This is a genomic window from Sphingomonas sp. AC435, assembly GCF_979253005.1.
Window position 1 is genome coordinate 1 of the sequence record NZ_CEEDCJ010000007.1, and the last position, 55,278, is coordinate 55,278.

The 55,278-nt window shown below is 67.9% G+C and carries 56 protein-coding genes, 1 tRNA gene and 1 riboswitch (1 of these 58 only partly in view); of the genes, 26 read left to right on the forward strand and 31 right to left on the reverse strand.

Annotated elements, in window-relative coordinates:
* Window positions 1–108: 108 nt before the first annotated feature.
* Together AC0CH8_RS13435 and AC0CH8_RS13440 are read right to left on the reverse strand one after the other, a co-directional pair.
* On the reverse strand, window positions 109–1,239 hold the full coding sequence (locus AC0CH8_RS13435) for a PDDEXK-like family protein (RefSeq protein WP_465240338.1): 1,131 nt from the start codon (window positions 1,237–1,239) through the stop codon (window positions 109–111).
* Between the two features lie 139 nt (window positions 1,240–1,378).
* Entirely contained in the window at window positions 1,379–1,732 is a 354-nt protein-coding gene (locus AC0CH8_RS13440; protein WP_465240339.1) for a hypothetical protein, read from the reverse strand.
* 633 nt (window positions 1,733–2,365) lie between these two features.
* Here AC0CH8_RS13440 and AC0CH8_RS13445 point away from each other — a divergent pair.
* Window positions 2,366–2,761, forward strand: a complete 396-nt coding sequence (locus AC0CH8_RS13445; RefSeq protein ID WP_465240488.1) for a BLUF domain-containing protein — start codon at window positions 2,366–2,368, stop codon at window positions 2,759–2,761.
* Here AC0CH8_RS13445 and AC0CH8_RS13450 read toward each other — a convergent pair.
* Window positions 2,758–2,898, reverse strand: coding sequence for a hypothetical protein (locus AC0CH8_RS13450; RefSeq protein ID WP_465240340.1), 141 nt, complete (start codon window positions 2,896–2,898; stop codon window positions 2,758–2,760). The genes AC0CH8_RS13445 and AC0CH8_RS13450 overlap by 4 nt on opposite strands.
* A gap of 230 nt (window positions 2,899–3,128) precedes the next feature.
* Between AC0CH8_RS13450 and AC0CH8_RS13455 the strand changes: the two genes are divergently transcribed.
* The 4 genes from AC0CH8_RS13455 to AC0CH8_RS13470 all read left to right on the forward strand — a co-directional run bounded on the left by AC0CH8_RS13455 (window position 3,129) and on the right by AC0CH8_RS13470 (window position 8,541).
* Window positions 3,129–3,335 (forward strand): hypothetical protein, encoded by a 207-nt coding sequence (locus AC0CH8_RS13455; RefSeq protein WP_204198666.1) that lies wholly within the window; start codon window positions 3,129–3,131, stop codon window positions 3,333–3,335.
* 84 nt (window positions 3,336–3,419) lie between these two features.
* Window positions 3,420–5,777, forward strand: a complete 2,358-nt coding sequence (locus AC0CH8_RS13460) for a beta-L-arabinofuranosidase domain-containing protein (protein ID WP_465240341.1) — start codon at window positions 3,420–3,422, stop codon at window positions 5,775–5,777.
* The gene (locus tag AC0CH8_RS13465; protein ID WP_465240342.1) at window positions 5,774–6,793 is read left to right on the forward strand and encodes an Ldh family oxidoreductase; all 1,020 of its coding nucleotides are present in this window, start codon (window positions 5,774–5,776) and stop codon (window positions 6,791–6,793) included. The genes AC0CH8_RS13460 and AC0CH8_RS13465 overlap by 4 nt, the downstream gene beginning before the upstream one ends.
* Window positions 6,790–8,541: a DUF885 domain-containing protein gene (locus AC0CH8_RS13470; RefSeq protein ID WP_465240343.1), complete on the forward strand. Its 1,752-nt coding sequence runs from the start codon at window positions 6,790–6,792 to the stop codon at window positions 8,539–8,541. Before AC0CH8_RS13465 ends, AC0CH8_RS13470 begins: the two co-directional genes overlap by 4 nt.
* Before the next feature lie 50 nt (window positions 8,542–8,591).
* Here AC0CH8_RS13470 and AC0CH8_RS13475 read toward each other — a convergent pair whose 3' ends face one another.
* Together AC0CH8_RS13475 and AC0CH8_RS13480 are read right to left on the reverse strand one after the other, a co-directional pair.
* Window positions 8,592–9,770 (reverse strand): M24 family metallopeptidase, encoded by a 1,179-nt coding sequence (locus tag AC0CH8_RS13475; protein WP_465240344.1) that lies wholly within the window; start codon window positions 9,768–9,770, stop codon window positions 8,592–8,594.
* On the reverse strand, window positions 9,767–10,972 hold the full coding sequence (locus AC0CH8_RS13480; RefSeq protein ID WP_465240345.1) for an NAD(P)/FAD-dependent oxidoreductase: 1,206 nt from the start codon (window positions 10,970–10,972) through the stop codon (window positions 9,767–9,769). The genes AC0CH8_RS13475 and AC0CH8_RS13480 overlap by 4 nt, the downstream gene beginning before the upstream one ends.
* 74 nt (window positions 10,973–11,046) lie before the next feature.
* Between AC0CH8_RS13480 and AC0CH8_RS13485 the strand changes: the two genes are divergently transcribed.
* The 4 genes from AC0CH8_RS13485 to AC0CH8_RS13500 are packed head-to-tail and all read left to right on the forward strand — an operon-like array spanning window position 11,047 to window position 15,108.
* Window positions 11,047–11,973 carry a dihydrodipicolinate synthase family protein gene (locus AC0CH8_RS13485; RefSeq protein WP_465240346.1) on the forward strand — a complete coding sequence of 309 codons (927 nt, stop codon included), beginning with the start codon at window positions 11,047–11,049 and terminating at the stop codon, window positions 11,971–11,973.
* A 7-nt stretch (window positions 11,974–11,980) separates the two neighbouring features.
* On the forward strand, window positions 11,981–12,979 hold the full coding sequence (locus AC0CH8_RS13490; protein WP_465240347.1) for a 4-hydroxyproline epimerase: 999 nt from the start codon (window positions 11,981–11,983) through the stop codon (window positions 12,977–12,979).
* Window positions 12,980–13,022: 43 nt separating this feature from the next.
* Window positions 13,023–13,673: a GntR family transcriptional regulator gene (locus AC0CH8_RS13495; protein WP_465240348.1), complete on the forward strand. Its 651-nt coding sequence runs from the start codon at window positions 13,023–13,025 to the stop codon at window positions 13,671–13,673.
* A gap of 22 nt (window positions 13,674–13,695) precedes the next feature.
* Entirely contained in the window at window positions 13,696–15,108 is a 1,413-nt protein-coding gene (locus AC0CH8_RS13500) for an amino acid permease (RefSeq protein WP_465240349.1), read from the forward strand.
* On the opposite strand, the gene AC0CH8_RS13505 is transcribed toward AC0CH8_RS13500, so the two are convergent.
* The 11 genes from AC0CH8_RS13505 to AC0CH8_RS13555 all read right to left on the reverse strand — a co-directional run bounded on the left by AC0CH8_RS13505 (window position 15,063) and on the right by AC0CH8_RS13555 (window position 25,851).
* Window positions 15,063–15,620, reverse strand: coding sequence for a histidine phosphatase family protein (locus AC0CH8_RS13505; RefSeq protein ID WP_465240350.1), 558 nt, complete (start codon window positions 15,618–15,620; stop codon window positions 15,063–15,065). The genes AC0CH8_RS13500 and AC0CH8_RS13505 overlap by 46 nt on opposite strands.
* Window positions 15,617–16,387 carry an adenosylcobinamide-GDP ribazoletransferase gene (locus AC0CH8_RS13510; RefSeq protein WP_465240351.1) on the reverse strand — a complete coding sequence of 257 codons (771 nt, stop codon included), beginning with the start codon at window positions 16,385–16,387 and terminating at the stop codon, window positions 15,617–15,619. Before AC0CH8_RS13510 ends, AC0CH8_RS13505 begins: the two co-directional genes overlap by 4 nt.
* Before the next feature lies 1 nt (window position 16,388).
* Window positions 16,389–17,393 (reverse strand): nicotinate-nucleotide--dimethylbenzimidazole phosphoribosyltransferase, encoded by a 1,005-nt coding sequence (cobT, locus tag AC0CH8_RS13515; protein ID WP_465240352.1) that lies wholly within the window; start codon window positions 17,391–17,393, stop codon window positions 16,389–16,391.
* Entirely contained in the window at window positions 17,390–18,838 is a 1,449-nt protein-coding gene (locus AC0CH8_RS13520; RefSeq protein ID WP_465240353.1) for a cobyric acid synthase, read from the reverse strand. The genes cobT and AC0CH8_RS13520 overlap by 4 nt, the downstream gene beginning before the upstream one ends.
* A complete protein-coding gene (gene cbiB / locus AC0CH8_RS13525) occupies window positions 18,826–19,737 on the reverse strand; it encodes an adenosylcobinamide-phosphate synthase CbiB (RefSeq protein ID WP_465240354.1) in 912 nt (303 codons plus the stop codon). Before cbiB ends, AC0CH8_RS13520 begins: the two co-directional genes overlap by 13 nt.
* Window positions 19,734–20,507 carry an ABC transporter ATP-binding protein gene (locus AC0CH8_RS13530; RefSeq protein WP_465240355.1) on the reverse strand — a complete coding sequence of 258 codons (774 nt, stop codon included), beginning with the start codon at window positions 20,505–20,507 and terminating at the stop codon, window positions 19,734–19,736. Before AC0CH8_RS13530 ends, cbiB begins: the two co-directional genes overlap by 4 nt.
* Entirely contained in the window at window positions 20,504–21,469 is a 966-nt protein-coding gene (locus tag AC0CH8_RS13535) for a FecCD family ABC transporter permease (RefSeq protein ID WP_465240356.1), read from the reverse strand. The genes AC0CH8_RS13530 and AC0CH8_RS13535 overlap by 4 nt, the downstream gene beginning before the upstream one ends.
* Complete coding sequence (locus tag AC0CH8_RS13540; protein WP_465240357.1) at window positions 21,466–22,260, reverse strand: ABC transporter substrate-binding protein; 795 nt, start codon at window positions 22,258–22,260, stop codon at window positions 21,466–21,468. Before AC0CH8_RS13540 ends, AC0CH8_RS13535 begins: the two co-directional genes overlap by 4 nt.
* Before the next feature lie 62 nt (window positions 22,261–22,322).
* Entirely contained in the window at window positions 22,323–22,934 is a 612-nt protein-coding gene (gene cobO, locus AC0CH8_RS13545) for a cob(I)yrinic acid a,c-diamide adenosyltransferase (RefSeq protein ID WP_465240358.1), read from the reverse strand.
* Entirely contained in the window at window positions 22,931–23,902 is a 972-nt protein-coding gene (locus tag AC0CH8_RS13550; RefSeq protein WP_465240359.1) for an aminotransferase class I/II-fold pyridoxal phosphate-dependent enzyme, read from the reverse strand. The genes cobO and AC0CH8_RS13550 overlap by 4 nt, the downstream gene beginning before the upstream one ends.
* A 2-nt stretch (window positions 23,903–23,904) precedes the next feature.
* Window positions 23,905–25,851: a TonB-dependent receptor plug domain-containing protein gene (locus AC0CH8_RS13555; protein ID WP_465240489.1), complete on the reverse strand. Its 1,947-nt coding sequence runs from the start codon at window positions 25,849–25,851 to the stop codon at window positions 23,905–23,907.
* A 148-nt stretch (window positions 25,852–25,999) separates the two neighbouring features.
* Window positions 26,000–26,199: riboswitch (cobalamin riboswitch) on the reverse strand.
* On the opposite strand from AC0CH8_RS13555, the gene cobU reads away from it, so the two are divergent.
* From cobU to AC0CH8_RS13580, 5 genes are all read left to right on the forward strand, one after another.
* A complete protein-coding gene (gene cobU, locus AC0CH8_RS13560) occupies window positions 26,199–26,732 on the forward strand; it encodes a bifunctional adenosylcobinamide kinase/adenosylcobinamide-phosphate guanylyltransferase (protein WP_465240360.1) in 534 nt (177 codons plus the stop codon). Its footprint overlaps the riboswitch before it by 1 nt.
* A 77-nt stretch (window positions 26,733–26,809) precedes the next feature.
* Window positions 26,810–27,457, forward strand: coding sequence for a PepSY-associated TM helix domain-containing protein (locus tag AC0CH8_RS13565; RefSeq protein WP_465240490.1), 648 nt, complete (start codon window positions 26,810–26,812; stop codon window positions 27,455–27,457).
* Window positions 27,458–27,470: 13 nt separating this feature from the next.
* Window positions 27,471–27,941, forward strand: a complete 471-nt coding sequence (locus AC0CH8_RS13570; RefSeq protein WP_465240361.1) for a DUF2271 domain-containing protein — start codon at window positions 27,471–27,473, stop codon at window positions 27,939–27,941.
* A gap of 10 nt (window positions 27,942–27,951) precedes the next feature.
* Window positions 27,952–28,785, forward strand: coding sequence for a DUF4198 domain-containing protein (locus AC0CH8_RS13575; protein WP_465240362.1), 834 nt, complete (start codon window positions 27,952–27,954; stop codon window positions 28,783–28,785).
* 13 nt (window positions 28,786–28,798) lie between these two features.
* Window positions 28,799–29,758 carry an FAD:protein FMN transferase gene (locus AC0CH8_RS13580; RefSeq protein WP_465240363.1) on the forward strand — a complete coding sequence of 320 codons (960 nt, stop codon included), beginning with the start codon at window positions 28,799–28,801 and terminating at the stop codon, window positions 29,756–29,758.
* A gap of 237 nt (window positions 29,759–29,995) precedes the next feature.
* Here the strand turns inward: AC0CH8_RS13580 and AC0CH8_RS13585 are convergent, their stop codons facing one another.
* Complete coding sequence (locus AC0CH8_RS13585) at window positions 29,996–30,358, reverse strand: DUF4440 domain-containing protein (RefSeq protein WP_465240364.1); 363 nt, start codon at window positions 30,356–30,358, stop codon at window positions 29,996–29,998.
* Window positions 30,359–30,561: 203 nt separating this feature from the next.
* Here AC0CH8_RS13585 and AC0CH8_RS13590 point away from each other — a divergent pair, with 203 nt between their 5' ends.
* Window positions 30,562–31,668 (forward strand): S-(hydroxymethyl)glutathione dehydrogenase/class III alcohol dehydrogenase, encoded by a 1,107-nt coding sequence (locus AC0CH8_RS13590; protein ID WP_465240365.1) that lies wholly within the window; start codon window positions 30,562–30,564, stop codon window positions 31,666–31,668.
* On the forward strand, window positions 31,668–32,501 hold the full coding sequence (gene fghA / locus AC0CH8_RS13595; protein ID WP_465240366.1) for an S-formylglutathione hydrolase: 834 nt from the start codon (window positions 31,668–31,670) through the stop codon (window positions 32,499–32,501). Before AC0CH8_RS13590 ends, fghA begins: the two co-directional genes overlap by 1 nt.
* Window positions 32,502–32,511: 10 nt before the next feature.
* On the opposite strand, the gene AC0CH8_RS13600 is transcribed toward fghA, so the two are convergent.
* From AC0CH8_RS13600 to AC0CH8_RS13610, 3 genes are read right to left on the reverse strand one after another with little or no spacing between them, the layout of a single operon-like run.
* Entirely contained in the window at window positions 32,512–33,255 is a 744-nt protein-coding gene (locus tag AC0CH8_RS13600; RefSeq protein WP_465240367.1) for an energy transducer TonB, read from the reverse strand.
* Between the two features lie 49 nt (window positions 33,256–33,304).
* Complete coding sequence (locus AC0CH8_RS13605) at window positions 33,305–34,279, reverse strand: 2-hydroxyacid dehydrogenase (protein ID WP_465240368.1); 975 nt, start codon at window positions 34,277–34,279, stop codon at window positions 33,305–33,307.
* Window positions 34,276–35,139, reverse strand: a complete 864-nt coding sequence (locus AC0CH8_RS13610) for an exonuclease domain-containing protein (RefSeq protein WP_465240369.1) — start codon at window positions 35,137–35,139, stop codon at window positions 34,276–34,278. Before AC0CH8_RS13610 ends, AC0CH8_RS13605 begins: the two co-directional genes overlap by 4 nt.
* Before the next feature lie 98 nt (window positions 35,140–35,237).
* Between AC0CH8_RS13610 and AC0CH8_RS13615 the strand changes: the two genes are divergently transcribed.
* Both AC0CH8_RS13615 and AC0CH8_RS13620 read left to right on the forward strand, forming a co-directional pair.
* The gene (locus tag AC0CH8_RS13615) at window positions 35,238–36,038 is read left to right on the forward strand and encodes a SirB1 family protein (RefSeq protein ID WP_465240370.1); all 801 of its coding nucleotides are present in this window, start codon (window positions 35,238–35,240) and stop codon (window positions 36,036–36,038) included.
* Window positions 36,039–36,120: 82 nt separating this feature from the next.
* The gene (locus tag AC0CH8_RS13620; RefSeq protein ID WP_465240371.1) at window positions 36,121–37,407 is read left to right on the forward strand and encodes an Hsp70 family protein; all 1,287 of its coding nucleotides are present in this window, start codon (window positions 36,121–36,123) and stop codon (window positions 37,405–37,407) included.
* Between the two features lie 12 nt (window positions 37,408–37,419).
* On the opposite strand, the gene AC0CH8_RS13625 is transcribed toward AC0CH8_RS13620, so the two are convergent.
* From AC0CH8_RS13625 to AC0CH8_RS13645, 5 genes are all read right to left on the reverse strand, one after another.
* On the reverse strand, window positions 37,420–38,001 hold the full coding sequence (locus tag AC0CH8_RS13625; RefSeq protein ID WP_465240372.1) for a septal ring lytic transglycosylase RlpA family protein: 582 nt from the start codon (window positions 37,999–38,001) through the stop codon (window positions 37,420–37,422).
* A 118-nt stretch (window positions 38,002–38,119) separates the two neighbouring features.
* Window positions 38,120–38,193 (reverse strand) — tRNA-Gly (locus tag AC0CH8_RS13630).
* Between the two features lie 175 nt (window positions 38,194–38,368).
* Window positions 38,369–40,339 carry a M3 family metallopeptidase gene (locus tag AC0CH8_RS13635; RefSeq protein ID WP_465240373.1) on the reverse strand — a complete coding sequence of 657 codons (1,971 nt, stop codon included), beginning with the start codon at window positions 40,337–40,339 and terminating at the stop codon, window positions 38,369–38,371.
* A complete protein-coding gene (locus AC0CH8_RS13640; protein WP_465240374.1) occupies window positions 40,332–41,147 on the reverse strand; it encodes a transglutaminase-like domain-containing protein in 816 nt (271 codons plus the stop codon). The genes AC0CH8_RS13635 and AC0CH8_RS13640 overlap by 8 nt, the downstream gene beginning before the upstream one ends.
* Entirely contained in the window at window positions 41,141–42,061 is a 921-nt protein-coding gene (locus AC0CH8_RS13645) for a transglutaminase family protein (RefSeq protein WP_465240375.1), read from the reverse strand. The genes AC0CH8_RS13640 and AC0CH8_RS13645 overlap by 7 nt, the downstream gene beginning before the upstream one ends.
* Between AC0CH8_RS13645 and AC0CH8_RS13650 the strand changes: the two genes are divergently transcribed.
* The gene (locus tag AC0CH8_RS13650) at window positions 42,055–42,828 is read left to right on the forward strand and encodes an N-formylglutamate amidohydrolase (protein ID WP_465240376.1); all 774 of its coding nucleotides are present in this window, start codon (window positions 42,055–42,057) and stop codon (window positions 42,826–42,828) included. The genes AC0CH8_RS13645 and AC0CH8_RS13650 overlap by 7 nt on opposite strands.
* A 13-nt stretch (window positions 42,829–42,841) precedes the next feature.
* Here AC0CH8_RS13650 and AC0CH8_RS13655 read toward each other — a convergent pair whose 3' ends face one another.
* Window positions 42,842–43,828 carry a Gfo/Idh/MocA family protein gene (locus AC0CH8_RS13655; RefSeq protein WP_465240377.1) on the reverse strand — a complete coding sequence of 329 codons (987 nt, stop codon included), beginning with the start codon at window positions 43,826–43,828 and terminating at the stop codon, window positions 42,842–42,844.
* Window positions 43,821–44,738, reverse strand: a complete 918-nt coding sequence (locus AC0CH8_RS13660; protein WP_465240378.1) for an MDR/zinc-dependent alcohol dehydrogenase-like family protein — start codon at window positions 44,736–44,738, stop codon at window positions 43,821–43,823. The genes AC0CH8_RS13655 and AC0CH8_RS13660 overlap by 8 nt, the downstream gene beginning before the upstream one ends.
* Window positions 44,739–44,825: 87 nt before the next feature.
* Between AC0CH8_RS13660 and AC0CH8_RS13665 the strand changes: the two genes are divergently transcribed.
* A complete protein-coding gene (locus AC0CH8_RS13665) occupies window positions 44,826–45,320 on the forward strand; it encodes a DUF1003 domain-containing protein (protein WP_465240379.1) in 495 nt (164 codons plus the stop codon).
* 4 nt (window positions 45,321–45,324) lie between these two features.
* Here AC0CH8_RS13665 and AC0CH8_RS13670 read toward each other — a convergent pair whose 3' ends face one another.
* The 3 genes from AC0CH8_RS13670 to AC0CH8_RS13680 are packed head-to-tail and all read right to left on the reverse strand — an operon-like array spanning window position 45,325 to window position 47,617.
* Window positions 45,325–46,236, reverse strand: a complete 912-nt coding sequence (locus AC0CH8_RS13670; RefSeq protein ID WP_465240380.1) for a glycosyl hydrolase — start codon at window positions 46,234–46,236, stop codon at window positions 45,325–45,327.
* The gene (locus AC0CH8_RS13675) at window positions 46,233–47,018 is read right to left on the reverse strand and encodes a TIGR04290 family methyltransferase (protein ID WP_465240381.1); all 786 of its coding nucleotides are present in this window, start codon (window positions 47,016–47,018) and stop codon (window positions 46,233–46,235) included. The genes AC0CH8_RS13670 and AC0CH8_RS13675 overlap by 4 nt, the downstream gene beginning before the upstream one ends.
* A complete protein-coding gene (locus AC0CH8_RS13680) occupies window positions 47,018–47,617 on the reverse strand; it encodes a histidine phosphatase family protein (protein WP_465240382.1) in 600 nt (199 codons plus the stop codon). The genes AC0CH8_RS13675 and AC0CH8_RS13680 overlap by 1 nt, the downstream gene beginning before the upstream one ends.
* Window positions 47,618–47,864: 247 nt before the next feature.
* Here AC0CH8_RS13680 and AC0CH8_RS13685 point away from each other — a divergent pair, with 247 nt between their 5' ends.
* Genes AC0CH8_RS13685 through AC0CH8_RS13710 form a run of 6 tightly spaced genes read left to right on the forward strand, consistent with a single transcriptional unit; the run spans window position 47,865 to window position 54,387 of the window.
* Window positions 47,865–48,980 (forward strand): SDR family NAD(P)-dependent oxidoreductase, encoded by a 1,116-nt coding sequence (locus AC0CH8_RS13685; RefSeq protein ID WP_465240383.1) that lies wholly within the window; start codon window positions 47,865–47,867, stop codon window positions 48,978–48,980.
* Entirely contained in the window at window positions 48,977–50,035 is a 1,059-nt protein-coding gene (locus AC0CH8_RS13690) for an NAD-dependent epimerase/dehydratase family protein (RefSeq protein ID WP_465240384.1), read from the forward strand. The genes AC0CH8_RS13685 and AC0CH8_RS13690 overlap by 4 nt, the downstream gene beginning before the upstream one ends.
* Window positions 50,035–51,123 carry a glycosyltransferase family 4 protein gene (locus AC0CH8_RS13695; RefSeq protein WP_465240385.1) on the forward strand — a complete coding sequence of 363 codons (1,089 nt, stop codon included), beginning with the start codon at window positions 50,035–50,037 and terminating at the stop codon, window positions 51,121–51,123. The genes AC0CH8_RS13690 and AC0CH8_RS13695 overlap by 1 nt, the downstream gene beginning before the upstream one ends.
* Window positions 51,120–52,220 (forward strand): CgeB family protein, encoded by a 1,101-nt coding sequence (locus AC0CH8_RS13700; protein ID WP_465240386.1) that lies wholly within the window; start codon window positions 51,120–51,122, stop codon window positions 52,218–52,220. The genes AC0CH8_RS13695 and AC0CH8_RS13700 overlap by 4 nt, the downstream gene beginning before the upstream one ends.
* Window positions 52,217–53,305, forward strand: coding sequence for a CgeB family protein (locus tag AC0CH8_RS13705; protein WP_465240387.1), 1,089 nt, complete (start codon window positions 52,217–52,219; stop codon window positions 53,303–53,305). Before AC0CH8_RS13700 ends, AC0CH8_RS13705 begins: the two co-directional genes overlap by 4 nt.
* Window positions 53,302–54,387 carry a CgeB family protein gene (locus AC0CH8_RS13710; protein ID WP_465240388.1) on the forward strand — a complete coding sequence of 362 codons (1,086 nt, stop codon included), beginning with the start codon at window positions 53,302–53,304 and terminating at the stop codon, window positions 54,385–54,387. The genes AC0CH8_RS13705 and AC0CH8_RS13710 overlap by 4 nt, the downstream gene beginning before the upstream one ends.
* 183 nt (window positions 54,388–54,570) lie before the next feature.
* On the opposite strand, the gene AC0CH8_RS13715 is transcribed toward AC0CH8_RS13710, so the two are convergent.
* A protein-coding gene (locus AC0CH8_RS13715; protein WP_465240491.1) for an aldose epimerase family protein crosses the window boundary here: on the reverse strand, window positions 54,571–55,278 show its 3' portion. It continues 402 nt past the right edge of the window; 708 of the gene's 1,110 nt are visible here — the last part of the coding sequence; its start codon lies off the right edge, out of view; it ends in the stop codon at window positions 54,571–54,573.

Sequence of the window (55,278 nt, forward strand, 5' to 3'; positions counted from 1 at the left end):
CCAACCGCCTTCTTCTCCGCCGTGGCCCTCGCTGCCACCGTCATCTTCTGGCTGTGATCAACGAGTCCTGACCCTAGACATTTCGCTCCAAACCAACCATTCCGTTATTCAGCGAGACCGCACCGCTGTCAGCAGCCGATCGGCACGCAGCCGCTTCTCCACCGCGTCGGCGAAGTCGATCACCATGGCGGCGAGACTGCCGTCTTGGGCAGCGAGCCAGAACGCGCGATCGGCATGGGTGGCAAGAGGAAAATAACGGTCGTTGGGGCCGACCAGCTTCCATGCCGGCCACGCCTTCGCCGACTTCGGCGCTCCGAGAAGCCCCTTCATGGCTCCCTTGAGTCCGGCTGGCAGCCTCACGCCGTCGACGCTATTAAGACCATAGTAAAACCAGCCGTAGCTCGCGGTACTGGCCGCGAGGCCGAACCCCAGGCTGGATTTGGCCCCGAAGCGGATGGTCATCGCGCTGTACTTGACCGGTCCGAGGTCCGAGCGGCCGACATGCCAGCCTCGCCTGCGGGCCTCGGCGGTCACCGAAGTCACAACTCCCTCAATAAGGCGGGCGCGAATAGCGTCTCCGGCTTCGACGATCGCGAGCGCCGGCTCTAGCGCGTCACGGTCCCGTACCACCAGTGTGATGAGGTCAGATTGCTCCTGCACGTCGTCCGTTCCCATGAAGCGCTTGCCGATATGGCGCACAAGCCCCTCCAGCATCGCCGAGACCGCCGGGGCTCGGCTGGCGGGCATGCACGCCTCCAACCACTCGATCAGCGCCGGATAGCCGGTCAGAACGAGATTTCCGGCCTCTACCTCCCTGCTGGCCCTGGCGGGCTCGATCGATGCCGCCGTTGGCCCGTCGCCGGAGCCAGAGAGATACACTAGGCAGTGCCCGTCGCGGCAGTGATGTGCGAGGTCGTCCAGATACCGGGCCACCTGCAGCGGCTGGTCGGTCGCATCCGGCTTGTTCTCGATCGCTAACGCGCGCCCGCCGATCCTCACGAGGATGTCGATGAAGCCCCGACCCTTGCCGGACGCGGTCGGCATCTCGGTGTAGACCTTCGCCGAGCGGGCGCCCGCGACCCAGCTGCCGTCGAGCCCGACCCATTTGATGAATGTCTCGAGAAATCGGGCGCCCTGGCCGTGACTGCCGTAAGGGTCGAGCAGATTCGCGAGGATGCGCGAGATGCCGTTCTCACGAGTGTCGAGAAAGTCGAGCAGGCAGAAGTCGGGCGCGCGCACCTCGGCGTCCTCCGTCCGCTGCGCTGCCCGACTGCGGAGCAAATCCGCCGTTTCGGCGAGGAGCTGATCTGTCTGTATAGCCCTTCACCTCAATCGCAGTAGAGACGTGTGGCATTTCCCACGTCCAATCTCCAGCCAATTAGCATTCGACGACCACCTGGACCGCCTCGCGGCCATCCAGGTCAACCATCCGTGACTTGGGTCCAACCTGCCGAGTCCTGAACGGTGCCCAGACAGCGACCGGCTTGCCGCCGGTCATGATCAGATTGGCGTCCCAGGAGGTTCGCCGCTGACCGCGACGGAGATTGCGGCGGATCTGGGAGCGGCGGTCCTGCCGGACCGCGCGCTCCAATCCCTGCTTGGCGGTGACAGCGGCGGCTCCGGCCTGCCATTCAAGCATCCGCTTGGCACCAGCGGTGAGCCCGGGCAGGTCGACCTGCTCGATCGCCTGGGCAAGATCGAAGTCCTCCAGGATCTGCTTCAGCGCGGTCACACCGTCTCCAGCAATCGGCGCCGGCAGCCGGACCGACGAAAACCGCGACCTCCAGTAACCCGCCCCGATCACCAGCCGCGCGACCACGCCGTTCGGAGAAGACTACGATGCAGCGAAGCTCAAGCGACGAAGAAGCACACAGCTGCTTGTGAATGGGAGCTACTGCGACCTCGACGCATGGGATGTCCACTATCGTCTAGTCGCTCCGAAAAGCAGTGAACCCGCTCTCCACATTGATTGGTGCTGACTCGCTTGTCGTAGCAGCCGGAGCAAGGCCGCAGCCCAGCCCGGCTGGGGCCCGATCAACCTTTCAGATCAAGATCGGCGCAGGCTTGTGCAAACTCCGATTCTGAAAAAACCAGGTGTCCTCTCGCGCAGCGGCGCACGCTTAATGGCAGAGGACATCCTGTCCGATGGGGGCGACGACGATGACCGCTCCGTTAAGGTTTGACGGCTAGAGCGAATCGCAGAGCAGCCCGCCAGTATCCTGCGGTGTCGCTCGGCGCTCCGCCTTGCTTGAGTCACTACGGGACGGGCGGAGCGCCTTCCTTGCCCGCGAACGCGATTGAGCGATGTTCTTGCGGATGACGCACCGATCCGTCCATGCCGCGCGCCGTTGGCCGCGGGGGATTGATGCGCCGGATCTGCTACATGAGCCGTGCGGCGCTATCGGGGGACGTCGATCTCGACGGCATCCTGACCGTATCCCGCGTCCGCAACGGCTCCGACGGCATCACCGGCCTGCTGCTGGCGGATGGCACGCGTTTTCTGCAAGCGCTCGAAGGCGAGGCGGACGCCGTCCGGGCCTGCTACGCCCGGATCGCACTGGACGATCGCCACTGCGACGTCGTCACCGTCGCCGATGAGCCTATCGAACATCGCCAGTTCGGCTCCTGGTCGATGGACTATCGCGATCCCGGTCTCGTTTCCAAGGGTGACTACAAGGCGCAGATGGCGCTCAACGTCGCCGGCGTCACCGATATGTGGCTCCGCGCGATGTTCATCGGCTTCGCCGTGCTGTCACGCTAGACGCCGGGCTTCCGACGCTGATCGTGCCCCGCGCGACCGGCGACACCGACGAGGACGGCCGTCGACAACAGGATCGCGGCGACGAGACCGCCAACCGCCACTATGCCGCCGCGCGTCATCGTCACGTCGAGTGTCAATCGCGCCCGCCGTCCGGCCTTGATGGTCAGTCGTGCGCGCTGACGCGGCGAGGCTCCGCTCGCGGCTCGATCCGTAACCCTTGTCATGGCTCGTCAACGCAGCCGGTCCGATCGGGTTCAGGGCGCGTCCCGTCTGGTCGGATCGGCGGAACGCGGTTAGACCGTCGACATATCCCATTTCCGGCCCGTCGACACCCGTTGATCGCCGGTAAACGACAAGGCTGCACAGCATGAGCGATACCGGCAATGGCCGCTCGACCGTGGAACGGGCGCTCTCGATTGCGCGCACCGGCACCGCCCGATCGGTCGCGGAAATCAGGACGCAGCTTCGGAACGAGGGCTATGACTCGGTCGAGCCCGAAACCGCTGGCCAGTCGATCAAGATCCAGTTGAAGAAGCTCATCGCCGCGCGTCTGGCGGAGAGTGGCACGCCCTGACCGATCGTCAGCAGGATCGGCTGAACGAGACGGTTGACCCGCCCGACGATCTTATACGATATAAGATCGTGTCAGGAGAACAAGATGCCGATCGATCGCCGGGAGTTGATGCTGGGGGCGGCCGCGTCGGCATGGATCATGCCTCAGACGGTGCTGGCGGCAACGACCGGCCATTCGGCCAAACCCTTTCCGCTGGCCGCAGTCCGGTTGCGTCCGTCCGACTATGCCACGGCGGTCGAGGTCAACCGGCTGTACCTGCACCGGCTCAGCCCCAATCGCCTGTTGCACAACTTCCGCAAATACGCCGGTCTCGAACCGAAAGCGGAGCTCTATGGCGGGTGGGAGAGCGACACGATCGCCGGTCATACGCTGGGCCATTACCTGACCGCGCTGGTCCAGACCTGGGAGCAGACCGGCGACGGCGAGATGCGCCAACGCGCCGACTACATCGTCACGGAACTGGCGGAGGCTCAGGCGAAGCGCGGAACCGGCTATGTCGGTGCGCTCGGCCGCAAGCGAAAGGATGGCACGATCGTCGACGGGGAAGAGATCTTCCCGGAGCTCATGAAGGGCCAGATCAAATCGGGCGGCTTCGACCTGAACGGCGCGTGGTCGCCGCTCTATACCGTGCACAAGCTGTTCGCGGGGCTGCTCGACGTGCATGCCGGCTGGGGCAATGCACAGGCGATGACAGTGCTGGTCGGCCTCGCCGGCTATTTCGAGCGGGTGTTCGCCGCGCTCGACGATGCGCAGACGCAGGAAGTGCTGGGCTGCGAATATGGTGGGCTGAACGAGAGCTACGCCGAGCTGTACGCGCGCACCGGTGACCGGCGCTGGCTGGCGATGGCGCGCAAACTGTACGACCGTCGCGTGCTCGACCCGCTCGCTTCGCGCGAGGATAAGCTGGCGAACTTCCACGCCAACACGCAGGTGCCCAAACTGATCGGCCTCGCCCGCCTGTACGAACTGACCGGCGAGGAGAAGGATCGCACCGCCGCGACGTTCTTCTGGGAGCGGGTGACCGGGCATCACAGCTACGTGATCGGCGGCAATGCCGACCGCGAGTATTTTACCGCGCCGGACACGATCGCCCAGCACATCACCGAGCAGACGTGCGAGCATTGCAACACCTACAACATGCTGAAGCTGACGCGGCATCTCTATGGCTGGCAGCCGGACGGGGCCCTGTTCGACTATTACGAGCGCGCGCATCTGAACCACGTGATGTCCGCGCAGGACCCGTCGACCGGCGGCTTCACCTATATGACGCCGCTGATGACCGGCGCGCCGCGCGAATATTCCACGGTCAAGGACGACGCCTTCTGGTGCTGCGTCGGGTCCGGCATGGAAAGCCACGCCAAGCACGGCGAGTCGATCTTCTGGGAGGACGATGCGGGCGGACTGATCGTCAACCTCTACATCCCCGCCGATGCCGACTGGGGGCGGCGCAAGGCGAAGCTGACGCTCGACACCCGGTATCCGTTCGAGCCGGAGTCGCGGCTGACGTTCACCCGCGTGAAGGCCGGCCGCTTTCCGGTCGCTTTGCGGGTGCCCGGCTGGGCAGCGGGCAAGGCGGCAGTGACGGTCAATGGCAGCGCGGTGACACCCGTGTTCCAGCGCGGCTATGCGATCATCGATCGGCGTTGGATCGCGGGGGACACCGTCGCGATCACGCTGCCGCTGGAGCTTCGGATCGAGGAAGCCTCGGGTGACGCGGACACGATCGCGATCCTCCGGGGACCGATGGTGATGGCCGCCGATCTCGGCCCCGCCAGCGTGAAGTGGGACAAGGCTGATCCGGCGCTGGTCGGCAGCGACCTGCTGGCCGCCTTTACGCCCGCCGCCGCGCCCGGCCGCTATGCGACGCGGGGGATCGGGCGACCGGCCGATCTGGAGTTCGTGCCCTTCTACAAACAATATCAGCGCCAGAGCGCGGTGTACTTCAAGCGGTTCAGCGATGCCGCCTGGATGCGACAGGAAGCGACGTTCACCGCCGAGCAGGCGCGGCTGAAGGATATCGCCGCGCGCTCGGTCGACACGATGTTCCTCGGCGAGATGCAGCCGGAGCGCGACCACGGACTGACTTCCGAAATTTCCTACCCCGTGGCGTATCGCGGGCGGAACGGCCGCGATGCGCGGTCGGGTGGCTATTTCGAGTTCGCGATGAAGACGAAATCCGGCCCACTGGTGCTGCAAGCGACCTACTGGGGCGACGAGCGGTCGCGGACCTTCGACATCCTGGTCGATAACGTGAAGGTCGCGACGCAGACCTTGAATGCGGACAAGCCGGGACAGTTCTTCGACGTCGATTATCCGCTGCCCGAGGGGCTGACCCGCGGCAGGGCGCAAGTGAAGGTCAGGTTCCTGCCACACGACCGCAGCAGTGCCGGGCCGGTCTTCGGCGTACGCCTCTACACCGTCAAGCCGGGCGTGACCGTATGAGCGACGGCATACGGATGACGCTGGCGGAGGTGCGCGCACTCGCCCGAAGGAAGCTGCGTGCCGCCGGCCTTGCCGGCGATCACGCCGACGCCGTCGCGGAGACGATGGTCGCGGGCGAGCGTGACGGATGCGCCAGCCACGGGATCTACCGTTTGCTGGTCGCGGTGAAGAGTCTGAAGGCGGGGGTCGTGGTGCCCGACGCGGTGCCGGTCGTCGATCGCCCGCGTTCCGCACTGGTCCGCGTCGATGGCGGCGGCGGCTTCGCACAACTGGCGTTCGCCCGCGGATTGCCGGCGCTGGTCGAGGCAACGCGGACTCACGGCATCGCCGCACTGGCGCTGACGAACGTGGTGCACTTCGCGGCGCTGTGGCCGGAGGTCGAGGCGATCGCCACACAGGGTCTGGCCGCCCTGGCCTTCACGCCGAGCCACGCCTGGGTCGCGCCCGCTGGTGGTACGAAACCGGTGTTCGGCACCAACCCCATCGCGTTCGGCTGGCCGCGGCCGGGGGCGCATCCGTTCGCGTTCGACTTCGCGACCAGCGCAGTGGCCCGCGGTGAGATCGAGCTTCACCGCCGCGCTGGCAAGCCGGTGCCGGACGATTGGGGCTATGACGCCGCCGGTCAGCCGACGACCGATGCCGCGGCAGTTCTAGACGGTGCGATGCGGACGTTCGGCGGACACAAGGGATCGGCGCTGGCGGCAATGGTCGAACTGCTCGCCGGGCCGCTGATCGGGGAAATGACCAGCGCCGACTCGATCGCCGCCGACGGCGCCCGCGGCGGCTCGCCGATGGGCGGCGAACTGATCCTCGCGATCGATCCCGCCGGGTTTCTCGGCGATGCCGTCGCAGAGCATATGGCCCGCGCCGAAGCGATGTTTTCCTCGATCGAGGACCAGGGCGCCCGCCTCCCGTCCGCTCGCCGCTACGCCGCGCGTGCGGTCAGCGAGGCGGACGGCGTCATCGTTCCACGTGCGCTGTACGCCGACATCATGAATTTGGGAGACGCAGCGTGAGACACGGCATCCTTCTGGCGCTCCTGCTCGCCTCCGCCGGCCATGCCGCGGAGCCCGCCGCGACCAGCGCAGACGCCCGACTCAGGACACTCTACACCGCCGAATATGCTTGGCGTCAGCAGCAGGAGCCGGCGGGGGAGGAGAACCCGAATGCTCCCGCCATGCGCCTGCCCGATGTCGGCCCCACCGCGCAGGCGGCCAAGCTAGACCGCTGGACGAAGACTGCGGCGGCGCTGCGCGCGATCGATCCCAAGGCGCTGTCGCCGAAAGAGCGCGTCAACTACGCTGTCTACAAGGCGCAGATCGACGGGTTGCTCGCCGAACAGCGCTTCCACGAATACGAAAAGCCGCTGAACGCCGACAGCAGCTTCTGGGGAGAGGTCCAGTCCTCCACCCGCGACACGCTGAAGACCGAAAAGGCATACCGCGACTACATCGCGATGCTGCGCGACATCCCTCGCTACTACGACCAGCAGATCGGCAACATGCGCGCCGGCGTGAAGCGCGGGTTCACCCAGGCGCGGATCACGCTGGAGGGACGCGACGCCGATGTCGCGAAGGTGGCGGAGGCCGGCAGCCCGGAGGCGTCGCCCTTCTACGAACCGTTCAAGACGATGCCGGCGATCATCCCCGCCGCGACGCAGGCGCAACTCCGCGCGCAGGGAAGCGCCGCGATCCGCGAGGCGGTCGTGCCCGCGCATGCGAAGCTGCTCGCCTTCTTGCGCACCGAGTACATCCCCGGTTCGCGCACCGCTCTCGACGCGTACGGGCTGCCGGACGGGCGTGCCTATTACCAGTCGAAGATCGCCGAATACACGACGCTGAACCAAACGCCCGAACAGGTGCACGCGATTGGGCTGGCGGAGGTCGCGAAGATCCGCGCACGGATGCTCGACGTGATGCGGGAGGTGAAGTTCGAGGGCGACCTGCCCGCCTTCCTGACGTTCCTGCGCACCGATCCGCGCTTCTATCCGAAGACCGCGCAAGACCTGCTCGACCGGGCGGCGTGGATCGCCAAGACCTTCGACGGCAAGGCGTCGCAATATTTCGGCCGGCTGCCGCGCATGCGGTTCGCGATCAAGCCGGTGCCGGAGGCGATCGCCCCCTTCTACACCGCCGGGCGCGGCGGGCCGGGCGTGTATCTGGTCAACACGTACAATCTGCCCGCCCGCGCGCTCTACGCGATGCCGGCGCTGACGCTGCACGAAAGCGCGCCGGGCCACGCGTTCCAGATGCCGCTGTCGATGGAGAACAAGGACCTGGCGGCGTTCCGGCGCGATACCTACATCTCCGCATACGGCGAAGGCTGGGCGTTGTATTGCGAGGCCTTGGGCGAGGAGATGGGGATGTACGAAACCCCCTACGATCGCTTCGGCATGCTCAGCTACCAGATGTGGCGCGCGGCGCGGCTGGTGGTCGACACCGGCATCCACGCCAAGGGCTGGACGCGCGAACAGGCCCGCGCGTTCTTCCACGACAATACCGCGCTGTCGGACCACGAGATCGGCACCGAAGTCGATCGCTACATCGCGTGGCCGGGTCAGGCGGTAAGCTACTACACCGGCGAACTCGCGATCCAGGCGGCCCGCGCGAAAGCGGAAAAAGCGCTCGGCCCGAAATTCAACATCCGCGCCTTCCACGACGCGGTGCTGGAACTGGGATCGGTGCCGCTCCCCGAAATCGACCGCCGCATCGACCGCCTGATCGCGGAGGGCGGCAAGGGGCCGTACCCGGACGAGGAGAAGTAGAGGATCCTGCTCCCACCCCGTCGGGGCAGGAGCAGGCAAGCGCGCACGCTTCAGCCGAACGGAGCGTCGATCGACGGCTGCGGCTGCGTGAACCACTCGGCCCCCGTGTCGGTGACGTGGAAGTGATCCTCCAGCCGGATGCCGTAGCGGTCCGGCACCACGATCATCGGCTCGTTCGAAAAACACATGCCCGGCGCCAGCACGGTCTTATCGCCGCGCACGAGATAGGCGGGCTCGTGGATCGCGAGCCCAATACCGTGCCCGGTCCGATGCGGCAGCCCGGGCAGGCGATAGCCCGGCCCCAGCCCGCCCCCGTCCAGCACCGCCCGCGCGGCCGCGTCGATGCTCTCGCATGTCGCGCCGGGTCGCACCGCCGCGAACGCCGCGGCCTGCGCGCGGTGCTCCAGTTCCCACATCGCACGAACGTCCGCACCGACCTCACCGAACGCGTAGGTGCGCGTCAGGTCGCTGTGGTAGCCGTCGACGAGGCAGCCGGTATCGACCAGCACGACCTGCCCCTCCTCCAGCACCTGATCGCCTGGCAGCCCGTGCGGGAAGGCGGTAGCGACGCCGAACTGCACCGCGCAGAACGTCGATCCCGCTGCGCCGACCGCACGGTGCGCATCGTCGATGAAGCGCTTGACGGTGCTGGCGCGGATACCCGGCGTCAGGATACGTGACGCACGGCGGTGCACCTCCAGCGTCATCGCCATCGCCTGCCGCATCAGCGCCAGTTCGGCAGGCGACTTGATCCGCCGTAGTCCGTCGATCACCGGCGCACCGTTCGTCACCGCCCGCAGGGCGCGGACGCGTTCGGTGATCAGGAACGGCAGGAGCGGATCGAGCGCGATCGTCGCGGTCGGCCCGGCGGCGTCGGCGACCAGCGCCACCGGGTCCTCATGCTCCTCCCACAGCAACACGTCCGCATCGATGACCAGCTCGGCGTCGAGCGAGCCCTTTTCGAAAGCCGGGCAGATCATCGCCGGGTCCCGCCCCGCCCGGATCAGCAGTGCGACCAGCCGCTCGGTCGGCGACCACGACACGCCCGTGAAATAACGCAGGCTCGGCCCGGCAGTCACCAGCAGCGCGTCGGCCCCGATCGTCGCCAGCGCCGCCTCCGCTCGCGCGATCCGCTCCCGCCGCTCACCGACACCGATTCGCGGCGCCTGATCCTGCCACGGCGACAATGCGTCCAGTTCGGCGGCAATCGTCGATCCACCCACGCTCATCGGCGGCTTCCGAAACGGGCGATGTCGAATGGGGCAATCGGCATGAACGGTTCCTTCCCGGCGACCAGAGCGGTCACGATGTCGGCGGTGATCGGTGCCAGCGTCAGACCCAGATGCTGGTGACCGAAAGCGTATAGCAAGTTGGATGCGTGTCGCGAGCGGCCGATCGCGGGCAGATAGTCCGGCAGTGTCGGCCGCGATCCCATCCAGCGCGTGAACGGAGCGGCCATGGGCAGGCCGAGCGCCGCGACATGCTCCTCCAGCCGCTGCCATTTGCGGGGATCGGCGGGCGCGTCGGGGTTGCCGAGCTCCACGAAGCTGGACGCCTGAACGACGTCGCCGTAGCGCGTGACGATCAGCGACCGGTCCTCGAACACGACCGGCGGCAGGTCCCGGGGCCAGCGGTCGGCAGCGGCACGGATGTGATAGCCGCGCTCCGCGATCATCGGCGCGCGGTGGCCCGTCGCCTCCATCAACACGCGACTGCGCACGCCCGCCGCAACGAGGACGAGGTCTGCGTCGTGTCCTTCGACGCGCGCCGCACCGTCCCCGATCGACAGGTTTGCGCAACCGCGCACGATCGTGCCGCCGGCATCGGAGAGCGCCGCTTCCAGCCGATCGGCCAGCCTGGACAGATCGGCGATCTGGCCGCTGCCGGCGAATCGAATCGCCCCGACGACACAATCGGTGATCCCGGCGAACGCCGATACGTCCGTATCCGCGACCGTGGCGACGCCGGTATCCGCACTGTGCCACGCCGCGCGCCCGTCTGCCGCGGTCGCTGCGCTCTCCCAGCCGACCAGATGCCCCTCCTCACGCACCAGATCGGCGGCGGCGGATCGCCGCCATGCCGGCATCGCCTCCGCCAGCAACGCACCCAAAGCGGTACGTCCGGACCGGAACCCGGCGGGTCTGGCGGCCACCAGCATACGGGCGGCGAACGGCAGCCAGGCACTCGCCATGCCAAACGGCAGGTCGAGCGCCCCGCCGCGTGCGAACAACCGGCCGGGCGCGGAGCGGATCGCCGCGATCGAAGCGAGCGGTGCGACCTGCTCCACGGCGATGTGGCCGGCATTGTTCCACGACGACGCCTCCCGCCCGGTGCCGGCGTCGAGCACGGTGACGCGGTGCCCGCCATGGGCCAGCGCGACTGCGCTGCTGAGGCCGACGACGCCGCCGCCGATAACGATGATGCGCTGCAACGAGATACCCCCTTGCCGACCCTCTGCCATTTTCGTATACGATTTTCAACAGCAGCTTTCGGGATGAATTCAGAATGACGATCGGTTGGAGGGGCGTGTTCCCGGCGGTGACCACGCAGTTGCGCGAAGATCTTTCGATCGACCTCGCCGACACGCAGCGGGTGGTGGACGACCTGATCCGCGACGGTGTCACCGGCGTCATCGCGCTCGGGACGGTTGGTGAGAACAACTCGTTGGAATACGACGAAAAGGTCACCGTGCTGTCGGCAATCGTGGAGGTCGTGGCAGGTCGCGTGCCCGTTATCACCGGCGTGTCCGAATACGACACGCGTCGCGCGGTCCGCTATGCACAGGCCGCCGAAAAAGCGGGCGCGGACGGGCTGATGCTGCTGCCGCCGATGGTCTACGTTCCCAAGGCGCACGAACTGGTCGCGCACTTCAAGGGCGTGGCGGAAAAGACGGCGCTGCCGATCATGCTCTACAACAACCCGCCGGCCTATCGGACGGTCATCGATCAGGACGTCCTGACCGCGCTCGTCGACGTCGCCAACATCGTGGCGGTCAAGGAATCGGCCCCGGACACGCGCCGCTTCACCGATTTCCGCAATGCCTTCGGCGATCGCTACGTTCTGTTCGCGGGTCTGGACGACGTGGCACTGGAAGGGCTGTATCTCGGCGCACAGGGCTGGGTCTCGGGTCTGACCAATGCCTTCCCCAAGGAATCGGTCGAGCTGGTCCGCGCGTTTGAGCGCGGCGATCATGCCAAGGCGATGGAAATCTATCGCTGGTTCATGCCGCTGCTCCATCTCGATGCGGAGCACGACCTCGTCCAGTCGATCAAGCTGGCGGAGCAGGTCATGGGTCGCGGGTCGGAGCGCGTGCTGCCACCGCGCTACGTTCTCGAAGGCGCCCGCCGCGCAGAAGTGATCGCGATGGTCGAACAGGCGGCGGCGACGCGTCCCGATCTGGGCACCGCGGCGGACGTGGCGAAGGCGGCGTAACCCACCGATGCGCCATACCTTCTTCTGCATCGACGGCCACACCGCGGGCAACCCGGTGCGGCTGGTGGCGGGCGGTGCGCCGCTGCTGAAAGGTGCGTCCATGTCGGAACGGCGTCAGGATTTCCTGACCCGTTTCGACTGGATTCGGACCGGCCTGTGCTTCGAACCACGGGGCCACGACATGATGTCGGGCGGTTTCCTCTATCCGCCGACGCGCGCCGATACCGATATCGGCATCCTGTTCATCGAGACGAGCGGCTGCCTGCCGATGTGCGGCCACGGTACGATCGGTCTGGTCACGTTCGGATTGGAACACGGGCTGATCCAGCCCGCCGAGCCCGGTCGTCTCCGGGTCGAGGTGCCGGCCGGGATCATCGACATCGCGTACGAGCGTGACGGCGACAAAGTCACGTCGGTCCGCATTACCAACGTACCGGCCTATGTCGCCGAACGCGGTATCGCGATCGACGTGGAGGGGCTTGGGCCGCTCGTCGTCGATGTGTCGTACGGCGGCAATTATTACGCGATCGTCGAGCCACAGGGTGGTTACACGGGCCTTGACGATCTCGGGGCGAGCCGCCTCGTCGACTACAGCGCCAAGGTGCGCGCAGCGGTGCGCGCCAAGTTCGAACCTGTCCATCCGCTCGATCCGACGATCCGCGGCGTCAGCCATGTACTGTGGGCCGACGCGCCGCGTGCAAACGACGCGGACGGGCGTAACGCCGTATTCTACGGCGACAAGGCGATCGACCGCAGTCCGTGCGGTACCGGAACCTCCGCACGCCTTGCACATCTCGCCGCGCAAGGGCGGCTCAAGGTCGGCGATCGCTTCGTGCATGAAAGCTATATCGGCAGCCGCTTCATCGGCCGGGTCGAAGCGGAAACGAGGCTCGGCGATCGTCCTGCGATCGTTCCGTCGATCGAAGGTTCGGCGGTTACCACCGGATTCAACACGATATGGATTGATCGTATCGATCCGTTCTGGGAAGGTTTCCAGGTTACGTGACTGCGGTAACGCTACCGCCGGTCGCGTCCGGGAGTTTTCACGTATGAGCATCGTCGTCCGCACCCTTTCCGAGCGCGTGTTCGAGGTCGTGCGCGAGCGGATCGTCATTGGCAATCTGGCGGGCAACACGCCGATCCGTCAGGATGCGCTGGCGGTCGAGCTCGGGGTCAGCAAGATTCCGCTGCGCGAGGCGCTGGCACGGCTGGAGCAGGAAGGGCTGATCGTCAGCCAAGCCAATCGCGGGTATTTCGTGCAGCCGATGACGGCGCAGCAGGCCGACGAAATCTATGCGTTACGTCTGCTGGTCGAACCTCGCGCCGCTGCCGATGCGGCGATGATCGCGAACGACGACGAGCGCGCGGCAGCGGTCGAGGCGTTCAGGACGTTGGACCACGCAGCTGGCACCGATCTGGCTGCGGTGGCGGTCAGCAACCGGAATTTCCACACCGCGCTGGTTCGCCCCGCCGGCAAGCTGCTGACGACGCAACTGATCGAGCGGCTGTCGATTCTGGCAGAACGCTATGTCGTTGCGCACCTGAAACCGGCGGGTCGCGAATCGCGTGCGCATCAGGAACATCAGGCGTTGCTGGACGCTTGGCTGGCCCGCGATGCCGGCGGTTTCGAATCGCTGCTGACGGCGCATATTCAGGCGACGCTGGACGATCTAAGGCAACAATTCAGCGCCGCCACCTGAGCGGCGCGCAGGGGGGACGACGATGCTGGGACCGGTCAAATCGCTCGATGCGGTAATGCGCCACGATAGCGGGGAGGCGCTTGCGAAGACGTTGAGCTGGCCACACCTGATTGCGCTGGGGGTGGGCGCGATCGTCGGCACCGGCATCTATACGCTCACCGGCGTCGGAGCGGAGCGTGCAGGTCCCGCCGTCATCCTCGCCTTCGCGATCGCCGGCGCGGTCTGCGCCTGTGCCGCACTCGCCTATGCCGAACTCGCGACGATGATCCCCGCGGCGGGTAGCGCCTACACCTTCAGCTACACCGCGCTCGGCGAAAACGCCGCGTGGGTCGTGGGGTGGAGCCTGATCCTCGAATATTCGCTTGCCTGCTCGACCGTCGCGGTCGGCTGGTCGGGCTATCTGGTCGGCTGGATCCAGTCCGCGGGCATCGTCCTGCCGCACGACCTGCTGGTCGGGCCTCATGCGGGCGGCATCATCAACCTGCCCGCGGTGCTGGTCGCGCTCGCGGTGATGGGCATGCTGATCGCCGGCACGCGGGAAAGCGCGACGCTCAACATCGTGCTGGTGATCATCAAGCTTGTCGCCCTGGCCGTCTTCATCACCTTCGCCCTGCCGGCGTTCAACGCCGACAATCTGCACCCGTTCATGCCGTACGGCTTCGGATCGACCGAGATCGGCGGCGAGAAGCGCGGGGTGATGGCGGCGGCGGCGATCGTCTTCTTCGCCTTTTACGGGTTCGACGCGGTCGCGACGTCCGCCGAGGAAGCCAAGAACCCCGGCCGCGACCTGACGATCGGGATCGTCGGATCGATGCTGGTCTGCACCGTGATCTACATGGCGGTCGCGGTAGCGGCGGTCGGTGCGCTGCCCTTTACGCAGCTCGCCAATTCGCCCGAGCCGCTGGCGCTGGTGCTGCGGTCGCTCGGATCGCCGAGAGCCGGTCACCTGATCGCGCTCGCCGCCGTCGTCGCCCTGCCCTCCGTCATTTTGGTGATGATGTACGGGCAAAGCCGCATCTTCTTCACGATGGCGCGCGACGGCCTGTTGCCGCGTGGTCTGGCGAAGGTATCGCCGCGCACCGGCGCGCCGACGCTCATCACGCTGCTGACCGGTGTCGTCATCGCAGCGGTCGCCGGTTTCTTCCGGCTGGACGAGATCGCGGAACTGGCGAATGCCGGCACTTTGCTGGCGTTCATCGCGGTCGGCGCGTGTCTGATGGTCCTGCGCAAGCGGGCACCCGACATGGCCCGGCTGTTCCGTTGCCCCGCGCCCTATGTGGTCGGTACGCTGGCGATCCTCGGCTGCATCTACCTGTTGTTCAGCTTGCCGGGATCGACGATCGTGCGCTTCCTGATATGGAACGCCATCGGATTGGTAGCCTATTTCGCCTATGGTCGCCGGCACAGCGTGTTGACGTCGAACGCCACCGCCTGACCGGGTTGGGGGACCAATGCCAGCCACTCCCGCGGGGGTAGGCCGGCAGCGGTCCCCCGCAACGCCGCGATCGGCCCGCCGTGCGTCACGACGATGGTGCGGCCTGCGGGCAAAGCGGCCGCCGCAGCGCAAGCACGGTCGGCGAGTTCGCTGGTCGTCTCGCCTCCGCCCGGCCTGAAGCTGTCCGGCGCATCGATCATCCCGTCCATAGCATCGCCAGTGGCGCGATAAATTGCCGTCCAGCCCCGCCCCTCCCACGATCCAAAGTCGCGCTCGGCCCAACCCGGGTCGATGATATTTGCCACTCCGGCTGCCTCGCCAATCCCTTCGGCGAGAATGCCGGCGCGCCTCAGGCCGGAGTGAACGATGTGATCGGGTCGCCACGCCGCCAGTTCTCGCATCAGCCGTCGCGCCTCGGCGGCACCTGCGCGGCTGAGCCCGATATCGCTGCGACCGTAGCAGCGCCACCGCCACGCCAGCGCCACCGCCGTGTGGCGAACGAGCAGGATCATCGTCCGGCGGTTGCCGCGAGCAGGAGGATCAGCTGCCCCGCATAGGCGGCGAAGCCCAAACAGTCGCCGGTGCTGCCACCGATGCGCCGGAGCAGCAGCGCCCTGAACCACCCGAGGAACATCAGCGCGACGGCGACGACGGCGATCAGTCGTAGCGGCTCCAGCAGCAGGAAGGCTGCCAGCCCCGGCACCGCAGTGGCGATCGCCATCAGCAGCGTCGACTGGCCGACCTTTCCCGCCACATCCTTGCCCAGCCCGCTGCCGACCGGCCGTACGATCGCCATCAGCGCGACCGCGATCAGTCGTCCGAAGCACGCCGCCGCCACGATCGCCGCTGTTGCGTACCAAGCCTCGCCGCCCAGCAGGACGACGGTAAGCCCCATTCGCAGCCCGACCGCCAGCAGCAGGCCGAGCGCTCCGTAGCTGCCGACGCGGCTGTCCTTCATGATCCGCAGCACGTCGTCGGTCGTGTATCCGCCGCCGAACGCGTCGCAGAAATCGGCGACCGCGTCCTCGTGGAACGCGCCCGTCATCCGCGCCTCGACGATCAGCGCGATCGGCACCGCGACGATCGCCGGCCACATCGAGCCAGCAGCCACGGCGACGACGGCGGTGACGCAGCCGACCAGCGCCCCGACGAGCGGGAACCAGCCGACCGCGCGGATCAAGCCTTCCCGCGCCTCCGCCGCCGACAGGCGCGCGGTGATCGGCACGGGAATGCGCGTCAGGAATTGCAGCGCGAGCAGCGGCGGCGCCCACCACCGCATCTCAGGCCCCGATCTCCGCGAGCGTCGCGACGCCCGACAGCAACGCCGCGGCGCTGTCGAGCAGGGGCAACGCGACCAATGCGCCGCTCCCTTCCCCCAACCGCATGTCCCATTCGAGCAGCGGCTCCAGCCCGAGATACGCAAGTGCGGCCGCATGGCCGGGTTCCGCGGACCGGTGCGCGGCGATCATCGCGCGGACGGTGCCGGGCGCCAGTCGCTCGGCGATCAACGCGCCCGCGGTCGCGACATAGCCGTCGAGCAGCAGAGTCGCGCCGCCCCCTGCAGCGGCCGCGAAGAAGCCCGCCATCGCGGCGACCTCGAACCCCGCCACCGCCGCGATTGCGGCGCGCGGATCGGCGTCCAGCATGGCCCGCGCGCGAGCGGTCGCGGCCGTAACGATCCGTACCTTCCTCGTCATCATGGCGTCGTCCGCTCCCGCGCCGCGACCCACCGCCCCATCGACCGGCGCATCGGCGAGCAGCACGGTCAGACACGCGGCGGGCGTGGTGTTACCGATGCCCATTTCTCCGGCGATCAGCACGCGGTGGCCCCCGGCCAAAGCCGCTTCCGCCTCCTCCGCGCCGATCGCCCACGCCGCGTCGAACTGCTGCACCGTCATCGCCGGCCCGTCCGCCAGATCGGAGGTACCGGGGGCGATGGCGGCGATGCGCGCGAAATCGGCTACCAAGGAAGGTGGATCGATGACGCCGACATCGATCAGCCGCAGGTCGCACTCCTGTGCCGCCGCGAGTGCGCTGCTCGTCGCCCGACCGCCCGCGATCGTCGCGACCATCATGCCGGTGACAGCGGACGGCCAAGCTGAGACGCCGCTCGCGACCACCCCGTGATCGCCCGCGAACAGCACCACGCGGCGCGGGCGGGTCACCGGATCAAGCCGTTGCTGTACGACCGCAAGTTGACACGCCAGATCTTCCAGCCGGCCCATGCTGCGTGGCGGTTTTGCCAAGGCATCGAGGTGCTTTCGGACGGCTTCCACGTCGATCATGCTGCAACTCCGGCGATCGTCATCAGGGCGTTTACGTCGATATGCTTGGCAAGCCCGGCGGCGAGTTCGTCCAGGGCGGCATCGACGCGCTGTGCCTGATCGATGCCGTCCGATCGGCCAAGCCACGCGGCGCGCTGGGCGGGGTGGTCGAACAGGCCGTGGACGTAGCAGCCGGCGACGCGGCCGTCCGCCGACATCGCGCCGTCCGTGCCGCCGTCCGCAAGACGCAGCAGCGGCGTGGTGCCGGCCCGCGCCACGCTGCGTCCGACATGGATCTCGTATCCGCGGAACGGCGCGCCGCCCGCGACGGCGACGCCGCTCACCTCCGTCAGCCGCTTGTCGTCGGTCAGCGTCGTCGTGATGGGCAGATGGCCAAGCCCGCGCACCGTCTCCGCCGCGCCCTCCACGCCGTCCGGATCGGCGATCGTCTCGCCGAGCATCTGGTAGCCGCCGCAGATACCCAGCACGCGTCCGCCGCGGCGGATGTGCGCGGCGATGTCGATGTCCCACACCTGCGCGCGAAGGAACGCCAGATCCGCGATCGTCGCCTTGGTGCCGGGGATCACGATCAGGTCCGCATTGGCAGGCAAGGGTTCGCCCGGCGGCACCATCGCGAGCCGCACGCCCGGTTCGTGCAGCACCGGATCGAAATCGTCGAAATTGGCAATCCGCGACAGCATCGGCACCGCCACGACCGTATCGCCATCGGCATGATGCGTCCGCTCGAGCACCACGGCGTCCTCCGCCGGCAGGCGCCGTGCCGCCGCCAGCCACGGTACCACACCCAGACCCCGCCAGCCGCTGCGGCGTTCGATCTCCGCGTAACCGTCCGCGAACAGCGCCGGATCGCCCCGGAACTTGTTGATGAGGAAGCCCCGGATCATCGCCGCGTCCTCCATCTCGAGCACCACACGCGTACCGACGATCGAGGCGATGACGCCGCCGCGATCGATATCGCCGACCAGCACCACGGGTACGTCGGCGGCGCGCGCGAAGCCCATGTTGGCGATATCGCCACGGCGCAGGTTGATCTCCGCGGGGCTGCCGGCTCCCTCGACGATGACGAGATCGGCGTCGCTTCGCAGCCGGGCGTAGGATTGCAGCACCGCATCCAGCAAAGCCGCCTTGCGCTGCTGATACTCGCCCGCGCGCAGATTGCCGAGCACGCGGCCGTGGACGACGACCTGCGCGCCCGTGTCCGACGACGGCTTGATGAGGACGGGGTTCATGTCCACCGTCAGCGGGGTACGGCACGCGATCGCCTGCAACGCCTGTGCGCGCCCGATCTCGCCACCGTCCGCCGTGACCGCGGCGTTGTTGGACATATTCTGCGGCTTGAACGGACGCACCCGCAAACCGCGATTCGCGAACAGGCGGCAAAGGCCGGCGACCAGCACCGACTTGCCGACATCCGACCCAGTGCCCTGCAACATCACCGCGCCCATGCGATGGCTCCCGCACCGATCCACAGGGCCAGGCAGGCCGCACAATATAGCCGCAACGCCCGCGTCAGGTCGTCCGCATCGGGTGCAGGCCCCACCCCCAGCACGGCGCGATCCGCAGGCTCCCCGTCATAGCTCACCGTACCGCCGAGCCGTCGCCGCAGCACGCCCGCCATCGCCGCCTCCGGCCAGCCACCATTCGGCGATGCGTGCTTTGCAGCGTCGCGCAGCATCGTCCCGACACCACCAGCGCCGACAAGGCAGATCAGCGCGCCCGCGAGCCGCGCCGGGACGACGTTCACGATATCGTCGGCCCGCGCGGCCGCCCAACCGAATGCGCGATAACGATTGTCCTTGTGCCCGATCATCGAGTCCGCCGTGTTGATCGCCTTGCAGATCGCGAGGCCCGGCAGTCCTGCGATCAAAAACCAGAAAGCGGGCGCGACCACGCCGTCGCAGAAACTCTCCGCCACGCTCTCGATCGCGGCGGTGGCGACGCCCGCCTCGTCCAGCATGTCCACGTCGCGCCCGACGATCATCGCAACCGCGGCTCGGGCAGCGAGCAAGTCGCCGGTCGCGAGCGGACGTTCGACCCGGCGAGCGTGATCGTACAGGCTGCGCTGCGCCAAACCGGTCGTGGCGAGGCCCACCACCAGCCACACCGGCGCGAACGCCTGCACCACATAGGCGCTGCCACCGGTCACGCCGACCAGCACGACCAGCAGCAATACGCCCTTGCCGCGCCGCGCCCGACCGCCATTCCACGTCGGCTCCAACACCGCGATCAGCGCGCCGCACCACGTCACCGGATGCCCGATTCGCGCGAACAGCCAGCCCGGATAGCCCACCGCCGCCTCGATCATCAGCGCGGCCAGCAACGCCTCCGGCCGCAGCACGATCACGCCAAACGCTCGGTCGGGATCAGGAAGCGGCGACCGCCGGGCGCGACGCCGACATGCGTATCGACGCCGTATGTCGCCGCGACCAGATCGCGGGTCAGCACCTGATCGGGCGGCCCGAACGCCACCACCCTGCCGTCGCGCAGCAGTAGCACGTCGTCGGCCACGCGCGCGGCGTGGTTCAGATCGTGCAGCACGACGATCACCCCCGCGCCCGCCGCGGCCACGCGTCGCAGCGCATCGAGGCCATCCAGCTGATGCGCCGGGTCGAGGTTCGCGAGCGGTTCGTCCGCGAGCAGCCAGTCCGGTTCCCCCGCCAGCACGCGCGCCAACAGCACGCGCGCTCGCTCGCCACCCGACAGCGTCGACACGCCTCGCGTAGCAAAACCACCCACGTCGGTTGCCGCCATCGCGCGCGTCACCGCATCACGATCCTCGGGCGTCTCACCCCAGCGACCGCGATGCGGAAAGCGGCCCAGCCCGACCAAGGTGGCGACATCGACGTTCCAGTGAATGTCCGCCTCCTGCGGGAGGTAGCCGACACGCCGTGCGAGATCGCGCCGCTCGAAATCGCCCCGTGGCCGATCGTCGAGCAGCACGCGCCCGCCGGTCGGCTGCATCAAACCCGCCAGGCACGCCATCAGCGTCGACTTGCCTGCGCCGTTCGGCCCGAGGATGGCGGTGACGTGGCCACTCGCGAAGGCAACCGACACGTCGTCCAGCAGGCGCTTGTCGCCGATCGTGACCGCCAGCGTTTCGACCGATAGGCTCATGCCAGTCCCTTCCGCATGCGCAGCAGCAGCGCGAGAAAGAACGGCCCGCCGAGCATCGACATGACGATGCCCAGCCGCAACTCGCTGACGGTCGGCGCGATCCGCACCATCGCATCGGCCAACGTGAGCAGCAACGCTCCGCCGAGCGCGGACGGCAATAGGATCGCCCCCGGTCGATTACCGGCGAACGGCCGCACCAGATGCGGCACCATCAGCCCGATGAAGCCGATCACTCCGGCCGCGGCCACCGACGCGCCGACCGTCAGCGCGGTGCCGGCGATCACCGCCGCCTGCAAGCGGCGCGGGTCGACGCCCATGCTGCGGGCCGCACCCTCGCCCAGCGTCAGCGCATCGAGCGATCGCGCCGTCGTCGCCAGGATCGCCGCGCCGGCCAGCGCCAGTGGCAGCGCGAGCTTCACATCGTCCCAACTGCGGTCGGTCAGCGCTCCGTTCAGCCAGGTGATGATTTCCGACGCGACGAACGGCGTCGGCGCGAGGCTGATCGCCAGCGCCGTCAGTGATCCGGCGATATTGGTGATGACGAGACCCGCCAGCGTGAACAGCACCAGACTGGCGGATCGGCCGGCGATCAGCGCCAACAGCGCCATCGCCGTCGCCGCGCCCGCGAGTGCGAAGATCGGCAGCAGCCACGCCTGCGCTGCGTAACCGAAGTACAGCGACACCACCGCGCCGAACGCCGCACCCGGCGACACGCCGAGCAATCCCGGATCGGCCAGCGGATTCCGCAGATATCCCTGCATCACCGCGCCCGACAGCCCCAGCGCCGCCCCGATCGTCAGCGCCAGCACGGTGCGCGGCAGGCGAAGTTCGACGATGATGATCGAACGCGGATCGGCAGCGGTCCACGCATCGAGCGGCACCCAGACCTTCCCCGCCGCGACCGATAATGCGGCGGCGGCAAGACAGCCGATCAGCAGGAGAAACAACCCAAGCCGGTTCATGCCCTGATCCCCGCACGCGTCGATTTCAGCACGCGCATCGCATCGATGATCGTCGGCCCGCCGCAACTCAGCAACCGTGTCGGATAGGGTGCGACGACGATATGCTTCGTCAGATCGCGAACCGCCCGGTGGCTGGTCATGCGGTCGCCACCGACCTCTGCCGCGCCGACCGAAAACAGTACGCGCGGGGGTTTGGCGATCAGATATTCCAGCGGCAGCACGTCCCACTGCTTCAGGCCGTACACCGCGCTCATGTTACGGAATGCTGCACGCGTCAGCAGGTCGTCGGCCAGCGTTCCGGTGCCCGGAACCAGCCCGCCGCCCTGCCAGATCAACGCCGGCACCGCCGCGCCGCGCACGGGTGTCGCGGCCGCGGCGATCCCCGCCGCCAGCGCCTCGCCGCGCGCGGCATGCCCGGTCTTCGCGGCGATGTCACGCACCTGACTCACGCTCTCGGCGACGGTTTCCGGCACGGGATACTGGACCAGCGCGATGTTCATCCGCTTCAGCGCGGCGATCGTCGACGGTGCGACATGCGCGCCACTCAGCACCAGATCGGGTCTGAGCGCGACGACTTCCTCGGCGGTGCCGGAGGTCGCTTTGAAGCGGTTGGCGAGCGCGACCGGGATCGATGTCGCGCGGACGTCCTGCGAGTAATGACTGATCGCCGCGATCTGCGACCGGTCTGCGACCTGCATCAGCACGGCGTCGATGCAGGGGTTGATCGACACGATCCGCGGCGGGCGGGCTGGCGTTGCGCCGATGGCGAGGAGGGGAAGGACCGCCGCCAATCTCCACGCAGGCCCCACCCCTCCGCTGGAGCGGAGGGACTTCGGGAAGCTGGAAATCCCCATCAGTATTCCACGCCCTTCTGCGCCTTGAATCCCGCCTTGAACGGATGCTTCACCTCCTGAAACTCCGTCACGAGATCGGCGATCTCCAGCAGTTCCGGCTTTGCGCTCCGTCCGGTGATGCAGATATGCTTGGTCAGCGGGCGCTCCTTCAGGAACTCCACGATTTCCGCGATCGGCAGCGTATCCATGCGCAGCACGATGTTCAGTTCGTCGAGGATCACGAAATCATAGTCCGGATCGAGGATCAGCGCCTTCGATCGTTCCCATGCGGCGCGTGCGGCGGCGATGTCTCGGGCGCGGTCCTGCGTGTCCCAGGTGAAGCCCTCGCCCATCACCTCGAACGTCAGCAGCTCGGGGTTCGCCTGAAAGAAGGTCTTCTCGCCCGTCTCCCACGATCCCTTCACATACTGGACGATGCCGACCTTCATGCCCCAGCCCAGGCTGCGGATCGCCATGCCGAACGCGCTGGACGATTTCCCCTTGCCGTTGCCGGTGTGGACGATCAGCAGGCCGCGCTCCAGCGTGTGCCGTGCCTGAATCTTTGCGCGCGCCGCCTGGACCCGCGCCATGCGGGCATTGTGGCGGGAATAGTCCTCGGTTTCGTCGGTCATGATCCGCTCCATTGCGCCAGCGCCTTCGTGAGTGTCGGCCAGTCGTCGTCACGCGGCAAGCCGAGCCGCAGATGGTGCGGCCGGTCGGTGAACGGGCGCGTCAGGATGCCCGCCGCCAGCAGATGCGCGAACAGCGGGTCACGCGCGGGCGTCTCCACCAGCCGGAAGAACGCCGTGCCGCCCGCGATCGTCAGACCGGCAGCGGTCAGCAGCGCATCGAGGCGGGCCGCGGCCGTGTGCAGCCGCTCGCGCTGCGCATCTTGCCAAACCTTGTCCTGATACGCGGCGGTGCCGATAGCGATCGCCAAGCTGCCGATCGGCCAGTCGCCGAGGAGGCGACGCAGACCGGCGCAGACGCCCTCAGGCGCGATCACGAAGCCGAGCCGCAGCCCCGCCAGCCCGTAAAATTTGCCGAACGAGCGCAGCACGATCAGCCCCGGGGTCTCCTCACCAGCCAGACTGTCGGACGGCGTCGCATCAACGAACGCCTCGTCGACGATCACCGTGCCGGTTCGTGGCAACCGCTCGACCGCGATCATCGCACCGTCGGGATTGTTCGGTCGCGCCAGGATCAGGGTGCCCGCGTCGCAATTCTCCGGCGCAGCGATCCGCTCGGGCGTCACCGGCCACATCGCCACATGCCCGGAATAGCCGCGCCCCAGCACGGCAGCGCGACCGGGCAGCATCTGCCCCAGCAGCCGCAGCGCGAGATCGCTGCCCGGCACCGCGACCGTCAGTGCCGGATCGCTGCCGAACGCCGCCGCAGCACTTTGCTCCAGCGCGGCAAGAGCGGCCGGGTCCGGCAGCCGCTCCAATGCTGCCATATCGATCACTGCCGGATACGCCCACGGCGCGAGGCCGGTCGACAGGTCGATCCAGTCCCGCACGGCCGGCATCGCCGCCCGCGCACGATCGATCCGTCCGCCATGCTCGGCGAACGGCGCGATCGAGACGCGGGCGGCGTCCACCGTCAATAGCTCAGGCGGACGCCGACATAGGCGGCGCGGCCATAGGTGCCATAGCGGAAGATCGTCTCATACTGCTCGTCGAACAGGTTCTCGACCCGGCCGTAGACCTGAACCTGTTCAGTGACCGGAATCGCGGCGCGGATGTCGGCGAGCACGTAACCCTGAACCTTGCGGGAGTTGTTGGCGGTGTCGAAGCTCGACCCGACGCTGGTCACGGTCGCCCCCGTCTCCAGCCCGAACGGCCAGCGATAGTCGATCGAGGCGTTCACGCTCTGGCTGGGGCGGCGCACCAGCTTGCGGCCGAAGTTCGCGGTGCCGGCGGAGCGGTTCTCGGCATCGATCCAGCTGTAGTTCGCCTGAAAGCGCAGCGGCTCGACCGGGCGCAGCGTGATGCCAACCTCGACACCTTCCGCGGTCGCGCGCGCGACATTGTCGTAGGTGCCGTCCCGTCGATCGGTGCAGATGCCGGTGAGCGGCGCGGGGCAGGATATGAAATTGATCAGGTCGCGCGAGTTGCGGTGGAAGTACGTCGCGCTTGCCTCGACTGCGCCGTCCAGCGCGCGTTGCGTGACGCCGGCGTCCCAGCCCTTGGCGCGCTCCGGCGTCAGGGCCGCGTTGCCGTATTCGCTTTGCAACTGGTACAGGGTGGGCGCCTTGAAGCCCTCGCTGTAGCTGGCGCGGAGCGTCGTCGCGCCGCCGTTGGGCGAATAGACGCCGCTGCCCGCCAGGCTGGTCTTGCCGCCGAACAGATTGTGGTCGTCCTGACGCGCGCCGCCGGTCAATGTCAGACCGACGACCGGCGTCACCGACACCTGCCCGTAGACGCTGAAGATGCGCGCCCGGCCGACTGTCTCCGGCCCGCCATAGCTGCTGCTGGTGAAGCGCGACACTTCGCGCTCCACACCGAACGTCGCCTGCACCGCGTCCATGACGTCCGCGACGCCCTGATATTCGAGGCGGGTGTTGTCGCCGTCGCCGGCGAACGTCTCGACGGGCGTGCCGTCCGGATCGTAGTTGCGGCGGCGCGTGTCGGTGCGCGCATAGCCTAAGCGGTTGCGCAATGCTCCGTCGAACAGCGCGACGTTCAGCCCGCCATAACCGATCAGGTCGCGCGTCTTCCCGTATTCGCGCGTGTCGCCGAACGCGAAGGTCGGGGCGGGGAAGCCGTCGATGCCGACGCGGCCGTTCGAATAATAACCACGCGCATCGACCGAGATCGCGTCGGTGATCGCAAGGTTCAGGTTCAGGTTCGCGCCGTAGTTGCGATACCCGTCCTTCTCCGTGCCGCCGCGATCCTCGTTGAAGGCGGAGATGCCGTCGGTGCGGAAGTAGCCGCCGCCCGCGCTGGCCGACAGCGGTCCAGCCTTGCCGGCGATGTTGACCACCCCCTGCGCGGTGTCGCGATAGCCGTATTCGCCGCGGGCGTTGACGGTCAGCTTCTCCGTCGGCTGCGTCGTGATCAGGTTGACCACGCCGCCGATCGCCTGACTACCCCAGATCACGGAGGACGGCCCGCGCAGCACCTCGATCCGCTCGATATTACCGATCAGCAGGTTGCCGAAATTGTAGCTGCCGCCGGTCGAGGATGGATCGTTCAGCTTCACGCCGTCGATCAGCGCGACGGTCTGGTCGCTCTCCGCGCCGCGGATGAACACCGACGTGCTGGTGCCGACACCACCATTGCGCGCGATCGTCACGCCCGGAACGGTGCGCAGCAGGTCGGACACCGACTGGGCCTGACGGTCGCGGATGATGTCGGCGTCCAGTACGGTGATCGACTGGCCAACCCGACCGATCGGCGTCGCGGTACGGTTGGCGGTGACGACGATCGTGTCGCCGGCACTACCCTGCGTGGTGACGGCATTGGCGTTGTCGCGAATTTCCTGCGCGGCGGCGGGTGCCGCCACGGCGAGCGCGACGATGAGCGATAGATAAGTCTTGGTCACGATATTCCCCTGTCAACAACAAGGGGTCGCGCGCGCCGACGGAAGACCGACAGGCACGATGCCGCTCGCGGACAAGTCCACGCGCGCCACCCCGTTCGATGCCGTCTCGCGAGGAATTCTCCCCGATCGCGCTGAACACCCCGTCCGCGCAAAGGACCGACCGCGACAGGCAGGTCTCCTGGCTCCCGGGTCGTCGCGCTCGCTCCGCCTTCCCGGCCGAGGCCAGTGGCATAATGGAGCGACCGCTGTCCGGTCACAGTTGCGGGGACAGCTGCGGATGACGGGGACGTTCCCCCGCTTCCGCATTCCCTATTATTCCCATTCCTGGGAACCTGTCGCATAGGCCCCTTATGAGCAGCGGCGGGATCGGGCAAGTGGGACGCGTGACGCTGGTGATCGGCGGCGCACGGTCGGGCAAGAGCGCGCGGGCACAGGCCATTGCCGAAGCCGCGTCGCCCATGCGGACCTATCTGGCGACCGCACAGGCGTTCGACGACGAGATGCGCGAGCGCATCGCCCGCCACCGTGCCGACCGTGGCACCGGGTGGCGGACGGTGGAGTGCCCGGTCGATCTACCTGAAGCGATCGGGCGGGAGGCGCAGGGGGGATCGGTGCTGCTGGTCGACTGCCTGACACTATGGGCGAGTAACCTGTTGCTAACGGACGCGGATGCCGATGCGGCGACCGACCGGCTGCTGGCGGCGCTGGCCGCTGCACCCTGCCCGATCGTGCTCGTCAGCAACGAGGTCGGCATGGGGATCGTGCCCGACAACGCGCTCGCCCGCCGGTTCCGCGACATCGCGGGGCGCATGAACCAGCGGGTGGCAGCGGCGGCCGACACTGTGCTGCTGATGATGGCCGGGCTGGAGTTGCAGCTCAAATAATTTGATAATCACTCGCAATAGCTATTGAGCAAGTCGCGACGAACCGGTAGTCGGCGGGGGTGAATCAGGTCACGCCCATCCACGCCGCGTCCGGCAGCTCCGCACCGAAGGGGAAGCCGCGTCGCAAGTGGAAGACGTGGTGGCTGAAGCAACTGCACACCTGGCACTGGGTCAGCGCGGCGGTGTCGCTCGTCGCCATGCTGTTGTTCTCGATCACCGGCATCACGCTCAACCATGCCGCATCGATCGGCGCTACGCCGGTAGTGACGGAAAAGTCCGGCACCCTGCCCGCACCGCTGCTGAGGCAGTTGGTGAAGCCCAGCGCCGACACGGTACTGCCGCCCGCCGTCGCTGCCGCGGTTGCACGTTCGGTCGATCTCGATCCCGCCGGCAAGCCGGGCGAGTGGTCCGACGCCGACGTGTATGTGGCGCTGCCCCGCCCCGGCGGCGATGCGTGGGTCAGCATCGATCGGGGCAGCGGCAAGATCACCGCGGAGGTCACGGACCGCGGCTGGGTGTCGTACCTCAACGACCTGCACAAGGGCCGCAATTCCGGCACCGCGTGGTTCTGGTTCATCGACGTGTTCGCGGGGGCGTGCATCCTGTTCACGCTGACCGGGCTGCTGCTGCTCCAGCTTCACGCGCATCGCCGGCCGTCGACCTGGCCGATCGTCGCGGTGGGGCTGGCGCTGCCGGTCGTTATCGCCATCGTATTCATCCATTAAGGGGCTCCATCCGATGCGTCCGTCCTCCCTCGTCCTGCTCGCCGGCGCGGTATCCGCCCCGGCGGTCGCGGGCACCGTCACGGTCACCGTGCCGCGCCTGAACGTCGCCGAATATCACCGCCCCTATGTCGCGATCTGGCTGGAGCCGGTCGGTGGCGGCGCGGCGCGGACGCTGGCGGTGTGGTACGACGTGAAGAAGAAGGGAAACGAGCCGGGCACCAAGTGGCTGTCCGACCTGCGCGCGTGGTGGCGCAAGGGTGGCCGCTCGCTGAAGCTGCCGGCGGACGGTGTCAGCGGCGCGACGCGCACGCCCGGCCAGTACACCATCCCCCTGCCCGCCGACATCAAGCCCGGCCAGTACGTCCTGAACGTGGAGGCCGCCCGCGAGACCGGAGGCCGCGAACTCGTCTCCCTGCCCATCACCGCCGCCGGTGGCCGCGCCACGGGCAAGTCCGAACTCGGCGCCGTTGCCGTCACTCGCTGAGGATACTCCCATGAAGCTATCGCACCTGATGATCGCCGCCACCGCGCTGGCGATCCCCGCCGCCGCCTCCGCGCACCGGATGTGGATGCTCCCCTCCGCGACCGTCGTGTCGGGAACGGAAAGCTGGGTCACGGTCGACGCCGCGGTGTCGAACGACCTGTTCTTCTTCGACCACCAGCCGCTGCGGCTGGAGCAGATGAAGGTGTGGCAGCCGGACGGCAGCGCCGGCCAGCTTCAGAACGGGTCGACCGGCCGCTATCGCTCGACCTTCGATGTGCAGCTCAACAAGCCGGGGACGTGGAAGATCGGCACGGCGATGTCGGGCGTTATGGGCAGCTTCAAGGTCAATGGCGAGGAGAAGCGTGTCGGTGGCCGTGGCGGGCCGCCGCGTCCCGGCATGCCCGCGCCGCTGACCGTCGCCGACATTCCCGCCGATGCGACCGACGTGAAGCTGACCGAAAGCTCGACCCGCAACGAGATCTTCGTGACGGCGGGCGAGCCGACCACGACCGTCTTCGCTCCGACGAACACGGGGCTGGAGATGGCCCCGATCACGCATCCGGACGAGCTGGTGTCGGGCGAGGCGGCGAAGTTCCGGTTCCTGATCGACGGCAAGGCCGCCGCGAACCTGAAGGTCACCGTCATTCCTGGCGGCAAGCGCTATCGGGATGCCGAGGGCGCGATGGAGCTGACCACCGGCGCGGATGGTGTGCTGAGCGTGACGTGGCCAGGCGCCGGCATGTACTGGCTGAACGCGACGGCGACCGACGCCAAGACCACGACGCCGCGCGCGACGCAGCGGCGGATGAGCTATGTCACGACGCTGGAAGTGCTGACGCCCTGATGCGTCCGATTCCATGCTGATCGCCGTCCCGGCGGCGATCGATCCGGCAGCGTTCGTCGGGCTGGACCCGAATGCGCTGGTCGTCGATCTCGGCGGCGAGACGATGGGCACGACGTGGAGCGTGCGTCTGGTCCCGCCGCCGCGATGCGACCTGATAGCGATCCGGGCGGCGGTCGTCGCGCGGCTGGACGGCATCGTCGCGGAGATGAGCCACTGGGAGGCGGGTTCGCATTTGTCGCGGTTCAACCGGGCGGCGGCGGGAACCTGGACCGTTCTGCCGCCCGACTTCGCGCATGTCATCGCAGCGTCGCTGCGCATCGCCGAGATCACGGACGGTGCCTGCGATCCGGCGTTCGGGCGGTTGGTCGATCTCTGGGGCTTTGGTCCGGAACCGGTGCCCGACCTACCAGACGAGGCGGCGATCGATGCGGCGATGCGAGTGTCAGGCTGGCAGAGGCTGCGCTTCGACCCGGCCGCGCGGCAGCTGTACCAGCCGGGGGGGCTGGCGCTCGATCTTTCGGGGATCGCCAAAGGGTTCGCCGTCGATGCGGTGGCGAACATGCTGGCGGAGCGCGGCGTGCGGCATGTGTTGGTCGAGATCGGTGGCGAGTTGGTCGGCCGTGGCGTCCGCCCTGACGGCGAGCCGTGGTGGGTCGATCTGGAGATTCCGCCGGGCGTGAAGGTCGAGCCGCTACGCGTGGCGCTGCACGGGCTGGCAGTGGCGACATCGGGCAATTACCGGCGCGGCGATCACAATCTCGATCCGCGGACGGGGCGGCCGGCGGATCGCGGCGTAAAGTCGGTCAGCGTCCTGCATCCGTCGGCGATGATCGCGGATGCCTGGGCGACGGCGCTGACGGTGGGCGGGCCGGCCACCCTCGCAATTGCGGAAGTGCATGGGATCGCTGCCAGAATTCTGACTGATGATGGCGAACGGCTGACGCCCGCACTCACCGCGATGCTGGAAGGTTAGGCTAAGGTTAGTCCAATGCGGCGTTTCGCGACGCTGTGCCGAAACCCGATCCGCGTGACCCGTGTCGTGCATTCGTCCCCCTCACGGTGAGGAGTTAAGCGGCGAGCGATCCAGAACCGCGCGTCCTGGCCTGGATGGCTTCGCTTCGCTCGCCATGACGGGAGAGAGGGGACCGGCAACGATGAGAAACAGCGGATCATGGCATGATCCGCTTTCTCCAACATTGCCAGTCCGGGATCAGCCCACCGTCGACGTCAGCGGCGGGGTCTGCTGGTGCTGGACGACCTTCCAGACCTCATGGGCCAGCCATCGATAGGTGGAGGTGCAGTGCGCCTCGTAGCCCTCCCCATCCTTTTCGGCGCGGGCGCGATAGGCGACGACGATCAGGCCTTCCTGAGGACGGGAAACCTGCCGCTCGGTGAGTTCGACCGAAGACCAGCGCGGCGTCGAGGCGACCGCCTCGATCGCCTGCGCTCCGCTCATGACGAAGGGCGGCGTCGGCAGGACCATCAGGCATTCGTCATCGATCGACTCGCGGTAATGCTCCGCATCGGCGGTCCACAGGCTTTCCTCGAAGCTCCACACCCGATCGTCGTCCATCGCTCTTCTCCCGTGCCGTTGCTGGCATCGGATCGGGAACGACAGGTCCGGCGATTGGGTCCGTAACCCTTTGGGTTATCGGCACGTCGGACACCTAGGTTCCTCGACGATTGGAGGGCGAAGCCGCCTGAAGCGCGCCAAATATCTAGCCGCCCGCGACGGAGGGCCCTATTCCGCCACGATCAAGTCCGAGGATACCGATCATGAAGACCCGCGCCGCCGTCGCATTCGAGGCTAAGAAGCCGCTCGAGATCGTCGAGCTCGATCTGGAGGGGCCTCAGGCCGGCGAAGTGCTGGTCGAGATCATGGCGACCGGCATCTGCCACACCGATGCCTATACGCTCGACGGGCTCGACAGCGAGGGGCTGTTCCCCAGCGTGTTGGGCCACGAAGGTGCCGGCATCGTGCGCGAGATCGGCGCGGGGGTGACCAGTGTCGCGGTCGGCGATCACGTCATCCCGCTCTACACGCCCGAATGTCGTCAGTGTAAGTCGTGCCTGTCGCAGAAGACCAACCTGTGCACCGCGATCCGCGCGACGCAGGGCAAGGGGCTGATGCCGGACGGCACCACACGCTTCAGCTACAAGGGGCAGCCGATCTTCCACTATATGGGCTGTTCGACCTTCTCGAACTTCACGGTCCTGCCGGAGATCGCGGTCGCGAACATCCGCAAGGACGCGCCGTTCGACACCAGCTGCTATGTCGGCTGCGGCGTGACGACCGGCGTCGGCGCGGTGGTCAACACCGCCAAGGTGCAGGTCGGCGACACCGTCGTGGTGTTCGGGCTGGGCGGCATCGGGCTGAACGTCATCCAGGGCGCGAAGCTGGCCGGCGCGAAGATGATCGTCGGCGTCGACATCAACCCCGACCGCGAGGATTGGGGCCGCCGCTTCGGCATGACGCACTTCGCCAACCCGCGCGATGTCAGCGATATCGTCCAGCATATCGTCGCGCTGACCGATGGCGGGGCGGATTACAGCTTCGACGCGACCGGCAACACCGACGTGATGCGGCAGGCGCTGGAATGCTGCCACCGCGGCTGGGGCACCAGCGTCATCATCGGCGTGGCGGAGGCGGGCAAGGAGATCAGCACGCGGCCGTTCCAGCTCGTGACCGGCCGCAACTGGCGCGGCACCGCGTTCGGTGGCGCGCGCGGACGCACCGACACGCCGAAGATCGTCGACTGGTACATGGACGGCATGATCCAGATCGACCCGATGATCACGCATCGCTTGACGCTGGACGAAATCAACACGGGTTTTGACCTGATGCACGCAGGCGAAAGCATCCGCAGCGTGGTGATCTACTGATGGAGACGCTGTCGACCGCCAGGGCACATGGCGGGACACAGGGCGTGTACCGGCATGCCTCGTCCGCGACGGGGACCGACATGACCTTCTCCGTGTTCGTACCGGAGCATGAGGCAGGCGAGACGCTGCCCGTGCTCTGGTATCTGTCCGGCCTGACCTGCACGCACGCGAACGTCACCGACAAGGGCGAGTACCGCGCCGCCTGCGCCGAGCACCGCATCGTCTTCGTCGCCCCCGATACGTCACCGCGCGGCGACGGTGTGGCCGACGATCCGGCATGGGATATGGGGCAAGGTGCGGGTTTCTACGTCGATGCGACGCAGGCGCCGTGGACGCCGCATTTCCGGATGCGGTCCTATATCGAGGACGAACTGCCGGCGCTGATCGCCGCCGGGTTTCCGGTCGACATGGCGGCGCAGGGGATCACCGGCCACTCGATGGGCGGTCACGGCGCGCTGACGATCGCCCTTCGCAACCCCGATCGTTTCCGCAGCGTCAGCGCCTTCGCGCCGATCGTCGCGCCGTCGCAGGTGCCGTGGGGCGAGAAGGCGTTCGGCGGCTATCTGGGCGACGACCGGACGGCGTGGCGCGGGCACGACGCGGTGGCGCTGATCGAGGACGGCGCGCGGTTACCGGATTTGCTGGTCGATCAGGGCGATGCCGACAGCTTCCTGGCCGAGCAGTTGCGCCCGGACCTGCTGCGTGCGGCGTGCGAGGCGGCGGGCATCCCGCTGACGCTGCGGATGCAGAAGGGGTACGACCATAGCTACAATTTCATTTCCACCTTCATGGCGGACCATGTGGCGTGGGCGGCGGCGCGTTTGCGGCGCTAGCCGCTAGCGGTCAGTCGTCCGTCGCCGGCGCGTCGATGTCCCATTCCTGATCGCGGACCACCGTCGAACGGACGGGGCGACCGGCGACATCCCGCCACGGGTCGTAGCGGAAGCGCTTCTCGATCGCGCGACAGGTCGCCTGATCCATCAGGGCGTTGCCGCTCGACCGGGCGATCGTGCAGCCGGTGACGCGGCCGTCCTTTTCGACCTGGTAGCGGACGCCGACCACTCCGCGGAAGCCGGTGTCGAGGATCGGATCGGGGATGTCCGATCCCTTGATCCGGCCGTTGATCAGGCGCGGTACGCGTTCCCAGCCGCTGCCGTCGCCATCCCCGTCGCCACCGGCGCCATTGCCATGGCCGATGCCGCCCGCTCCGGTCCCCGGCCCCGCGCGATCGGAGGCGCCCGACGTCGCCTGCACGCCGACGTTCGGCAGCGGCGCGACCGCGATCGGCGGGGGTGGCGCGAGCTGGATGAGGGGTTCGGGTGCCGTCACTTCGGTCGCCTTCGAGCGCACATTGGGCGGCGATGCCTTGCCGCTGGCTCGGGCGATCTTGCGCGGCGGTGGGACGATGCGCTCCGGCGGCGGTGGCTCCTGCGTCAGATCGAACGTCTCCAGGGGGTTCTGCACGGCACCGGTGCTGCCTCCGAAGGCGAGGCCGACGATCAGCGCATAGCCGAGCGCGGCGACTAAGATCGCGGTCAGCGCAGCGGCCCCGATCCGTTCCCGCAGAGGTGTTCGTCCGATCACCATTGGGAAATGATGCCGGACCCAGGCTTTCGCAACGCTGACCGGCGTATGATCAGCCCTGCGACCCGGCGTCGCCTGCCGTTTCCGCCACAGGCGTGATCGCCCTGCCCGTCTCGAACCACGCCACGAGGTTATCGACTACCAGTGCGCCCATCGCCGCCCGCGTCGCCTCCGACGCGGAGCCGATATGCGGCAGCAGCACGACGTCGGGGTTCGCGCTCAGTTCGGGGGGAACGTGCGGCTCGTTTTCGAACACGTCGAGCCCGGCGGAGAGGATCGTGCCGTCGCGAAGCGCGGCGATCAGCGCCTGCTGATCGACGGCGCTGCCGCGCGCGACGTTGATGAGGATCCCGTTCGGGCCCAACGCGCGCAACACGTCGCCGTCGACCAGATGTCGCGTCTTCGAGCCGCCCGGCACGAGGACGATGAGCACGTCGCAGGCCGCCGCCAGTGCGACCGGGCTGCCATGATAGTCGTAGGCCACGTCCTCCTGCCGGGAGCGGCCATGATAGGCGATCGTGGTGCCGAATGCTTCGAGACGTTTGGCCACGGCCTTGCCGATCGCGCCGAGGCCGAGGATACCGACGCGGCGGCCGCGCAAGGTCGGGGACAACGGGAACGGAGCGTCCGTCCAGCGCCCCGCGCGGAGATAGCTATCGGCCTGCGGGATACGGCGGACGGTCGCCAGCAGCAGCCCCAGCGTCAGGTCGGCCACCTCCTCGTCGAGCACGCCCGGCGTGTTGGTGACGACGATACCGCGTGCGGCCGCGGCCTTCACGTCGACATTGTCGTATCCGACACCGAAATTGGCGACCACCTCCAGCGCCGGCAGGCGGTCGAACCAGCTTTCGTCGATGCGCCCGGCCAGGGTGCTGACCGCCATGCCGCGGATACGGGGACCGATCTCGGCCAGATACGCGTCCTCGTCGGGCCGCTCCCACAGGCGGTGCAGTTCGAAACGATCCTCTAGCGCAGCGATCACGCCGGGCAGCATCGGACGGGGCATCAGGATTGCGGGTCGGGTCATCGAGAGGTTCCGTCTTGCAGGCGGTGGCGAAGCTCGTCTTCGGCCACGATGTCCACCGCGATCCCGGCGGTGCGCAGTTCCTCCGCCTTGCGATAGGGGGCACTGACATGCGCGAAGCGACCGAACGGCTGGTCGCGGCTGACGACGAGCATCGTCGATGTCGTGCCGACCGATGCGACGACGCGCGCGCCGGCCTGCGCCAGCCACTGGGCCAGCGGTCCGTTGCGGGGTGCGCCGAGGATCGCCACCCGCTGTCCCTTCAGCGGACCGTCCGCGGCGGGCTTCGGTGCGGGCGCGCTTTTCGGGGTCATGGGTTTAAGCCAGCCCGACAGATCGATCCCGGTGTGATCGATCGCACGGACGATCACCATGCCTGCCGCGCGCGCGTCGCTCAGGGCGTCGTGATGCTTGTGCCGCACACCGAGAAAACGCGTCAGCACGTTCAGCCGGTGGCTCGGCAAGTCCGGCCATGCGCGTTTCGCGACGCGAACGCTGTCCAGCCACGTCGTCTCGATCGCCACCCGGTCGTGGACCCGGCAGGCCGCCGCCAACGCGCCCTTGTCGAAATAGGAATGCGCCACCGTGACACGGCCGGTCAGGTGGCCGGCGACAATGTCGTGGATGTGGGCGTAGGTCGGTTGCCCCGCGACATGATCGCAGCTGATGCCGTGGATGCGCGTGTTGAAGGGCGAGAACTCGTCGCAGGGATCGACCAGCGTTTCGTAGGCGAACACCTCCCGCCCGTCGCGAAACCCGACGATGCCGATCTGGCAGATGCTGCTGACCCGCGAACAGGCGGTTTCCACGTCGACGACGACGAAATCGACATCCGGGTCTGCGCTGGCCTCTATGGTCGTCATGACGTTCATCGACCGGAACATACCATGTCCGGCGCACTTCGCCATGTTTGCCCGCCGGAAGGGTTCGATTTTGCGACCGGCGTTCCCATCTTCCTCGCATGAACGAAGACCTCAACCGCCTCGGACTTGTCGACGAGGATGACATCGACCTCGACGAAGCGGCGTTGTCGCTGGCGCTGCTCGATCATCCCGGCACCGACCTCGACTCCTATTACGACCTGCTCGACACCATCGAGGCGCGGCTGGAGATCGTCGGCGACGACGCGCACGATCCCGCAGCGCGAGCCGACGCGCTGGCGGCGGTGCTGGCGGGCGAGTTCGGGTTCGTCGGCGATACGGAGACGTACGACGATCCCGACAATGCCGACCTGATCCGCGTGCTCGACCGGCGACGCGGCCTGCCGGTCAGCCTGTCGATCCTGTGGGTCGCCACGGCGCGGCGGCTGGGGTGGAGTGCCGACCTGCTCGACGTGCCGGGGCACGTGCTGGTCCTCATCGGGGCGGATGCCGATCCGGTGATCGTCGACCCGTTCTCCGCCGGGATCCGTGTCGACCGCGAGCGGCTGGTCGCGCTGGTGCAGGCGTTCGGCGAGCCCGATCGCGCGGTGACCCACGTCGCGGCAATGCCCAATCGCGCGGTGCTGGTGCGGCTGCTCCAGAACCAGGCCTCGCGTGCGGAGCAGGCGGGCAAGGGGCGGCGGGCGCTGGAACTGTATACGCGCATGACGGTGATGGCCCCCGAAACGGCGCATGCGTGGTGGGAGCGGGCGCGGCTGGAGCTGGTCGACAACGACATCGCCGCCGCGCGCGGTAGTCTCGGCGCGATCCTGGAGATCACGCGCGATCCGGCGTTGCGGACGAGGGTATCGGAGACGCTGGCCTCGCTGCCGACCGAGTGAGCAGGCGGAGGGTGAGCGGCGGTTTGCATCCGCCGCACGGACCGGTAAGCCCGCGCACTCGCCAGCATTTCGGACCCGCCTTATGATCGCGACCACAGGCCGGGCCGTCGGCCTTGATTTCGGCACCACCAACACGGTCGCGGCGCTGGCCGGGGCAGAAGGCGACACCGCGCTGATCCCCGTCGACGGCGCGGACGACGTATTCCGCACGGCGCTGTGTTTCTGGCATGACGAGGACGTGCGCGGCGGCGTGGCGGTGGAGGCTGGGCCCGCCGCGATCCGCGAATATCTGGAGTTCCCGTCCGACAGCCGATTCCTGCAATCGTTCAAGTCGGTCGCGGCCAGCGCGTCGTTCGACACCGCGCCCGTGTTCGAGAAGCGCCACCGGTTCGAAGAGCTCGGTCGCATGTTCCTCGAACGGCTTGCCGCGCATGCCGGCGGGGCGCTCGACCAGCTTGACCGGGTCGTCGTCGGACGCCCTGTGACATGGGCGGGATCGCGCCCCGACGACGCGCTGGCGCGGACCCGCTACGACGCGATGTTCGCCGGCTTCGCGCGCGAGGTGCACTATGTCTACGAACCGCTCGCCGCCGCCTATAGCCACGCATCGACGCTGACCGAACCGACGACGTTGCTCGTCGCCGATTTCGGCGGCGGCACCAGCGACTTCTCCGTCGTGCGGGTGGCGGAGCCGGGTGCGGCGCGACGCTGCGTCCCACTCGGTCATGCCGGCATCGGGGTCGCCGGCGACCGGTTCGATGCGCGGATCATCGACCGGCTGGTGCTGCCGTTCCTCGGCAAGGGCGGGCAGTATCGATCGTTCGACAAGGTGCTCGACATCCCCGGCGGCTATTTCGCCGATGTCGCCGACTGGTCGAAGCTGGCGATGATGCGCAATCGCCGGACGTTGGCGGAGCTGGACCGGCTAAGGCGCAGTGCGCTCGATCCCGACGCCATCGGGCGAATGATCGCGCTGATCGAGAACGAGTCCGGCTTTGGGCTCTATGGCGCGATCGGCGGGTTGAAGCGCGCGCTGTCGCAGGATGCGTCCGCCGCGTTCGCCTTCCACGACGCCGGTCTGACGATCGAGGCGGAGGTGAGCCGGACCGAGTTCGAGGCATGGATCGCCGACGATCTTGCGCGGATCGCCGCAACCGTGGACCGCGCCCTGATCGTGGCCGGCGTCACCGAACGGGACATCGACCGGGTCTTCCTGACCGGCGGCACCTCCCTCGTTCCGGCCGTCCGCGCGATCTTCACGGCACGGTTCGGCGAAGCGCGGATCGAGGCCGGCGGTGAGCTCACCTCGATCGCCAACGGACTGGCGCTGATCGCGCAGCACGACGACGTGAGCGCTTGGACAGCATGAAGGTCGGCCCCGTCAGGGAGCAGCGACCAGTCCGTTGGCGATGCCGGCCTGTAACTGCGCGCGCAGATTGGCGAGCGCGGCATCGCTCAGGCGTGGACGTTCGGCGACCGCCTTGCCGCGGCGCAGCCTTGCCCGCTCCTCCTCCGGCGGATCGACCCGTCGTACGCGCACCGCCGCATGGCCGCGAGCCCGCACCCCGAGTTGCTCTGCCGCGCCGCGCGAGAGGTCGAGGATTCGCCCGCGCGAAAAGGGGCCTCGATCGTTGACGCGGACGAGGATCGTGCGGCCGGTGTCGAGCGACGTGACCTCGACATAGGTCGGCAGCGGCAATGTCGTGTGCGCGGCGGTGATCCATGTCGCGTCGAAGCGCTCACCGAGCGCGACCCGGTTGCCGCTTTCCCGACCGTACCAGCTTGCGTAGCCGAGCACATCGAAATGCTCATCGGCTGCGGGCACGTAGGTCACTCCCGCCACTTTATAGGGTTTGCCGATGCTGACCGGCCAATCGCTGACGGGGCGGTAATGCGCGGAATGGCACGCCGAGAGGCAGAGGATTGCGGAGAGGGCTGCCAATGTCGGACGTCGTCGGTTCATGCCGGCGCATCTAGCCGAGAATGTCGCGCCGGGCACGACGTCGTCCTGATCGATCTAGTGTTGCCTAGAGCCGCACGCGTAAGGCAGACGGGCCGCTCGGTGATTTGGCAGCGAGGGCTGGAGCGGGTGAAGGGAATCGAACCCTCGTCGTAAGCTTGGGAAGCTTCTGCTCTACCATTGAGCTACACCCGCGTCTCTGGATCCCTGCCGATCCGATAGCACGCTGCTATCGAACCGCGCGATCCTGACACCGATCTCCTGACATAACCGTGTCCGGCGCGTCAACGCCAGAGTGAGGCTTAGGTCGATGCCGCATAACGGGAGCGGGATCTTCGACGGGCGCCGGAATGATCCTGATCGCCGGATCTCACGCCGCGAGTCCCCGCGCCTCCAGCAGCGCTGCCTCGCGCGGTTCGCGGCCCCGGAAGGCGACGTAGGCGGCCATCGCATCGCGGGTGTCGCCGCGCGCCAGCACTTCCGTGCGGAGGCGGCCGGCAAGATCGGGGGCGAACAGGTCGCCGCGCTCCTCGAACGCGGCATAGGCGTCCGCGTCGAGCACTTCCGACCACAGATAGCTGTAATATTGGCTGGCATAGCCGCCATCGAACACGTGCGTGAAGTGGGTCAGGCCGTGACGCGGGACGATCGTGTCAGGCAGCCCTAGTTCGGCGAGCAGCGCTTCGGACTCTGCGACGGCATCGCTGCCGTCCGTCCGGCGATGCAACGACAGGTCGAGGATCGCCGAGGCGAGGAACTCGACCGTCGCGAAGCCTTGCCCGAAGCGATCCGCACTCGCGATCGCGTCCGCCAGCGGCGCGGGTACGCCGAGGCCGACGAGCACCTCCGGCGCGACGATCCAGTGTTCCATAAATTTGCTGGGAAATTCGACGAAGTCGCGCGCGACGGCGGTGCCGGACTGGCTGGGATAGACGACGTCCGACAGCAACGCATGCAAGGCGTGGCCGAATTCGTGGAACAGCGTCCGCGCCTCGTCGATCGACAGGCCCGCGCCGGGTGCGAAATTGGCGACGATGTAGACGATCGGCAGCACGGGCGCGTCCAGCGCTTCCTGCACGCGCAACGCGCCCATCCACGCACCGCCGTGCTTTTCGGGTCGCACATGGAAGTCGGTGTAGAGCAGCCCGCGTGGCGTGCCGCCGGCATCGCTGACCGACCACGGCTGCACGCCGGGATGCCAACCCGGCAGGCTCGGGATGGCAGCGAACTCCAGCCCGTAGAGCCGGCCGGCGGCGGCAAAGGCGGCGTCGCGCACCGCGTCCTGCGTCAGGAACCGCTTCACCGCGGCACCGTCGAGTGCGTGGCGTTCGCGGCGGATGCGTTCGGCGTAGTAGCGCCAGTCCCATGCCGCGATCGGCGTGTCGCCCGCCAACATCTGAAGCTCCGCCTGTTCCGCTGCCGCCTGCCGCAGCGCCGGCGTCCAGACGCGCATCAACAGCGCCTCCGCGGCGTCGGGCGTTTTCGCCATGCTGTCGGCGAGCGCGAAATCCGAATAGCTAGCGTGGCCGAGCAGCGCCGCCTTCTCGCGGCGGAGGGCCAGCATCTCGTCGATGATCGCGCGGTTGTCATATACGCCACCGTCGCCGCGTGTGGTGAAGGCCCGCCAGACCTGCTCGCGCCAATCGCGGCGGTCGGCGAAGGACAGGAAGGTTTCCACGTCGCCGCGGTCGAGCGTGATGACGTGACCGCCCTGCCCCGTCGCCTCGGCGCGGCGTGCGGTCGCGGCGAGCATCGTGTCGGGGAGGCCGGTGCAGTCCTCCGGGTCGAGGCGCAACGTCCAGGCATGAGTGGCGGCGAGCACGTTCTGGCCGAAGGTCGTGCCGAGCAGCGACAGCCGCTCCGCAATGGCAGCGAACCGCGCCTTGTCGGCAGGCGCAAGCAGCGCGCCGCCGTCGACGAAGCCACGACGGCTCCCCTCCAGCAAACGCATCTGCGCTTCGTTCAGGCCGAGCGCGTCGCGGCGCGACCACAGCGCATCGACGCGCGCGAACAGGCGCGGATCGTGCGAAACGGCGATGCCGTGACGGGTCAGCATGGCCGACACCTCCGCCTCCACCGCGCGGATCGACGGCGTCGATTGTGCCGACGACAGCGTCCAGAAGATGCGCCGCACGCGCGCCAGCGTGCCGCCCACCCGCTCCATCGCCTCGACCGTGTTGGCGAAATCCGGCTCGGCCAGGTCGGTGGCGATCGCTTCGATCTCCGCCTTCGCCTCCGCCAGGGCGATCGTCAGCGCGGGCAGGAACGCGTCGGGCGCGATACGATCGAACGCCGGCGCGCCGAACGGCAGGTCGCTTTCGTCCAGCAGCGGATCAGGCAATGTCCGTCACCTCGTCGGTGTGCACCTGGAAACCGGCGAGCGTGGCGCTGCCGAAGGCAGTCGTCAGCGCCGTGTCGGTGGCGTCGCGGCCGCGCGCCATCAGGATGCGGCCGATCCTCGGCAGATTGTGCCGCGCATCGAACGTGTGCCACGCACCGCCGAGATACACATCGAACCACGCCGAGAAATCCATCGCCGCATCGACCGGATCGATGCCGATATCGCCGAGATATCCGGTGCAATAGCGCGCGGGGATGTTCATGCAGCGGCACAGCGTGATCGCCAGATGCGCGAAGTCGCGGCACACGCCCTGCTGCTCCTGATGCGCGTCCCACGCGGTCTTGGTCGAGCGCGCGTGGTGGTAGCCGAATTCGACATGATTATGCGTGAAGTCGACGATCGCCTGCACCCGCTGCCACCCGGCGGGAACGTGGCCGAACAATCCCCATGCGGTTTCCGATAGCCGGTCCGTCTCGCAATACCGGCTGCCGAGCAGGTAGACGAGCACGTCGTCGGGCAGGTCCTCGATCGCGTGCTGTACCGCGTCCGGGGTGTAGGGATCGGGCAGGCCGCCATCCTCGATCGTGAAGTCGCAGCTGAGCGTCAGGCCACCGGCGGGCACGGTCAAGCGCGTGCACACATTTCCGAACGTATCGACGTAATCGTACATCGGCACATGCGGCACGCTGGTGATGCGTTGCATCGTCCTGAGGTCCTTGTTCCGCGACGGATGGATGCTCAGCAGCGCCATCATCGGCGTGGGCACGTCCGTGGCGAAACTGATGTCGTAACCGGCGCGGATCAGCATCGGACAGGCTCCTTCTGGTCGGGGACGGATACGGGTACGGGCGGAGGGCCGGCGACGCTGACGTTCACCGCGACCTCCATGTCGAGGAAGCTGCCGGGAAAGCCGGCCCAGGTGCCGGAGATCGGCACCGCCTGATAGATGTCGCGGGCGACGGCGACGCGGATCAGGCCGCGATTGCCGATGATGCCGTTAGTCGGATCGAACTCGACCCAGCCGGAGCCGGGCAGGTACACCCGCACCCAAGCATGCGTGTTGCCGCCGCCGAGCCGCTGGTCATGCGCGGTGGGGTTGTAGACGTACCCCGACACGAACCGTGCCGCGAACCCCAGCGCGCGCACCGCCTCGATCATCAGCATCGCATAGTCGCGGCAGGTACCCTTGCGCCGTTCCAGCGTCTCGATCGGCGTCTGCGTACCCTTCTCCGCACGTGCGACATAGGTGAACTCGCGGCGGATCGCGGTCGTCATGTCGGACAGCAGCGTCAGCGTGTCGGTCTGGCCGGTGCCGACGAAACGCCGCGCCCAGCTATCGATCTGGCGCCGCGGGTCGAGGTGCTGGCGCTCGATCGAGCGCAGCAGGTCGGGCATCTCTTCCGACGAATAGGTGAAGGGATAGGTGCGCGCGTAATCCTCGATATCGACATGATCGAGGTCGGCGGGTTCGTGCATCAGGTGGATGCGGCTGTCGAACACCAACCGCGCCGCAGGCCGGTCGAAGGTGGCGATCGCCACCGCGTTGCCGAACACGTCCTGTAGCCAGCGCACGTCGCTGGGCCGAGGTTCGATGTCGAGCGTGGCGGACAGCAGATGCTGATCGTAGCTTTCGCGCGGGCGCACCATGATCCGGTGCTCGCCGAAGGACACGGGCTGCCTGTACGTATACGTCGTGACGTGCGACAGGTTCAGGAATGGCATTGGACGTCCAAGCAAGCCCCCTGTTTGTCGCAGGCGATCTGCCACCCGTCTCGGTGGTCAACCCCGGAGGAGCGTCGCCGTTCCTCTTCATCGGCGATCATGCCGGGAATGTCATCCCCTTGTCACTCGGCACGCTGGGACTGGATGACGCGGAGCGGGTGCGGCACATCGCGTGGGACATCGGCGTGGCGGGGCTCGGCGAACGACTGGCGACGGCGATGGACGCGGTGTTCGTGCGCCAGACCTATTCGCGGCTGGTCGTCGACTGCAACCGCCGCCACGACGCACCCGACGCCATCGCACCGGTCAGCGACGGGACGGTCGTACCGGGGAATGCCGATCTGAGCGACACGGATCGCGCGGCGCGGTTCGCGGCGATCCACGAACCCTATCAGGCGGCGATCGCGGCGGAGATCGCGCGACGCTCGGCAGTCGGACAGCCTACGGTATTGATCGCGCTGCACAGTTTCACCCCGGTGTTCGGCGGCGTCGCGCGGCCGTGGCAGATCGGCGTCCTGCACGACGGCGGCGACCCGAGCTTCGCACAGACGATGCTGGCGGTGCTGCGGCGGGAGGCGGACCTGACGGTCGGGGACAACGAGCCGTACCGGATGGACCTGATCGACTACACCGTGCCACGCCACGCCTATCCGGCCGGGCTGCCCTATGCGGAACTGGAGGTCCGGCAGGATCTGATCGCTGACGAGACCGGTCAGGCCGCGTGGGCGGAACGGCTGCAGCGGGTGCTGACGGCGGCGTTGGGGTAATTCCGGCGAGCCGTCAGCCCGCGGCGTAGATCGTGTCGATCGTGCGCGCGACGGAGACGAGTTGCGCCGCTGCCGGATCGAAGCGCGCGTCGGTGGCGATCCGCTGCGCCCAGTCGGCCGCGGCGCGGGCACCCCAGTCGTCGGGCGGGCCGACCAGCGTTTCGCTGGTCGTGCCGGTGTAGTGTTCGGCGACGAAGTCGTAGAAGGAGCCGCCGACGTTGCGGAGCGTCGCGCCGCCCTCGGTGCCGTGGAACTGCGCCGCGATGATTGCCTCCTGTCCGGCATGCAGCCGCCACGAACAGGCCAGCCGCACCGCGACGCCGCCGGGCAGGTCGAAGCTGGCGGTGGCGTAATCCTCGACCGCGTCGCCCGCCAAGCGCTGTCCGCCCGCGAACAGGCGCGCGTTCACGTTCGAGGCTTCTCCGGGAAAGCCCAGCGACCACATGGCGAGGTCGATCAGGTGGACGCCCAGATCCATGACGCAGCCGCCGCCCGACAATGCGCGATCGTAGAACCACGGCTTGTCCGGCCCGTAGGCGTTGTGGAAGGTGAGATCGATCGCGTGGACGTGGCCCAACGCTCCGCCGCGGACCAGTTGGGCGATCTGCCGCATCCCCTCCGTATAGCGGTACGAGAAATCGACCATCAGCAGCCGGTCTAGGGCTTCTGCCGCCTCCACCACGCGCGCCGCCTCGGCCGCGTCGCGACCCAGCGGCTTCTGGCAGAACACCGCGGCTCCGACCTCCAATGCGCGGATCGACTGTTCCGCGTGCATCGCGCTGGGCGTCGCGATCACCACGCCGTCGAGTTCCAGCGCCAGCATGGCGTCCAGATCAGGCACGACGACCGCGTCGGGAGCCAGCGCCGCCGCCTCCGCGAGCATCTCGGGCGAGGCATCGCAGACCGCTGTCGCCTCGATCGCGCCGGTCGCCAGCATCGCCGCCATGCGGTGGCGACCGATCCAGCCGACTCCGAGGAAACCGATGCGGGGCTTAGTCATACATCACCAGCGCCTTGACGAAGCCCTGCGGCTTGTCGCGCGTCGCGACGATCGCCTCGCCCAATCGGTCCAGCGGGTAGCGATGCGTATACAGGGGCGCGGTGTCGATCCGGCCGCTCGCCACCGCGTCCACCGCCTCGCGCAGGCCGCGCAGGTTGACCGCGGGATCGCGTTCGTGTGCGTTGACGACGTCGATGCCCTTCCAGTTCCACATCTGCATGTTCACCTGACGCGGCCCATCCTGATGATAGCCCGCGACGATCAGCTTTCCGCCGAAGCCGACCAGTTCCCCCGCCAGATCGAGCGGCCATTGCTTGCCCACGGCCTCGATCACGCGCTCGCACAGGCGCTCGTCGGTCAGGCGCTTGACCGCGTCGATGATCGCCCAGTGATCGTCCATCACGATCGTCTCGGCCGCGCCGTAGCGCGTGGCGAGATCGAGCGACTCGCGACGCCGGGAAATCGCGATCACCCGCGCGCCGGCGTCGCTCGCCAGCTTCGTCAGCACCGCGCCCAGAAAGCCGATGCCGACGATCGCCACCGTCTGCCCCGCGACGATGTCGCTGCGCCGGAAAATGTTCATCGCACAGCCCAGCGGCTCACCGGGGAACGGCTGACCGGCCAGCGACGCGGGCAGTTCGACCACCGCATCCGCCGCGACCACGTCGTGTTCCGCGAAGCTGCGATGCGCGAGCGAGGCGACGCGGGTGCCGATCGCGGGCGTCATCACCCCCTCGCCCAGCGCGTCGACCACGCCCCAGCCCTCGTGTCCCATCCCTCCCGCCTCACCGGGGAAGCTGGACCAAGGCTGCCCCTCGAACGGTTCGATGTTGGACGCGCAGACGCCGCACCCCTCCAGCCTGACGCGCACCTCACCCGGCCCGGGCTGTGGCAGGGGCACCTCCGCCATTTCCATCCTCGCTGGCCCTGTAAGCACCGCCGCACGCATTAAGCTATTCAAGACAGGACCTTTTCTTTGGCTTTGCGTTGTGCAGGCATGGCATCCGAACCCGGCATGACCGCCACGTTGCGGCAGAATATCGACCGGCTGGCGGAACGCCGCCACCGCCGCCGCGCCGATGCGCCGCTGTCGGAACGTATTGCCGATCGAATCACCGGCTTTACCGGATCGATGGCGTTCGTCGGGCTGCACCTGCTGCTGTTCGGCGGCTGGATAAGCTGGAACCTGTGGGGTTCACCGAAGTTCGATCCCAGCTTCGTCGTGCTGGCGATGGTCGCCTCGGTCGAGGCGATCTTCCTGTCGACCTTCGTCCTCATCAGCCAGAACCGCATGCAGGCCGCCGCCGACGCGCGTGCCGACCTCGACCTGCACATCAACCTGCTGGCGGAGCACGAACTGTCGAAGCTGGCTGGAGTCGTCGAGCGGATCGCCCACAAGGTGGGGGCGGACACCGATGCCGAGACGATGCGCGACATCACCGCCGACATCGAGCCCGGCAAGGTTCTGGACGCACTCGAACGGCAGGCGTGATGGGTCACGCCACCGCCGTGTTCGCGACGGCGGGTGCATAGCGGTCGATCATCCACGCGCAGAAATCCGCAAACGCCTGCGGATCGCGCGCGGCGCTGGTGTGATGCGGCTGGACGCCCAGGTGTTCGGGTGTGAAGCAGAAGGTGACGGTGACGTCGAAATCCGCCAGCGCCTCCATCTGCCGGTCGAACCAGTCGATCGCGTCGGGGCGGAAACTGTCCGCCCAGCTAAGCCCGGTGCGCAACTTCTTCGTACCCAGTCGCTTCATCCACGCGACCGCGTCGTCCAGCCGCGGGTCCTGATAGTGGAACCACTGCATCAGGCCCATCTCGCCAGCCACCTTGGCATAATCGTCCAATGCCGGCTTGGGCGTACCGTCCGGGCGGATCAGGCCCATGTAGAAATGCCGGTAGTAACTCGACCCTTCCGCCTCGCGGTGGCGGGTCTCCGCACCCCATTCCATCGGCAGGTCGAACAGCGAGTACCAGAAGACGCGCGGAACGCGGCCGATCAGCAGTTCGGCGGTACGGCGCAGGCCGAACACCTGCACCTCCTCCGCCCCGAACGAGCCGACGCCGACCTCCGTCACCCAGACCGGCTTGTGAGTCACCGCCTCGATCTCGGCAATCCGCTGCGGCCAGTCGTGGATCGACCACAGGTTCCAGTCGAGCGGAAACCCATGCACCGCAATGACGTCGACCGCCTCCAGCGCGCCGTGCGCCTCGATCCGCTTCAGCCACAGCGGGTCGATCGGCGACATGCCGCCCAGCACACGCGTCACCGCCGGATTGATCGCGGCGATCGCGCCGCCAGCCCGCGTCACCGTGTCGGCGAAGATCGACCAGTCGGGATCGACCTCCGGGTCCCAATGCGATTTGTTGTTGGGCTCGTTCCAGATCATCGCCGCTTCGATCATCGCACGCCTTTCGCAGGGTAGACCGCCGCCGGCCCATATTCCGCATAGGGAACGGGCGCGACGCGGCACAGATATACGTCGTGGTCCGGCTGCGCCTCGACCGTGAAGCCGGCGGCGCGCAGCATCGCCTCGCTCGCGGCGCGGTTCGGGGCCCACCAGTTGGTCCAGTCGTCCGCGAACTCGCGCTCGATGAAGTGCAGCTTGGGGTAGCCGGGATCGTTGAAATAGTCGGGCGGGTCGAACGTGCCCGGCTTGTGAAAGGGATGGTTCGCCGGCACGTCGGACAGGTCGTCCGACCCCTGCTGCATCGTCTGGAACAGCATCAGATCGTCCGCGACATGCTCCCGGATCAGGTCGAGCGCGAGCAGCGGGTGGCGCAGATGATAGAGCACGCCCATGAATATGACGACGTCGAACCGCTCACCCAGGGCACCCACGTCGTAGACCGACAGGTTGCGGAACTCGATGTCGCCCGCCCCCCCCAAGGCTTCGGCCGCCAGCCGAGCCTGCGCCAGATAGCGGTCGTCGCTATCGATCCCCAACACCCGCGCCGCGCCGCGCCGCTTCATCTCCACCGAGTAGAAGCCGGCGTTGCAGCCGATATCGAGCACCGTCTTGCCGGTCAGGTCGGCGGGCAGCGCATCGGCGAAGCGGCGGAACTTGAAGCCGGGATAATCGCCCAGAAAATGCTCGGGCGCGGTCCACACACCGTGGCCGAGATCGATATTGTGAAACCAGGGCGACAACTCCGCCACCCGTTCCCTCAGCGCGCTCGCGTCCATCACGCCCCTCCCCGTTCGTTCAAGCTCATGAGTTTCGCCCCCCAGTCACCCCAGACGACGCGCGTGACGGAGGCCGGGTGGATGTCGAAGCGCAGCAGATGGTCCAGCGGCAGGCCGAGCACATGCGCCACTGCGCCGCGGATCATGTCGGAGTGGCTGACGATTGCGATCGTCGCATCCGCCGGCTCGCGCGCCAACCCGTCGAGCAGGCCGACGATCCGCCCGGTGGCCTCCGCCATCGTCTCGCCGCCGGGAATGCGCGCGGTGCCGCGTGCGGTATTCCACGCGCGCCACTCGGGGTCGTCGCCGAACCCGTCGAGCGTCCGCCCGGTCCAGTCGCCGAGCTCGATTTCCAGCAACGCCGGATCGGTTTCCACCGACACCCCGCGCGCGTCGCCAATCGCCTGCGCGGTCTCGCGCGTACGGTCGAGCGGGCTGGCGATGATGCGGTCGATCGGCTCGGACGAAAGGCTGGTGGCCAGCCTCTGCGCCTGTGCGCGGCCCATGTCGCTCAATGGCACGGCGGGCATCCGGCCGGAGAAGATCCGGTCCAGATGGATGTGCGCCGCATGCCTGATGAGAAGGAACGTCGCCGTCACGCCTGTATCGCCACCCCGGAAAAGCCCGCGAGTCGCCGGCGTCGTTACGGGCCCAACACCTCATGCAGCTTCTAAGTTCCTTGCTCTAAGCCGTTGATAGTTGATCCAAATCAATAGGAACAAAGAAGAAGCCGGATTGTTACACCCCCGTGGCGAAAACGCCCGACGATAGGGGAACAGGTCCTTTGAGCATCAAGCCGCGAGCCCGTGCATTAACCTCGCTCAGCCAACCGCAGGGAGTGCGGCCGTGAGCGAGACGGTCCTCATCACCGGCGGCGCCGGGTTCATCGGGCGCTCGGTCGCCGAAGAGTTGCTGACGCGGGGGCACAAGGTCCGCGTGCTGGATGCGCTGATCGATCAGGTGCACGGCGATGTCGACGGGTCGGCGATGCTGAATCCGGAAGCGGAATTGATCCGCGGCGACGTGCGCGACAAGGCCGCCGTCGCGCGCGCCTTGCAGGGCGTCGACAGCGTCATCCATCTCGCCGCGGAAGTCGGCGTCGGCCAGTCGATGTACGAGGTCGAGCGCTATACCTCGACCAACGATGTCGGCACGGCTGTCCTGTTCGAGGCGCTGATCGACCAGCCGGTTCGTCGTGTCGTCACCGCGTCGTCGATGTCGATCTATGGCGAGGGGCTGTACCGCGATGCGGACGGCACGCTGATCGAGGATGCCGAACGCCGCGGTCTGCGCGACGGTCTATCCAACTGGGAACCCGTCGATCGCGCCGGCCGTCCGTTGCAGGCGGTGGCCACGCCCGAGTGGAAGCGGCCGAACCTGTCTTCGATCTATGCGCTCAACAAATATGTGCAGGAGCGCACCACGCACATCATGTCCGCGCCGTACGGGATCGAGGGCGTGTGCCTGCGCCTGTTCAACGTCTACGGCCCGGGTCAGGCGCTCTCCAATCCCTATACGGGCGTGCTCGCGATCTTCGCGTCGCGGTTGCTCAACGGGCAGCAGCCGATGATCTTCGAGGATGGCGAACAGCGCCGCGACTTCGTGCATGTCGGCGACGTGGCGCGCGCCTTTGCGGAGGCGCTGGTGCTGCCGCAGGCGGCGGGGGGCACGTTCAACATCGGATCGGGTCATGATCGCTCCGTCACCGAAGTCGCGACCGAACTGGCGAAGGCGATGGGCAAGAACCAGATCGAGCCGCAGATCGTCGGCAAGGCGCGGATCGGCGATATCCGCCATTGTTTCTGCGACACGACGCTCGCCGCCGACACGCTCGGCTTCCGCGCGCGGCAGGACTTCGGCGACGGCCTCGCAGTGCTGGCCGAGTGGGTGGCGCAGCAGACCGCAAGCGACCGCGTCGACCAGATGCGCGCCGAACTCGAAAGCCGGGGGCTGGTGGCATGAGCGACGACCGGCCGATCCTGATCACCGGCGGAGCCGGGTTCATCGGCTCCAACCTCGCCGACCGGCTGGCAAGCGACGGCCACCGTGTCCGCGTTTATGACGCGCTGCTGCGATCGGGCGTGGAGGGCAATCTACGCTGGCTGACGGAGCGGCATGGCGACCGGATCGAGCCGGTCGTCGCCGACATCCGTGACGAACAGGTGCTGGTCGATGCGGCGCGCGACGCCAAGGCGGTGTTCCACCTCGCCGCGCAGGTCGCGGTGACGACCAGCCTCGACGATCCGCGCGACGATTTCTCGATCAACATCGCCGGTACGCTGAACCTTCTCGATGCGCTGCGACGGCGCGGTGACGGTACGCCGCTGGTCTTCGCCTCAACCAACAAGGTGTATGGCGACCTGACCGACCTCGACTTCGCGCTGGAGAACGACGCCTATGTGCCCGTCGATCCGGTGGTGCGGGGACACGGGATCGACGAGCGCCGGCCGCTCGACTTCCACACCCCCTATGGCTGCTCCAAGGGCGCGGCGGACCAGTATGTGCTGGATTACGCGCGCAGTTTCGGCGTGCCGACCGCGGTGCTGCGGATGAGCTGTATCTATGGCCGGCGGCAGATGGGGACGGAGGATCAGGGCTGGGTGGCGCATTTCCTGATCCGCGCGCTGGAGGGCAAGCCGATCACGCTGTACGGCGACGGGCATCAGGTCCGCGACATTCTCGACGTGTCGAACGCCGTCGACGCCTATGTGCAGGCGTGGCGGCGGATCGATCGCGTATCGGGGCGCGCATTCAATCTGGGCGGTGGTGCCGGCAACGCGGTCAGCCTGCGCCGCCTGCTCGCGCATATCGGCGATCTGACGGGGCGCGACGTCGACGTCAGCTATTCGGACTGGCGCGCGGGCGACCAGCGGTATTTCGTCGCCGACACGCGGCTGGCAGAGGCCGAACTCGGGCTGAAGCCGAAGGTGCCGTGGCGCGATGGGGTCGCCGCACTGGCCGAGTGGCTGGCGGGCGAGCGCGGCCTGACGCTGCGGCAGCACGCGATGGCATCCTGATGCGGATATTGATGACCGCCGACGCGATCGGCGGTGTCTGGCAGTACGCGACCGATCTGGCGGAGGCGCTGACGCCGCTCGGCGTCGAAACGCTGCTGGCGGTGCTCGGCCCCTCTCCCGACGACGAGCAGCGGGCGCAGGTCGCGGCCATAGCAGGCGTGACGCTGGTCGATACCGGCCTGCCGCTCGACTGGCTGTGCGACGGCCCCGCACCGATGATTGCCGCCGGCCGCGCGATCGCTGCCCTCGCACGGCGCGAGCGGGTCGATCTGGTGCAGGCGAACATGCCGACGCTGGCGGCGGGCGGAGACATCTCGCAGCCCGTCGTCGCCGTCGCCCATGGCTGCATTGGCACGTGGTGGCGCGCTGCGCATGGGGAGGTGCCGGGCGACCGCTATGCATGGCTGGACGCGATTAACCGGGTCGGTCTGCAAACCGCGGATGTCGTCGTCGCGCCGAGCGCCAGCCACGCCGACGCGGTGACGCGCCACCATACGCTGGAGGTCGCGCCGCTCGTCGTCCACAATGGCCGCGCGCCGTTGCCGCTGCCCGCCGACATACCGCCGACCGACGCTGTGTTCACCGCTGGACGCCTGTGGGATCTGGTCAAGGAAACCCCGATGCTCGACCGCGTCGCCGCGCGGTTGCCGGTACCATTCCGCGCCGCCGGTGCCGTGGTGGGGCCGCACGGCGAGCGTGCCGACATCGCGTATCTCAAGGTATTGGGCCAGCTCGGCCCCGACGGGCTCGCGCGCGAACTGGCGGCGCGCCCGATCTTCGTGTCCGCCGCCCGCTTCGAACCGTTCGGGCTGGCGGTGCTGGAGGCGGCGCAGGCGGGATGTCCGCTGATCCTGTCGAACATCGACACGTTCCGCGAACTCTGGACTGGTGCGGCGTTGCTGGTCGAGGAGGACGAGGACGCCTATGTCGCGGCAATCGAACGTGTCCGAGCCGATGTCGGCCTGCGCGCGCATCTGTCGGAGGCCGCCCGCGTGCGTGCGCAGCGCTACACGCCCGCTGCGACGGCAGGCGCGATGGCGGCGCTGTATGCCGGGCTGGTGACGCCCAGCGCGAAAGTCGCGGCATGAGGATCGTCTATCTCACCCACTCGCTGCGCTCCTGCTGGAACCACGGTAACGCGCATTTCCTGCGTGGGGTATTGCGAGAACTGATCGCGCGCGGCCATGACGTGCAGGCGCTGGAACCGCAGGAGAACTGGAGCCTGTCCAACCTCCTCGCCGATGCCGGCGACGACGGGCTGACGCCGTTTCGCACCCTGTATCCAGACTTGTCTCCTGTCACCTATGCCCCCGATACGCCCGTCGATGAACTGGTCGACGGTGCCGATCTGGTCATCGTCCACGAATGGAACGAGCCGGCGCTGGTCACCGAGGTCGGGCGGCTGCGCGCGCGCGGCGCGCGGTTCCGCCTGTTGTTCCACGACACGCACCACCGCGCCGTCAGTGCGCCCGAAGAGATGCAGGCGTTCGACCTGTCGGGCTATGACGGTGTCCTCGCCTTCGGGGAGACGCTGGCGGAGGTGTATCGCGGCTGGGGCTGGCGCGACCGTGTGTGGGTCTGGCACGAGGCGGCCGACACCCGCCTGTTCCATCCACCCGAGGTTGAGGGCGAGCGCGATGGGCTGGTCTGGATCGGCAATTGGGGCGACGGCGAGCGGACGGCGGAACTGGAGCGCTTCCTGTTCGCCCCCGCCGCCGCGGTCGGCCTGCCGCTCGATATCTACGGCGTCCGCTATCCGGACGAGGCGCGGGCGATGCTCGCGCGGCACGGCGCACGCTATCACGGCTGGGCTCCCAATGCGTCGGCCCCGGCCGTTTTCGCGCGGCATTTGGCGACGGTGCATGTCCCGCGCCGCTATTACGCGACGATCCTGCCGGGTATCCCGACGATCCGGGTGTTCGAGGCGCTGGCGTGCGGTATCCCTCTCGTCTCCGCGCCGTGGGATGACGCCGAGCATCTGTTCCGGCCAGGCCAGGATTACCTGACCGCGGCCGACGGCGATGCGATGACCATGCACCTGACCGCCCTGCGCGAGGATGCCGACCTGCGTGCCTCGCTCGTCCGATCCGGGCTGGAGACGATCCGTGCCCGCCATACCTGCGCCCACCGCGCCGACGAACTGCTGACCGTCGTCGCCGCCCTCGACCGGAAAGAGGCCGCATGAAAATCGCCTTCTATGGCTCCAGCCTGCTCAGTTCCTACTGGAATGGTGCCGCCACCTATTACCGCGGCATCCTGCGCGATCTCGCGTCGCGCGGGCATGACATCACCTTCTACGAACCCGATGCGTTCGAACGGCAGCAGCACCGCGACATCGATCCGCCGGAGTGGGCACGCGTCGTCGTCTACCCCGCGACCGAGGAGGCGATGCGCAGCGTCCTCGCCGAGGCCGCGCGCGCCGACGTGGTGGTGAAGGCCAACGGCGTCGGCGTCTTCGACCGCGAATTGCTGGAAGGGGCGATCGCCAACGCAGCGCCACATGCGATCAAGATCTTCTGGGATGTCGACGCCGCCGCGACGCTAGACGAGATGCGCGCCGATCCCGACCATCCCGTTCGCGCCGCCCTGCCCGATCTGGACATGGTGCTGACCTATGGCGGCGGGCCGCCGGTGATCGACGCGTATCGCCAGTTCGGCGCGGCGGAGTGCATCCCCGTCTACAACGCGCTCGACCCGACGACGCACTATCCGGTCGAACCGGACGAGCGCTTCGCGTGCGACCTCGCGTTTCTCGGCAATCGCCTGCCCGACCGCGAGGCACGGGTGGAGGAGTTCTTCCTGCGTCCCGCCGCGCTGCTGCCCGAACGCCAATTCCTGATCGGCGGCAATGGCTGGGACAGCAAGGACATGCCCGGCAACGTCCGCCACCGCGGCCATGTCTACACGGCCGAGCACAACGCGTTCAACTGCACGCCCAAGGCAGTGCTGAACGTAGCGCGCGATTCGATGGCGCATGTCGGCTTCTCCCCAGCGACGCGCGTCTTCGAGGCGGCGGGCGCGGCGGCGTGCCTGATTACCGACGCATGGGAGGGGATCGAGCAGTTCCTGATTCCCGACGAGGAAGTGCTGGTCGCGCGCGACGGTCAGGACGTGGCGGAGCATATGGCCACCCTGACGCCGGAGCGCGCCCACGCGATCGGTCAGGCCGCGCTCGCCCGTGTTTTGTCGGAGCATACCTATGCGCTGCGGGGCGCGCAGGTCGATGCGCTGCTGCGCGAATACGCCACCCGCACGGCGGAGGCGGCATGAGGCTTGTCGTCCTCGGCCTCAGCCTGTCGTCGGCGTGGGGCAACGGCCACGCCACGACCTTCCGGGCGCTGCTGAAGGCATTTGCCGCCCGAGGTCACGACATCCTGTTCCTGGAACGCGACGTGCCCTGGTACCGGGATCACCGTGACTGCCTGACCCCGGACTATTGCACGCTCGCCTTCTACGACGACCTGCCGGACCTGCGGAAAAGCTGGGGCGTGGCGATCGCGGGGGCGGACGCGGTGATCGTCGGGTCCTATGTTCCCGAGGGAGTCGAGGTCGCCCGCTTCGTCCAGGCGACCGCGACCGGCACCACCGCCTTCTACGACATCGACACGCCGGTGACGCTGGCGAAGCTGTCGCGCGGCGATTTGGAGTATATCTCGCCGGAGGTGATCCCCGGTTACGACGTGTACCTGTCGTTCACCGGTGGCCCGACGCTCGACGTGCTGGAGGGACGCTATGGCGCGCCGGCGGCACGGGCGCTGTATTGTTCGGTCGATCCGGCGCTTTATCGTCCGACCGGCGCGGAGAAGCGATGGGACCTGTCGTATCTCGGCACCTATAGCGACGACCGCCAGCCAACGCTGGACCGCCTGCTGCTCGCGCCGGCGCGGGCGCGTCCCGATCTGCGCTTCGTGGTGGCCGGACCGCAATATCCCGCGTCCATCGACTGGCCGGACAATGTCGAGCGGATCGAGCATCTTCCGCCGGCGGAGCACGCCCATTTCTACTCCGCATCCCGCTACACGCTGAACGTCACCCGCGCGGACATGATCGCGGCGGGCTGGTCACCTTCAGTACGGCTGTTCGAAGCGGGCGCATGCGCGACAGCGATCGTGTCCGACCGCTGGTCGGGGCTGGAGACGCTACTGACGCCGGGTACGGAAATCGTGCTGGCGGACGGCACCGACGACGTACTGGCGGCGCTGGCCCGCGACGACGCGGCGGCGATCGGCGCGGCGGCGCAGGCGCGCATTCTGGCGCAGCACACGGCGGCGCACCGTGCGGCAGAGTTGGAGGGGTATCTGGACGAGGCGGCTGCTGTCGGCCGTCGATCGTCGGTGTTGGCTGGCGAGTAGCGGCTGGTCGGGGCTCGCAGCGAAGGCCGTCAGGAACTCCGCTTCCAGCACCCTCCCGGCGAAGGGCGGGGTCCAGTCGCTTTAGAAGGCAGTGAAACTCACGCCCTTCGCGGCCACTGGACGCCGGTCTTCGCCGGGGAGGAGTGAGAGGTTACGTAATCGGCGGGCAGTGGCCTCCCGCCCCTACTTCGCCACCGACATCCGGTAGACCATCGTGTGGCTGTACGGCTTGCCCGGATCGACGCGTGCCGACACGAAGGACGGCTTGTTGGGCGCATCCGGGAACTTCTGCGGCTCCAGTGCCAGCCCGTCGCCCATGCGGTACATGTGGCCGTTCTTGCCGAGCACGGTGCCGTCGAGGAAGTTGCCGCTGTAGATCTGAACGCCCGGTTCGGTCGTCAGCACCTCCAGCACGCGACCCGAGACGGGGTCCTCCAGCCGCGCGGCAAGCTGCGGCGACGCGGTAAGACCCTTGTCGAGCGCGAAGTTGTGGTCGTAGCCGCGGCCGGCGACGATCTGCGGATCGCGGCCGTCGCGCAGCCCGTCGCCGATCACGCGCGGCTGGCGGAAATCGAACACGGTGCCCGCCACCGGGCGCAGTTCGCCGGTCGGGATCAGCGTGTCGTCGACGGGCGTGATCGCGCTCGCGGGAATCGTGAGCTTGTGGTTGAGCACGCCGAGCGCCGAACCCTCGCCGCCCAGATTGAAGATCGCGTGGTTGGTCATGTTGACGACGGTGGGCTTGTCCGTCTTGCCCTCGAACTTGATCGTCAGCGCGCCGGCATCGTCGAGCGAGTAGGTCACGGTCGCCTGGAACGTGCCGGGATAGCCCTGATCGCCGTCCGGGCTGGTCAACGCCAGTACGACGCTGGCCTGTGCGCCGTCCTTGAC

Bases quoted from the DNA above. Each gene is read 5' to 3' on its own strand.
- AC0CH8_RS13445 (WP_465240488.1), top strand. From the start codon at position 2,366: ATGCGCCGGATCTGCTACATGAGCCGTGCGGCGCTATCGGGGGACGTC.
- AC0CH8_RS13455 (WP_204198666.1), top strand. From the start codon at position 3,129: ATGAGCGATACCGGCAATGGCCGCTCGACCGTGGAACGGGCGCTCTCG.
- AC0CH8_RS13460 (WP_465240341.1), top strand. From the start codon at position 3,420: ATGCCGATCGATCGCCGGGAGTTGATGCTGGGGGCGGCCGCGTCGGCA.
- AC0CH8_RS13465 (WP_465240342.1), top strand. From the start codon at position 5,774: ATGAGCGACGGCATACGGATGACGCTGGCGGAGGTGCGCGCACTCGCC.
- AC0CH8_RS13475 (WP_465240344.1), bottom strand. From the start codon at position 9,770: ATGAGCGTGGGTGGATCGACGATTGCCGCCGAACTGGACGCATTGTCG.
- AC0CH8_RS13485 (WP_465240346.1), top strand. From the start codon at position 11,047: ATGACGATCGGTTGGAGGGGCGTGTTCCCGGCGGTGACCACGCAGTTG.
- AC0CH8_RS13490 (WP_465240347.1), top strand. From the start codon at position 11,981: ATGCGCCATACCTTCTTCTGCATCGACGGCCACACCGCGGGCAACCCG.
- AC0CH8_RS13495 (WP_465240348.1), top strand. From the start codon at position 13,023: ATGAGCATCGTCGTCCGCACCCTTTCCGAGCGCGTGTTCGAGGTCGTG.
- AC0CH8_RS13500 (WP_465240349.1), top strand. From the start codon at position 13,696: ATGCTGGGACCGGTCAAATCGCTCGATGCGGTAATGCGCCACGATAGC.
- AC0CH8_RS13505 (WP_465240350.1), bottom strand. From the start codon at position 15,620: ATGATCCTGCTCGTTCGCCACACGGCGGTGGCGCTGGCGTGGCGGTGG.
- AC0CH8_RS13510 (WP_465240351.1), bottom strand. From the start codon at position 16,387: ATGCGGTGGTGGGCGCCGCCGCTGCTCGCGCTGCAATTCCTGACGCGC.
- cobT (WP_465240352.1), bottom strand. From the start codon at position 17,393: ATGATCGACGTGGAAGCCGTCCGAAAGCACCTCGATGCCTTGGCAAAA.
- AC0CH8_RS13520 (WP_465240353.1), bottom strand. From the start codon at position 18,838: ATGGGCGCGGTGATGTTGCAGGGCACTGGGTCGGATGTCGGCAAGTCG.
- AC0CH8_RS13530 (WP_465240355.1), bottom strand. From the start codon at position 20,507: ATGAGCCTATCGGTCGAAACGCTGGCGGTCACGATCGGCGACAAGCGC.
- AC0CH8_RS13535 (WP_465240356.1), bottom strand. From the start codon at position 21,469: ATGAACCGGCTTGGGTTGTTTCTCCTGCTGATCGGCTGTCTTGCCGCC.
- cobO (WP_465240358.1), bottom strand. From the start codon at position 22,934: ATGACCGACGAAACCGAGGACTATTCCCGCCACAATGCCCGCATGGCG.
- cobU (WP_465240360.1), top strand. From the start codon at position 26,199: ATGAGCAGCGGCGGGATCGGGCAAGTGGGACGCGTGACGCTGGTGATC.
- AC0CH8_RS13570 (WP_465240361.1), top strand. From the start codon at position 27,471: ATGCGTCCGTCCTCCCTCGTCCTGCTCGCCGGCGCGGTATCCGCCCCG.
- AC0CH8_RS13575 (WP_465240362.1), top strand. From the start codon at position 27,952: ATGAAGCTATCGCACCTGATGATCGCCGCCACCGCGCTGGCGATCCCC.
- AC0CH8_RS13580 (WP_465240363.1), top strand. From the start codon at position 28,799: ATGCTGATCGCCGTCCCGGCGGCGATCGATCCGGCAGCGTTCGTCGGG.
- AC0CH8_RS13585 (WP_465240364.1), bottom strand. From the start codon at position 30,358: ATGGACGACGATCGGGTGTGGAGCTTCGAGGAAAGCCTGTGGACCGCC.
- AC0CH8_RS13590 (WP_465240365.1), top strand. From the start codon at position 30,562: ATGAAGACCCGCGCCGCCGTCGCATTCGAGGCTAAGAAGCCGCTCGAG.
- fghA (WP_465240366.1), top strand. From the start codon at position 31,668: ATGGAGACGCTGTCGACCGCCAGGGCACATGGCGGGACACAGGGCGTG.
- AC0CH8_RS13600 (WP_465240367.1), bottom strand. From the start codon at position 33,255: ATGGTGATCGGACGAACACCTCTGCGGGAACGGATCGGGGCCGCTGCG.
- AC0CH8_RS13605 (WP_465240368.1), bottom strand. From the start codon at position 34,279: ATGACCCGACCCGCAATCCTGATGCCCCGTCCGATGCTGCCCGGCGTG.
- AC0CH8_RS13610 (WP_465240369.1), bottom strand. From the start codon at position 35,139: ATGACGACCATAGAGGCCAGCGCAGACCCGGATGTCGATTTCGTCGTC.
- AC0CH8_RS13615 (WP_465240370.1), top strand. From the start codon at position 35,238: ATGAACGAAGACCTCAACCGCCTCGGACTTGTCGACGAGGATGACATC.
- AC0CH8_RS13620 (WP_465240371.1), top strand. From the start codon at position 36,121: ATGATCGCGACCACAGGCCGGGCCGTCGGCCTTGATTTCGGCACCACC.
- AC0CH8_RS13625 (WP_465240372.1), bottom strand. From the start codon at position 38,001: ATGAACCGACGACGTCCGACATTGGCAGCCCTCTCCGCAATCCTCTGC.
- AC0CH8_RS13640 (WP_465240374.1), bottom strand. From the start codon at position 41,147: ATGCTGATCCGCGCCGGTTACGACATCAGTTTCGCCACGGACGTGCCC.
- AC0CH8_RS13650 (WP_465240376.1), top strand. From the start codon at position 42,055: ATGGCATTGGACGTCCAAGCAAGCCCCCTGTTTGTCGCAGGCGATCTG.
- AC0CH8_RS13645 (WP_465240375.1), bottom strand. From the start codon at position 42,061: ATGCCATTCCTGAACCTGTCGCACGTCACGACGTATACGTACAGGCAG.
- AC0CH8_RS13655 (WP_465240377.1), bottom strand. From the start codon at position 43,828: ATGACTAAGCCCCGCATCGGTTTCCTCGGAGTCGGCTGGATCGGTCGC.
- AC0CH8_RS13660 (WP_465240378.1), bottom strand. From the start codon at position 44,738: ATGGCGGAGGTGCCCCTGCCACAGCCCGGGCCGGGTGAGGTGCGCGTC.
- AC0CH8_RS13665 (WP_465240379.1), top strand. From the start codon at position 44,826: ATGGCATCCGAACCCGGCATGACCGCCACGTTGCGGCAGAATATCGAC.
- AC0CH8_RS13670 (WP_465240380.1), bottom strand. From the start codon at position 46,236: ATGATCGAAGCGGCGATGATCTGGAACGAGCCCAACAACAAATCGCAT.
- AC0CH8_RS13675 (WP_465240381.1), bottom strand. From the start codon at position 47,018: ATGGACGCGAGCGCGCTGAGGGAACGGGTGGCGGAGTTGTCGCCCTGG.
- AC0CH8_RS13690 (WP_465240384.1), top strand. From the start codon at position 48,977: ATGAGCGACGACCGGCCGATCCTGATCACCGGCGGAGCCGGGTTCATC.
- AC0CH8_RS13695 (WP_465240385.1), top strand. From the start codon at position 50,035: ATGCGGATATTGATGACCGCCGACGCGATCGGCGGTGTCTGGCAGTAC.
- AC0CH8_RS13700 (WP_465240386.1), top strand. From the start codon at position 51,120: ATGAGGATCGTCTATCTCACCCACTCGCTGCGCTCCTGCTGGAACCAC.
- AC0CH8_RS13705 (WP_465240387.1), top strand. From the start codon at position 52,217: ATGAAAATCGCCTTCTATGGCTCCAGCCTGCTCAGTTCCTACTGGAAT.
- AC0CH8_RS13710 (WP_465240388.1), top strand. From the start codon at position 53,302: ATGAGGCTTGTCGTCCTCGGCCTCAGCCTGTCGTCGGCGTGGGGCAAC.